Here is a 57,671-nt window from a genome sequence, read left to right as displayed (position 1 = left end):
ATACACCCTGATGTAGGCAACAGCGCCTTCACTCGCTTCATGGTTGACGACCAGGTCGTCCTGGAAAAAATTGAGCACCTGGCTTTTTCCCAGGACCGCGTTTTTTGCTTTATCCGGAAATTGCAGCTTAAGTTCCCCGTCGACGTAAATCTGGATAATATCCCTTTTATGATCCCTTGTAAAAATGTAGTGGGTATACTTTTCTGCCCGGACCGCTGCATTTTCCCCTACGGCGAAATTGAAGAAATTGACTTTCCCGTCGAGCATATAGCAGCCGTTGTCGGTTGTACGGTTTTTAAAATCCAACACACGCCGCCAGTTGTCGAGATTCCTGAACATAAAAAAAATCTCAACACTATAGGATTTATCCAGGAACCCTTTCGCCAGGTTGTTGTCAAATGACAGTCCTGAATTGGCCTGAAAATGATAGGCCAACTTAACATTCCCTTTCAGCTCTTTGATGGGAGCATCTTTGATTTCGCCTTTCTGTCCGAGTATTTTCAGTGCTGGCCCGCCGTTCTCTACCGAATTAAAGCCATTGCTGAAATCATAGGTGTACCTAAGCTGGGCGGAAGCCGGATGTGCTCCCAAAAGAAGAATAGTGCAAATACTCCACAAAATGCGGTTCATGGCTTTAAAATTAATAAAAGAACCTCGCTGAACGAAATGATATCGTTAATTTTGGCGCGAGTCTATTTAACACTTTGAGAAACCTGTTTATCGGGCTGACATTTTCCCTGATATGGGCTTCAGCCTCAGTTGCAACCAAATTCGGCCTGATCCACGGAGACCCGTTGATCTTGTCAAACATTCGTTTTGCGCTTTCAGGCGGCGTTCTTCTCCTTTTTACCTATCTTTTTAAAAGAGGTCCGGAATACCGGCTTCCACGCGGAAAAGAGTGGCTGCAGCTGGCTATATTCGGTTTTTTAAACACTGCGCTCTTTTTAATGCTGTATGTCTGGGGCATGAAAACCACTTCCGCCGGCATAGGCAGTCTGGCGGTAGCCACCAACCCGCTTTTCATTACCTTCCTTTCAGCCATATGGCTCGGCAGAAAACCGGAGCGTCCGGATCTGATTGCACTTTTCCTAGGTCTTGCCGGTGTATCGGTCGCCACCTATCCGCTTCTAGGAAACGGACATACCTCCCCGTTTGGTGTGTCTTTGCTCCTGTTAAGTATGCTGGTTATTTCAAGTGCGAGCGTTTACTATGCGTCCGTCCGGTGGGAACTGCCTAATTTACTGATCAACGGGTGGCAGATTATGATTGGCTGCCTGGTTTCATTGCCTTTCACGCTGACTTTTGCCGACTTTGAGGCGCACCATTTTGATGCCACTTTCTGGAAATCCGTAACCTGGCTGGCCTTTGCCGTTTCCATCGTATCGCTCGCCTGCTGGTTTTACCTGCTGAAAATTGATACGATAAAAGCTTCGATGTGGCTTTTTCTGTGCCCGATTTTCGGCTTTTATTATGCCTGGTTACTGATGGGGGAACCCATTACCGCGTTTACGATAGCGGGCACCCTGCTGGTGCTTTCCGGGCTGGTCATATCTCTAATGGCCAAAGCCAGGCGTCAGATGCGTACCACTTCATCGCCCAGGATGCAATAATATTCATCCTGCTCATTATGGCCTACCGGGTGGAGGCCGGTAAGGTTGCCGAAGGCCGGCAATGTCAGGGTGGAGCACGAATAATGAAAGCAAGGGAGTAAAACCACTTGTCGTGCCCGTAACGCAAGCCGGTAGCCCGGGTGAATATGACCGGCCACATTGAGAACTCCGGGCGGTGTCTTCAGGTGAAGTGGCTCATGTGTGAGGAGGATCCTGTCGTCCAACACAATTTCATCTACCATTTCAACGCCGATCTGCTCAAAACCCGTGCGCTCAATTATATCATGGTTGCCTTTCACCAGGGTAAATGAGACTTCGGGCAGCCCCCTGATAAAGTCATCAAAAAGCTTCCAGTCATTGTTGCTGCTGCTGTGGAAAAGGTCACCGAGAAAGAGCACCCGGCGAATTTTTCGTTTTTCAACCAGGTGTTTTACGCTTTGAAACTCTTTTTCCAGGTTAGGCTGAGGAACGGGAATACCGGATTTCCTGAAGTGTGCTGCCTTGCCCAAATGCCAGTCGGCCAGGCAAAGCATATGGTAATCCGGGATATACAGCATTCTTTGCGGAAGCAGCTCCAGAGGAATTCCTTGTAATGTAACCTTCATATTTCTTTAACCAGCCGCACGTCGCCTGCCAATTTCCGCCTTTATTTTTTCCAGCCTTGCCTCCCAATCCTCATTGGAATAGCGTTCCCGGAATGATTCCGCGAAGATAGGAAATGAAAACGGAGTAAGCGTCTCCGGCTGCTGCAAAACAACCCGGTGCGCGCTGATCCGTTCGTAAACCCGGTAAAGCCGCGCATACTCCAGCTGAAATTGGAATACCTCGTCGTAGGCTTCCTTCAAAAGCAGGTTGTTGGGGTCATAATTTTCGAAAACCTTGAAAAAGAGGCCTGAATTTGCCTGCAGATGCCTGGTTTTGACCGGCTTTCCCGGATAACCCTGAAAAACAAGTCCCGCAATACCCGCTATATCCCGGAACCTGCGCCGGGCCATTTCCGAAACATTGATGCCCGATCGGATATCCTCCGACAAGCCCGTTCTGCCGAACAGTCCGGCTTCCATTTCGGTTGTGATATCAATCGGGCTGTCCGAAAGCAGCTCGTAGCCATATTCGTTGCTGGCGATACTGAAGGAGGTTTGTCTTGTCCTGCTGAGGCGAAAGGCGGTCACGGCGGCCATTCCTTCATGAATCAGCTTGCCTTCAAACGGGTAGACGAACAAGTGATAGCCATATTGGGTCTGAATGTATTCGACCAGCAGCTCGTTTTCTTCGGGAATGGCCGAAACACGCCGCTGCTCGTCAAAAAGTGGTCTTAAAAACTTCAGTTCAACCGGCCACCGGCGTTCCGGCTGTTTGACCAGTTCAAACGTATGCCTGAATGCCGTCGCGAAATCCGTGGTGATCGCAAACCTTCCTCCCATCCACGAAGGCACAATGCCTTTTTTCTTCGCAGAAAGCTTCACGATTGCCTGCATCCCGTTGACTCTTTCCAGCTCCAGCAATCTGCCGCTGAACCAGAAAGCCTGACCGGGTTTCAGCTTTGAGATAAAATTTTCTTCCATGCTCCCCAGAGTGCCTCCTTTCCGGAATTTCACCTGCATCATCGACTCCGACACGATGGCGCCTATACTGAGCCTGTGCCGCATCGCCGTTCTCCGGTCAACGACCCGGTACACCCCCTCTTCGGCAACTACTTTATGGAACTCGTCATAGGCCTGAAGGCTTTTCCCGCCCTGCGTAATCATCAGGAGGCATTCCTGAAACTCTTCTCCGCTGATGGACTCGAAACAGTGCGTCGTTTTTATTTCCCTGAACACGTCCGCCGGTCTGAAGCCTTCCGACACGGCGAGTGTAACCAGGTACTGGATAAGTACATCAAAGGAACGGATATAAGGCTGGCGTTGCTCATACATTTTATGAGCAGCCGCAAACCGGAGCGAGGCTCCTTCCAATATCTCGAGCGAATGGGTCGGCAAAAAGTAGATCTTGCTGACAGCACCTGGTTGATGCCCGCTTCTTCCGGCACGCTGCATAAACCGGGCTATTCCCTTCGGCGAGCCGATCTGCACCACGCAATCCACTGGTCTGAAATCCACCCCAAGATCGAGGCTACTGGTACAAACCACTGCTTTCAGCCGCCCGGCATGAAGATTTTCCTCCACCCACATGCGCACGTCTTCTCCCAGAGAACCGTGATGCAAGGCCATCTGACCCGCCAGCGCGGGGTGTTTTTGCAGCAGGCTGTGGTACCATATTTCGGCCTGCGACCGCGTATTCGTAAAAAGAAGTGTTGATTGGTGGGTATCGATTACGGGTATCACCTGGTCGACCATTCTGATACCGAGGTGTCCCGCCCAGGGGAATTTTTCGAGTGTTGACGGGAGCAGGGTTTCAATCCTTACTTCCTTTTGTAAATCCGCTCTTACCAGAACACCGTTTCTGTCATTCCCCAGCAGAATATGCAGTGCGGCTTCCAGGTTGCCGATGGTAGCGGAAATGCCCCATATTTTGAGCCGCGGGTTCAGTTGCTTCAGCCGGCTGAGCGCCAGTTCTATCAATACGCCGCGTTTGCTCCCCATCAGCTCATGCCATTCGTCGACGACAATAAAGTCCAGTTCGCCAAAAAAATCGGGGTACCCTTTTGATGCCAGGAGCAGGTGCACACTTTCCGGCGTGGTAATAAGGGCTTCCGGCGTATTGGTCCGCTGCTTTTGACGGGCGCCGGCGGACGTATCGCCAGTCCTGAGCTCTACCCGGTAATCCAGTTCAAGCTCTTCGCTTACCCGGCCGGCGGCAAGGTGAATTTCTTTGGAGAGCGCCCGAAGCGGGGTTATCCAAAGGGCATGAAGCCGTTTTTTCCTGCTCTTTTCCCGCTGATGGTAATAGTGATGAAGGATCCCGAACCAGATAGCATAGGTTTTCCCATAACCGGTGGGTGCGTTGAGCAGGCCGGACTCGCCTTCGCTGATTTTTTTCCATGCTTCTTTCTGGAATTCATGCGCCTCCCACTGACGGTTGAAGAAAAAAGCCTCCGCAAAAGAATTGGCCATATCACTACGCGCTGATATTCACTACATAAGGTTCGCGGCAATCCTCTGAGGCCCATACCCTCCCCTATTCCCGAATAAAGATACCAAAATACGAAAAGCATAGGTGGTGCCTGAAAGTCTCCCGCAAAAAAAATCTCCCCGAAACCATACAAGACGGGTCCGGGGAGACGGGACTGGTTGCAGACGGTTCTCAGTTGATGAGCGCCCAGGTCTGCCAGGGGATCCTGGAAAGTATCAAAACAAGGCCAAGCGCGTAAAATACGGTTATGGTCGCGTATTTTTGCCGGGATGCGGCGGCACGCTTCGCCCGGGAATATCCTACCGTTATGAGCGCAATGGCAATAATCCCAATCAGCGGGTGCTCCAGCGCGTATAGCCTGCCCATTGAATCCTTCATGGTTTCACCCGAGAGATTACTGATCCCGAGCGGGGACATAAAGTACAATCCCAATCCGACCAAAAGCTGCAGGTGAGCGGCTATCAGCCCGATCAAAGACGAAACCCTGTGTCCTTTGCTATAGTCCGCTGACGTCATATAACCGATGATATGGATCACCAAAACCACCGCAAAAACTATCAGTAGAACAAGTGCGATCGTCGAATGAAGATGTTTGAAGCCGGTATACATTGATAAAGAATTTTATTTGGATACAATGAACTGAATAGCGAAGTTAACCTACTCCGGCTTATTATCGTCTTAAAATCAAAAAAATACTCTGCCGGGGCTGTGCCTCCACGCCCGCATCGGCAAGCCGAAGCCGGTAATCCTTTGCAAATTAGTCCTTAATGCGGCAGCGGCCGGCTATTCCTTCAGGAGAGCAAGCGCTTCATCATCCTCATAGCTTTCGGCCAATGCCTTCAGCCTGGCCCTGAGCGCCCGGATTGTTTTACTGCTTCCGTCCCCGTACAAATTCTTCAGCTCTCCCGGGTCATTTCTGAGGTCATAGAATTCCCAGTTATCGATACCGCCATAAAACCTGACGAGTTTATACCGCTCCGTTCTCATCCCGAAATGCGGGTAAACGTGGTGCGGTTCGGGGAATTCGTAGTAATGGTAGTAAACGGCATCCCGCCATTTTACTTCCTTGCTGTTTTTCTTCAGGAGCGGGAGGAAGGACTGTCCCTGCACTTCAGAAGGCGCTTTGACGCCCGCAAGATCGAGCAAGGTCGGCGCCCAGTCTATATTGGCCACCAGCTGATCCACCGTTGTCCCGGGCTGAATTACGCCAGGATATTTAATAACAAACGGCGTTTTAAGCGATTCTTCGTAAATAAAACGCTTATCGAACCAACCGTGCTCACCCAGGTAAAAACCCTGGTCAGAAGCATAGATCACAACCGTATTTTTATCGAGCCCTTTTTCCTTCAGGTAATCCAGCACCCGTCCGATATTGCGGTCGAGGCTATTGGCCGTAGCGAAATAGTCTTTCATATAACGCTGGAATTTCCACTCGGTCAGGGCCTTTCCCGATAAATTCCTGCTTTTGAAATCCTCGGCTACTTTTTCATAGTAGCTTTTTATTTTCGCCCGCTGCCCGGGTGTCAGGCGCCTGTAACCAAATGCATTGTCAAAATCGATCCCGATTTTGAGATCTTCTTTCAGGCGGAGCGTAGAAGCAATGGACATATCTTGCCTGGCGGCAGCCTCCCGCCCTTTATAGTCATCGTAAAATGATGCAGGCAAAGGAAAATTCACGTCGTCGTAAGCGCCGAGGTCTTCCAAGGCGGGTTCCCAGGAACGGTGCGTAGCTTTTTGGCCTATGGTAATAAAGAACGGCTTGGAAGTATCTCTTTTATCAATCCAATCGAGAGAAAACCTGGTGATAAGGTCGGTCACGTAGCCTTCCTGGCGAACCGTATCTTTCGACTGGCCTATAAAATCCGGGTTGTAGTAATACCCCTGCCCGGGCAGGATATTCCAGTAGTCAAATCCTTGCGGAAGGCTGTTGAGATGAAGCTTTCCCACATAAGCTGTCTGATAACCGTTATCCTGCAAAGCCCTGGGGAACAGGAACTGGTCGACATTAAAAAGGGTACGGTCATTTCTTTTATAACCATTTTTGTGGCTGTACTTCCCGGTAAGCAGTGTTGCGCGGCTTGGTCCGCAGATCGAATTGGTTACCAGGTTGTTACGAAGCAATGCCCCCTCGCGGGCGATCCGGTCGATATTGGGCGTCCTGGCCAATTGATTGCCATACGCGCCGATAGCCTGGTAGGTATGATCGTCAGAGAAAATGAGAACAATATTGGGGCGATCCTGCGCTGCAATCCGCCAGGAAAACAAAAAGAAGGCTCCGAGGAGTAGAACTGTGTTTTTCATCGGCAAAGTTAGTTGGTTGTAAAGGGGTGAGGTATGAGGGGTGAGGTATGAGCGTATGCTGCATCTCTCCTGTCTCATCTCTTCATCGAAATTACAGTTTTCTCCGATAGTCCAAAATTATTTTGACTTGTTTACACCTGAAGCAGAGGGTAAACTTTGATTTCAATTCTATACCAAATCCTCAGGGGCGCCGTTATTAACATTCACAGACTATTACCATATTCGACAATCAAAAAACCCCGATTTCGGATTTCTGACTTCAGATTCCCGACTTTCAACTACTTACCACCCAAAATCAACCTTTATACCGTTATGGCAAAAATCATCTTAAAAAACGACATAGAAATTTTCTATACCGACCTGGGGCACGGCAAGCCCGTCATCCTGATCCACGGCTGGCCGTTGAGTCACAAAGCGTGGGAACCCCAGGTGGCAGCACTTACAGAAGCCGGTTTCCGCGTCATTGCGTATGACCGCCGCGGTTTTGGCAAATCATCCGCACCTTCGGAAGATTATGATTATGACTCTTTCGCGGCCGATCTGAATGAACTGATCAACAGGCTGGATCTATCGGACGTTACCCTGGTGGGTTTCTCGATGGGGGGAGGCGAAGTAGTCCGGTATCTCACCCGGTACGGGAACAAACGGATCGCCAAAGCAGCACTGGTCGCTTCGATCATTCCTTCCATCAAGCAAACCGATGTAAACCCGGAAGGTGTGCCGCAAAAAGTATTGGATGATATCATCGCGTCTATCAAAAAAGACCGGCCGGCATTTCTTACAGGCTTCGGCAAGAACTTCTACAATTACTCGGAGCAGGCAAAATCCGTAAGCCCGGAACAGCTTCATTACGATTGGTCCATTGCCGTCAATGCTTCGCCGCTTGCTACCATCGGCGCCGCCAAAGCGTGGATGGACACCGATTTCACCGAAGAAGCGAAGAAAATCGGCGTCCCTACACTGATCATTCACGGCGACGCCGACCAAACCGTACCCATTCAAACCTCCGGGGATAAGGCTGCCAAACTTATTCCCGGCAGCATTTATAAGGTGTATAAAAACGCGCCTCACGGCCTGAACATCACGCACCGCGATCAATTGAACACCGATTTGATTGAATTTCTGAAGTCATAGGCAATAACTACAGGGCTTGCCGACTCAACTGCGGCGGACCCGGAAGCGTCTCCCCGGTATAACGCTGTTTCCAACGAAGGATTTAGCGCAAATGCCGGGGAGACTTTTGCTTTATTGGCGAACCCGACTTCGCCAAAGAAAAAAAAATAAAAAAATAGTACTACAAATAGTACCTTTTCTATTCCCTAAAGTATTTGATAGTATCAAAATAGTAGGTGCGTTTTTTAGCCCTAAAAAGGTATGCTTGCATACTGAATTCTCGATTCTGGTAACCTTATTTTCTTGCGCAAGCTTTAGCGTACCCGTCTGAAAGTCGCGCCCGGAATTAGGCCCTCTTATGGCTTAATGACGTGAAACAGCCTTTATTCACTTAAACCTACACAATAACTTATGATTGGAAATTTTAGCAAGCACTGGCTTTTCTTCCTGGTCCTTACAGGGGGATTTATGAGGCCGATGGCGGGGAATGCCTTGAATACCGGATTGCCGGGTTCAGCGAAAACCATCACCGGGAAGGTAACGTCCGCGGTCGACGGTACCCTGCTTCCCGGTGTGAATGTCCTGGTAAAGGGTACTTCCAGGGGAACCACTACCAATACCGACGGCGCCTATTCGATTACGGTGGATAGCGGGCGGGAGGTGCTGGTTTTTTCCTATATCGGCTTCCAGACTCAGGAATTGATGGTCGGAAATGCTTCCATGATCGATGTCAAGCTGGAAGAGAGTGTTGAAAACTTACAGGAGGCAGTGGTAACTGCGCTCGGGATCAAGCGCGAGGAACGCTCGTTAGGGTATTCGGTCGGAAAAGTAAACGGCCCCGACCTGACCAGGGTCGTCAACGAAAACGTTTTGACCGGGATGGCCGGGAAGGTCGCCGGGGTTACCATCAGTTCTACCGGGGGGACCGGGTCGTCGGTGAGCATGGTCATCCGCGGCGCAAATTCTTTGAACAATGACAACCAACCTTTGTTCGTCGTTGATGGAGTCCCGTTAGCGAATACGTTGAACAACGTCAGCCAGGTAAACGGAAATGACAACCGGGTAGACTACGGCAATGCGATTTCCAGCCTGAATCCCAATGATATTGAAAACATCACCATCCTGAAGGGACCAAGTGCCGCGGCGCTGTACGGTTCCAGGGCAGGCAACGGCGTCGTGCTGATTACGACAAAGACCGGCGCCAACGTAAACAAATTAACGGTCAACGTCAGCTCAAGCGTGGTCTTTGATAAGCCTTACGCTTTTCTGAAACAGCACAACCGTTTCGGCGCCGGCCTGCTGTCTTATCAACCGGCGAGTGTCTCCAATAACCCGGCTACCAACCCGGAGAACCGCCTGGTATTTGATTATATGGGAACAGCGTTCGGAGCGGAGCTGGACAAAGGCTACGAAGAAGTTCAATGGAACAGCCCGTTTGATGCAAACGGAAAGCAAATCAAAACCCCATTGGTGTCACACCCCGATAACGCCAAAAACTTCTTTCAAACCGGCATTACTTTCCAGAATGCCGTATCGGTCGCCAATAACAACGGCATCAGCAGCTATCGCCTGTCCCTGTCCAACATGCGCCATACCGGGATTATCCCGAACTCGGACCTGAACAACACCACCGTAAACCTGAACACCATCCTGAACCTGAGCAAGAAATTCAGGATCAGCACCAATATCGATCTGAGCCGCAACGGCGCCAGGAACCGCCCGGCCGGGGAGCGCGGAGCCAACCCCATGCAGTGGGCCTATGAAGTAAATTCAAGTACCGATATCCGCGACCTACGGGATTACTGGATGCCGGGTAAAGAAGGGCTGCAACAGCGGACACAGGATTGGGACCAGAAAAATAAAACGTACAACAATCCTTATTTCCTGGCCTATGAAATCAACAACGGATTTACGCGGGATCGCGTCTTTGGTAATATAAAAGCCGACTGGCAGATTTTGCCGGATCTTTCCCTGATGCTGCGTTACGCCCTGGATAACCTTGCTGACAAACGCGAGACCAAACTGGGTACCAGCTATACCGGCGATCCTTACGGCGGCTATGGCCTGATGAATATCAACAGCTTTGAGAATAACGCCGATTTTTTGCTGCATTACAAAAAGAACCTGAAAGATTTCTCCCTGAATGTCTCAGGCGGTGGAAACCATCGGTATTACCAGGGATTCAATGCCAACCAGTCGTCGATAAACGGGCTAATCTCGCCGGGCGTATACACCCTGAACAACATCGCGACAGGAAATTTGGTAGCCAATAGTTCCTCCAGCAGGAAAGCGGTCAACAGCTTGTACGGAATCGTGAACGTCGGCTACCGGAACAGCATCTTCATGGAGGTCACAGGCCGGAACGACTGGTCGAGTACCCTGCCCGGGGCACAGGGCTATTTCTACCCCGCTGCTTCGCTCAGCATGCTGCTGAACGAAATGCTTCCGCTATCAAAGAATATCAGCCTGCTTAAACTGAGAGGTGGAATAGCCGAAGTAGGAAATGACACCAGTCCTTACCAATTGATCGCTTCTCTGAACAACGCCGGCACTTTCAACGGTATTCCGCAGCAATCGACCTCTCCGATCCTGCTCAATCCGCAACTGAAGCCCGAAATAGCCCGTTCTTATGAAATCGGGCTGGACTACCAGATGTTCGGCAACCGTCTCCGCTTCAACGGTACCTATTACCGGGTGGACAACAAAAACCAGATCTTCAACACCAAGATGCCGCCGTCGTCGGGCTATACCGAAAAAAATATCAACGCCGGACTATTGCGGAGCAAGGGGATAGAGCTTACCCTGGGTTTGACGCCCGTCAAGAGCGAATCCTGGACCTGGGACATCAACATGAACCTCACCCGGAACCGGACCACGCTGGTGGAACTATCCGACAACCTGCCCTATTTCGTCATGTGGAATGAGGCCAGAGGGGGATCGTGGACTTATGTAGGCGAGCAGATGGGCGATATTTACGATGCCAAGCTGGTAACCGTCGAGGATCCCAATTCGCCTTACTACGGATACCCGGTATTGGACCGCACCGGGAAATGGCAAGCCATAGGCGCCGAAAATACCCGCAATAAAGTAGGCAACTATAACCCGAAATTCATCTTCGGCGCCCAGACTTCCATCCGCTACAAAGGGTTCAACCTCGCCCTTTCTTTCGACTGGCGCAATGGCGGGGACTTTGTGTCGCAAACCTACCGGTATAGCGAGGAGCACGGGCGTTCGCAGCTTTTCCTGGATAAGATGATCAATCCGGGTAGCCTCAGCGGCCGTGAGTTGAGGGACCATCTGGTCGCGAACCAGGATGAGATGATCCGGTCCAGCGGGAATAACTTCCCCATTGTCGGCGGGCACGGCCCCTATGACAACGGGTATGCCTTTGCCTATGGCCCCTATCGATTGCCTTACGGCGGGGTCTTTATCCCGGGCGTGAGAGAAGTAGGGAAAAACCCTGACGGCACGCCTGAATATGTTGAAAACCTGGGAGAAGACATAGGAAGTAAGACCCTTACCCTGCCGGTTGCGCTGGCAACGACCTGGAGCTTTGCAAGAGCGTCTTTGTTCGACGCCTCCTACCTGAAGCTGAGAGAAGTGGCGCTCAGCTATGACGTTCCGGGGCGGTACACTCAAAAAATCGGGATCAGCAATATCAACATCGGTGTCTTCAGCCGGAACATTATTTTATGGACAGCAGCGAAAATCAATATTGATCCGGAGCGGGCTTTCCAACCTTCGACATCGGCAAGAGGCGGAACGCAGTTCATGCAGGGAGTAGAGCGTTACAACGTAACGCCCTGGGTTGCGCCCATCGGTTTTAAAGTCAATTTAACGCTATAAGTCATGAGGGCTGAGGTGTTGGTGATGAGCTTTGAGGTTCGGGCTATGAGCAGTGCGCTGGCGGTTCGCCGCTGCGGAGCGCCTGGTTCGGCCTGCAGTACGGCTCAGTGCTGCACTTCACAATCTTTATTCATATGAAATACATAAAATCAATTTTTGTTTCGCTGGTGCTGTCAGCTGCCACGCTTACCTCCTGCCAGGACTACCTGGTCGATCTGAACAGCAACCCTAACGGGATTGACCCCAAAACGGCCAACCCGAATGCCGTTCTGGCCAATGTCCTGAGCGCGACCGGGATGACGATTACCAACCTGGGGTACGGCGACCTGGCCGGGGTGATGCAGCACACCCAAAAAGACGGGTGGGGCTCTTCGCACAATGAATATGACTGGGGGGCGAGCAATGACTGGAGTGGTTACTACGGTATTTTACGGAATACAAAGTTTGTATATGACCGTTCGACGGAACTGAGCTATCCTTTGCAGCAAGGGGTCGCCCTGGTGATGAAATCCATGGTATTCGGCCTGATAACGGACCTGTACGGCGACGCGCCTTATGCGGAGGGCGTCAGCGGAGAACTGGGGGGCGACCGGTATACTTTTCCGAAATTTGACAGGCAGGAGGATATCTATACCGGTATTCTCAAAGACCTGGAAGAGGCCAACCAAATTCTCTCCAAAAGCAAAGCGGAGTACAACAGCACGATTGAACCGGTAGATATGTACTACAAAGGAGATCCCGCCAAATGGCGCAAGCTGGCCAACTCGTTACGACTGCGCTACCTGATGCGTATTTCCGAGAAAAAGCCTGATCTGGCCAAAACGGAGATCGAGAAAATGCTGGCCAACCCACAGCAATACCCGTTAATTTTAAGCGCGCAGGACGATTGCAACATGCCCTCATGGACGCCCGTATTTGATGTTTCGGAAAGCACTTACCGCCGGGTGAAAATGTGCGCCACCCTGGTCGAGGCAATGCGCGCCGGAAAAGATCCACGGCTGGGTGTCTGGGCTAAGAAAGTGCAGATCCCGATTGCGGTTCGCGATAGCTTGCCCGCCGGCACCGATGCCATTGTCAACGGGGTACGGTACATTTCACCCGATGTATTGGCCGCCAAAAACATCCCGATAAGCGAGCTCAACCAGAACAGGGATTACGTCGGGATTCCCCCGGCCTACATGGCGCCGGCTGTGTACAACCTGAGCCCGGACCCCAACCAGGCTTCCAACAACCCGCATGTCTCGTGGCTAAGCGATATGTACCGCGTATTTAACAGCCCCTTGCTGAAGTCGCGGCTGCTTTCTGCTTCAGAGGTCAATTTTATTCTCGCAGAAGCGGCCCTGAAGAACTGGTCCGTCGGCAAGTCCGCAGAGGCCTATTACGAGGAAGCCATCCGGCAGTCCCTGGAAACGTGGGGCGTCGGCGCGCAGTTCGACGCTTTTATCGCACAGCCGGCCGTAGCCTTCAAAGGGACCCAGCAGCAAATCATTGAACAAAAATGGATCGCAAGCTGGCAGGCGGCCATTGAGTCCTGGGCCGACTACAAAAGAACCGGCTTCCCGAAGCTGACCGTCGGCTCCGCGGCGAAAAGAGAGGTCCCGCCGGTGCGGTTCTATTACATGCGCGACGAGCAGAATCTCAACAAACCCAATGTGGATGAAGCCCTGAAAAGGCTTGAGGAAACGCCCTATACCAATCCCGACGGTCCCAATAGCGCCTGGTCGAAACCCTGGGTACTGCAAGGCACGGGTAAACCCTGGTAACCTGGCTTCCCTCCGCTTGCCGTGATTTAATAGCGGAGCAAATCATGAAGTCTCCCCGGCTTAACGCTGTTTCCGTTACAGAATTCAGCTTAGCGCCGGGGAGACTTCTGTTTCAGGCTGCCCGATATTGCCGGCGACCTGTGTAAGGACCACCGAATTGTACTTACCCAGCCTCAGCACACCTGCCTTCAAAGAAAAAGCCGTGTGTGTGACATAGCGTACGATGCCATATCTCACTATATCATGCGTCAATGAGAGCGTTTGGTAACGGGCGGTCAGGTTGTGCACCACCAGGCAGGCATCCTCTCCGCTTCCCCTTATATAGGTAAGCAGCTCGGGTCTTTCGGGGCAAAACTCCCGGATTTCGTTGAACTGAACCTGGCCGATGGCTACGGATTCGTTCCGAAGCCTGATCAGTGCCCGGTATACGTAAAACAAAGAAGCCGGGTGCCTGAGCGCATCGCTGAGTGGCTGTACCCGTTCTTTTTTGCTGTAGACTGCCCGCCGCCACGTCGTTTCTATTGGTGGTTCCCCCCATAAAAAAGGCTCGCGGATGGCGGGATCAGGCTTCCGGCCCAGCATCCCGATTTCCTCGCCGTAATACAAAAAAGGCTGACCAGGCAATGTCAACAGGATGGCTGCAGCCAATTTCAACTTTGCGGTATTCCCGGAAAGCGTGCTTCCTATCCGTTGCTGGTCATGATTGGACAACATGACCGCATCGACAAACCCCGCAGCGTGGCCCGCAAACACTTCACGTTGCCGAATCAGCCAGGGAATAAACCGATCCTGTCGCTCCGAAATCAGCATTGCTTCAATTTTAAAGGAGGCATCAAAATTAAAATTGGCATTCAGGCCACGAAAAAAAGGTGCAACCGTTTCCGTTTCTGCCCAAACCTCACCTATCAGATAGGCGTCCGGCTTAATGGCAGCCACACGCTGTGCAAATCCCGTCCAGAAGACCGGATTTTTTTCCTTTTCCCAATCCGGGTAAATGTGCCTCGCGGCGTCCAGCCTGAAGCCGTCCACGCCTATCTCTTTCAGCCAGAAACGCGCCACAGCATCTATTTCATCATTCAGGCGGGGCTCATCGAAATTCAGATCAGCCATTTCGCGACTGAATATTCCTAAAAACCGCTCCCGGTCGCCTTGCACCCGGTGCCAGGGATTAATGGTATGGGCGTCTTCCGTCAGCGCGCGTTCCTTAAGGCCCATCGCATCAATCAGCTCATCCGACATCCAGCGGTAATAGGGCCTGTAAGAGGATCCCGGGTTACCGGCCGCCTGTTTGAACCAGGGATGGCGAATACTGGTATGATGAATAACCAGGTCCATGTACACCCGGATACCGGCTGCATGTGCTACGGAGAGCAGGCGACGAAAATCGTCCAGTGTACCAAACTCGGGGTCTATCCCGCAGTAGTCGGTAACATCATATTTATGATAGCTGGGAGAGGGCTGAACCGGTGTAATCCAGATCCCCTGGATTCCCAACCCGGCCAGGTAGCCCATTTGGTTGATAATTCCGTTCAGGTCGCCAATACCGTCTCCGTTCGAATCTGAAAAAGACCGGACAAAAATTTCGTAGCAAACCCGCGGGTAGTCCTGCATAGGAATCAGGTTTTGGGCAACCAGGGTTGCAGCATTTCATAAACCAAGTGGGTCGGCAACCCCATAATTGTATAAAATGAACCGTTGATCCGCTCCACTCCGGCCATACCGATCCATTCCTGTATTCCGTAAGCGCCCGCCTTGTCAAAAGGCTGAAAAGTATCTACGTAGTATTTGATTTCCTCTTCCGACAAACTGCGGAATACCACTTCGGCCACATCCGTCACCGTATGGTAATTGTCCTGGTTTTTCAGGCAAACCGAGGTATAAACCCGGTGGACACGGCCCGATTGCCGCCGAAGCATGTCGATTGCCTCCCGGCGGTCTGCGGGTTTACCGAGAACAGAATCTTCCAGGACGACCACCGTATCGGCCGCAAGCACCAACTCATCTTCGCCCGTTTGCTTAAAAGCCCTGGCTTTTTTCTCCGCCAAAAAAGCAGATACAGAAGCCGGAGCTATGCCCCGGTGATCCTCATCCACATCCGGCGCGCACACTTCAAAAGTGAAACCAAGCCCGGACAAAAGTTCCTTACGACGAGGCGAATTGGAAGCCAGCAAAATTTTCTTAGTCAATTTAATCATTCAGGAATTATCTTCGTAGTTTAATAGGAATTGAAAGACTTTTTGCATAAGATGCCATTAGCCATAAGCTCCTTATAAAATCAGACACAACACTTGATTAAGTTAATAGAAATCATTCATACAGATGTCAATCGAGAAAGCCATTAAGCAAAAAAAATTTACGAACCCTTACCACAAGATCATTGTAAACATTACTTATACGGCCAGTTGGCTGATGAACAAGCAAATCGAAATCCTTCGCCCGCTTGACCTTTCACCACAGCAGTACAACGTGCTCAGGATTTTGAAAGGTTCATATCCCGAGCCCATGCGTGTTCAGGATATCAGCGAGCGAATGCTGGATAAAACATCGAACACTTCGCGACTGATTGATAAACTGGTGTTGAAAAAGTGGGTGGATAAAAAAATTTCCCGGGACGACAAACGGGCCGTCGATATCGTCATCAACGAGGCGGGCATTGAACTACTTTCCAGAGCTACGCCGCTGGTGATTTCGCTCGAAGCCCTGCTCCATCAAGTCGAGCCTGAAGAGGTCGAAAAGCTGAGCGGACTACTGGACCGTATGCGGGGGGGCGCCTGAAAAGAGAGATTGCGCCAACTCCTTTCATTTTTTGTAATATTAACTATTGCTGTTCAATTTCTTCCAAGCAAATTTCGAATTACCTATGAAAAAAAATGCTCTTTTCGTTTTGAGTTTCCTGGCCATGTTTCTGCCTGTCCTTACCCTGGCCGGACCTCCTGCAAAACCCAAAGACAACTTTACCGTCGACACGCAAAAAAGCGCTGTTAAGTGGACTGCCAAAAGCATTAAAGGGGGACATTTCGGCAACATTCGGATTTCAAGCGGCTCTTTTCAGTTCGACGGCAAAACAATTTCTTCAGGAAGTGTTTTGATTGACATGAATTCTATCGCGGTAGAAGATATCGAAGATGCAGGCAGGAAAGAGCGCCTTACCAATCACTTGAAAAACGATGATTTCTTCTCCACCCAGGCTTTCCCGGAAGCCCGTTTGGTCATTACTGGCTCCAAGCCCGGTAAGGCAGGGCAATTGGAGATTTCCGGTGACCTTACCATTAAAGGCATCACCAAGCCTATTACTTTTCCTGCTGCTATTAACGCTAAAGACAGCCAGTTAGAAGCAGTCGGTACGATTTCTGTTGACCGGATCCAGTATGGGATCAAGTACAGGTCAAAGTCTGTGCTAGACCCTTCTGCGCTTGCAGACAAGTTGATCTACGATGAGTTTACCCTCGATTTCAAGGTAGTTGCCTCCAGGTAAAACAGGTCATTCCGAGAAAGAAGTTTTTTGCGAAAACACCTTGTAGCGGAGGTGACAAATAGATATTGTCAACGGTAGTCAATGGTAGCCAGAGGCTACCACCCGGACGGTCATCCTGAAGCGCAGCGCAGCGGAGTCGAAGGATCTCCTGTTGCAAGAAAAAAGTCCTCTGAAAGGGATTGGGTACGGGGAGCGGGAGATCCCTCCGCTGCGGTCGGGATGACCCTCCGGTTGGTGCGGCGCCAAACCTGTTGTTGTCAATGGTAGCGCATCTGCCGGATGGTCATCCTGAAGCGGAGCGGAGTCGAAGGATCTCCTGTTGCAAGAAAAAAGTCCTCTGAAAGGGATTGGGCACGGGGAGCGGGAGATCCCTCCACTGCGGTCGGGATGACCCTCCGGTTGGAGCGGCGCCATCCATCGTGTTGTCAATGGTAGCGAAACGCAGTGGAACCGAGGGATCTCCCAAGAGGGAAATCCGTCAGAAACGGGAGATCTCTCCGTTCCGCTGCGCTTCTGTCGAGGTGACGATGGGTCACATCACCCCCACTACCCAACCGGTTACTTCCCGCCGTTCTTCAACCGCGACACTAACCAATTGTTCATTTTGTTCCGCTGTTCGGGGTACATCCAGTGCCCGGTGTCATAGGCCAGAAAAAGCTCTTTCGGCGCTGTCGTTACGTTATAAAACGCGTGCATGGAAGTCGGCGGGCAAGTTTCGTCGTTATACCCCCATGAGTAATAGCCGGGTACTTTGACGCGCCGGGCGAAGTTGACTACGTCATAGTAGGGCAGCGTTTCCAGTTTTGCTTTCGTATTGTTGTAGGCAAGATTTTGCTCCGTGAAGTAGTGTGGCCAACCGCCTGCACGCCCGTGTAGATAGCCGGTTACATCACTCAACGCCGGGTAAAAAGCTCCCAGCAGCTTCACGCGGCTGTCGAGTGCAGCGGTAATCACCGACAACGCCCCACCCTGGCTTCCGCCGGTAACGGCCAGGTTCTGTCCGTCATATTCGGGCATACTGGTCAGAAAATCGTTGGCCCGGACGCAGCCCAGGTACACGCGTTTGAAATAAAACCGGTCCTTGTCGTCCATGTTGTAGGTGTTGTAACCATTCAGCGCTACCTGGCGGAGATCTTCGTACACCTGCGCGGGCAAATCCACCGGTATTCCGTGGATCCCGATCTGCAGCGTTATAATTCCCTTTTCGGCGTTGGCAATATCACCGGCATAACCGCGCACGCCCGCACCAGGCACCTGCAGCAGAGCCGGGTACTTCCCGGGCGCTTTCGGCACGCAGAGGATACCGTACAGCCGGTTACCGATCTTGAAATTCTGAAGGCTCAAATGATAAACATTCACTTTCTCGGTACACCTTTCGGGCATAAGGGTCATTTTCGCATCAAGCGGAATGGTCGCCAGCTCCTGTTTCGCCGTACGCCAGAAAGCGTCAAAGTCACCGGGGTTCTCCACAGTCGGAACAATTTTGTCCGGGCTGTAACCGGCGGTCCCCAGGCCACGATAGGTGACGCCGTCGACGGTTACCTGCGCTACGCAACGTAAAAAGCCGGGCACTTTTAATGTTCCTCCTTCAAGGCTTAACGTCCCGTTAGAAGCGGTCTTAGTGGCTTTCTCGGTAGGTTTTAACTTCTCAAGGCCTATCTCGTACGACACGCTTGCTCCTTTCAGCGGAACACCGTCTTTAAAAACCGACACATTGAACCGCGCAGGTTCACCTGTCTTGTAAGTCCAGTCGGCCCGGTCGGGGGCGACAATCACCTGGACGTACTGTTGCGCGGGTTGGGCTGCCAATTGAACAAACCCTACAAAAAAACAGGCAAGCGCCAGTAATACTCGTTTTTTCATTTTGTTAAAAATATAAGGACACACATGTAGTTCTCATAAAAAAAGGACTTCCCCCGACGGAGCTACTACGTTTGCCGAAATTAATATTTCAAGCGGGCCTCGAATTGACTACGCCGCCGGACGAAGTGAGGCCCTGGCCTCTCCCGGTCTTAATATCGCCTGGATGGCATTCCGGAAGCAAAAAATCCGTAAAATTGAATTTCCAACAGCTGAAGCCATCAAAACACCTATGAAAAATATCCTACTTGTACTGAAGCGCGAATACCTGGTCAGGGTGCAAAAGAAATCGTTTATCGTAATGACCATCCTGACTCCGCTGCTATTCGTCCTTTTCTATGCAGGTATTATCTGGACGGCAGTTTCGAGCACCGAAACCAAAAAAATTATGGTGCTGGACGAAAGCCATCTTATGAAAGACGGCTTTAAGAGCTCGAAACAGCTGGAATTTGTTTTTGTTGACGGAGACCTGGCCACTGCAAAAAAGGACTTCGATAGCGGTACCGGCAATGCCCTTCTGCATATTCCGGCCGACGTCATGGAAAATCCGAAGGAAGTCAGAATTTATGCAAAGAAAAATGTAAGCCTGGAACTGAAATCGAGCCTGGAAAATGCCATTGAAAACCAGATTGAAGACATTAAGCTAAAAGAAGCGGGTATTACCCAGCAAATTTTGTCGGACTCGAAAGTAAATGTGCGGGCTCAGACCCTAAGCCTCGAGGAAGGACAGGAAAAGGAGAGTAATTCCGGGGCGGCCACGATCATCGCAATTGTGTGCGGCATGATTATCTATTTCGCCGTTTTGCTTTACGGCACACAGGTTATGCGCAGCGTTTCCGAAGAAAAAACCAGCCGTATCGTAGAGGTAATCATTTCGTCGGTAAAACCCTTTCAATTACTGGTCGGCAAAATAGTGGGTGTCGCCTTGGTCGGACTGACACAGTTCGCTCTCTGGATAATACTGACCATACTTTTGGTAAGCGGCGCCGGATACCTGATGAAAGACAAGCTGGAAGGCATCCGGCAGGAAGTTGCCGAAAAGCAAATTTCAGCAGCGTCGCCGGAGCTTAGCCAGGAGATTAAGAAAACGGAGGCCAACCCGGCCCTGTCCATGATAGACGGGATCAAAAGCCTTAATATTCCCCTTATTATCGGGTCATTTCTTTTTTACTTCGTAGGCGGCTATCTCCTTTACAGTGCCTTGCTGGGAGCAGTAGGTTCTGCAGTAGACCATGAATCGGATACGCAGCAATTCGTGTTCCCGATTACCCTACCCCTTATTTTCGGCTTTGTAGTAGCGCAAACGGCCATACGCGACCCGGATAGCCCCCTGGTTTTCTGGGCTTCGCTGGTTCCTTTTACCTCGCCCATCGTGATGATGGTACGAATTCCTTTCGGCGTTCCGGCCTGGCAGATCCTGCTTTCGATGGGGCTCCTGGTAGCAGGATTTATCGGTACGGTGTGGCTGGCGTCCCGGATCTACCGGGTCGGTATCCTGATGTACGGTAAAAAGGTTACTTACAAGGAGCTTACGAAGTGGCTTTTTTATAAGGGGTGAGGGGTGAGCTGTGAGGTTTGAGGTTTGAGCGTCTCACACCTCAAGGCTCACACCTCAAGACTCATACCTCACAGCTCACCCCTTTTCAACTGCTTCGCGGCATAATCGGCTGCCCGGGCTGAAAGGGCCATGTAGGTCAGCGACGGATTTTGCGTGGAGGTGGAGGTCATGCAGGCGCCGTCGGTCACGAATACGTTGGGGGCTGCATGTACCTGGTTCCAGCCGTTCAGAATAGATGTTTTGGGATCTTTGCCCATCCGGACGCCCCCCATTTCATGTATATCAAGTCCGGGGTAGCCATGCCCGTCGGTCACGCGGATGTCTGTAAAACCGGCTTTTTCAAACATTTCGGTCATCTGTTCCTGGTAGTCTTTCACCATTTTCTCGTCATTGTCGTCATAGTCGACATGAAAACTGAGCTGCGGAATCCCGTGAAGGTCCTTTAATTGCGGATCGAGCCGTACATAGTTGGATTCCTTCGGGATGGTTTCACCCATCATGTGGGAACCGACGCCCCAGTCGGTGAACTTATTTTGATGAAGACCTTTTTTCAAATCTTCGCCCCAGCCGCTTGAATCGTTGCCGGAACTGCGCCAGGCGCTGAAGCCGGCCGCATAACCGCGCAAGAAATCGGTTTCCTGTTTGTAGACGTTTCTGAAACGGGGAATATACCCGCCATTCGGTCTTCTGCCGTCCGTCTTCTTGTCCAGGTACCCGTTGTACCGGCCACTGATACGCGCCCGGTAGTTATGGAAGGCAATGTATTTGCCGAGCACACCTGAGTCGTTACCAAGCCCGTTCGGGAACCGCGAGGAAATCGAGTTCAGCAGAATAAGATTGGTATTCATGGCCGCGGCGTTGACAAAAATCACCCGGGCGAAATATTCGGTCATTTTGAGTGTATGCGCATCAATAACCCGAACCCCTACCGTTTTGCCTTTTTTGTCGTCATAGATAATGGAATGCACGACTGAGTCGGGCTTTAACGTAAGCTTCCCCGACTTCATTGCCCAGGGTATGGTCGATGCGTTAGAGCTGAAATAGCCGCCGAACGGGCAACCTCTTTCACACATTACACGGTGCTGGCACTTCGCCCGGCCCTGGTCCAGGTGGATGGGTTTTGCTTCCGTAACATGCGCGCAACGCCCGATGATCACATGCCGTTTTCCACCGTAATTTCTGGCAACCTGGTCGCTGAAATGTCGCTCAACGCAATTCAGTTCATGAGGAGGCAGAAATTCCCCGTCCGGAAGCACATCCAGGCCGTCCTTATTGCCGGCGATGCCCGCAAAACGTTCAACATGGCTGTACCAGGGCGCCAGGTCATCGTAAGAAATCGGCCATTCAACGGCAAATCCGTCCCGCGCAGGCCCTTCAAAATCGTATTTTGACCAGCGTTGGGTTTGCCTGGCCCAAAGCAGCGATTTCCCTCCTACCTGGTATCCGCGAATCCAGTCAAAGGGCTTTTCCTGAACATACGGGTGCTCTTTATCTTTTACAAAAAAATGTGCAGACGATTCTTTGAAGTTGTAGCACTTACTCACAATGGGGTTCTCCTTCGTTATTTCCAAGGGCATTTTCTCACGGTGCTCAAACTCCCACGGCATCATATTGGTGGTAGGATAATCCTTAATATGCTCCACGTTGCGCCCCCGCTCCAGCAGCAGGGTTTTCAACCCTTTGTCACAGAGCTCCTTGGCCGACCAGCCGCCGCTGATTCCCGACCCTATTACAATGGCGTCGAAAGTCTGTCCTGCGGCGCCATTGATATTGAAATGAACTGAATCCAATTTATTCATGTCGTATCGTTATTTCAAATTACTTTCCTGGTCAAAACGGCTCAGGAATTAATATCTACACAGCCATGGTACCGGGCCGGAACCAGTTCATACTTGCTCACCTGCGTCAGGTAGTATTCGGATGAGGTATATCCCTGAACCGCTAGTCCTTTCACCGAGCTGGCAAACTCCTTTTCCGGTGTATCGTTCTGGCTGCTCCAATATTTAATAATAGAGAGCCGCTCGGGTGCGTTCAGCTCGGTAAACCGCTTTCCCCGTAAGTCTCTGGCAGCCGCATCCATTTTATCCAGTTCGTTTCTGAACCTGTTTTGGACTGAATCGTCAAAACAATCCTGGATCATACGCTCCACAAAAACCTGCACCCCCAGTTCATTGCCGCCGGGCGTGTCGGTTTTGGGCAGAATGGCATCTACCAGCTTTGTCAGAATCTGTTTCTGCGGTTCGCTTAACAAAGAAGGCTTGCTGAAATGATTTTCCTTCCAGCCATTTGCCCAGGAAGGGACCAGCAGGGTGGTACCGAAGATCCCGGTAAGTGTTCTGATTGCTTCTCTACGTCGCATAGTTTTGGTGAATTTACACCTGCTTAAATTTTTAAAACGCAATAAACAATAAATTATCCGGAGTTACTTCCGCTTCGACAATCGGGCGGCCTGGTAATACCGGTCAGCAAAATTGAGATAATTATCCCAATCGTATGCGTTAATATCATGTTCTCCGGTGCGGAGATGATAACCTACCGCCAACGAACTGACAGGGGTTTCGGGTTGCGGCATTTCCTTGTCGTCCAGGCCTTTCAGCCCATATAACCGGTAGGCAGGCGCCGCCAGGCTGGCCCCCACGTATTCACCCCTGGGATCCGCCCACTGGTCGGCTGTTGCGCTGGCCACATAAACTGCTCTCGGAGCCAGCAGTGAAATCAATAGATGCGAATCTACGGGCAAGAGCGAAGGGTCTTCACTGTACTTTTTATAGTTCGGGCAGAACCAGTAGCTCACTGCCCTGTTGAGGTCCGCAATGGTTTCCCCGTAGTTTCTTCTCGCCAGGGAGGCTCCACCTTCCCCTGAATTATTGGAGATCACCATAGCAAAGCGCTGATCCTGGGCTCCGGCCCAAAGCGCCGTTTTCCCAAGGCGTGAATGCCCGACCAACGCTACCCGGTTCTTATCGATCGCGGGATCTTTCTCAAGGAAATCCATCACGCGACTTAACCCCCATGACCAGAGCGCAATGCTTCCCCACTCATCGCCCTGCCCGGAGGAGGGGAAAAGGCTGCGGATCCCTTCGTCTCCCGACCGGGTTTTCCGGTCCAGCTCCAGGTCTCCCTGGTAGACGGTGACCAGGCCGTAACCCCGGTCAATGAGCTTCTCCAATTGCCATCTCCCGTAGAGGGTACCCCTGCTGGCTTCGGTGGCCTGGTGATTAACTACACCCCGGACATCCGTACGGCGCATCCAGCGCGGGTTCAGCTCAATTCCGGGGTCGTTATAAAGTGTATGATTGCCTTCAAAATTCAGCCCCATAAACACCGGGACCGGTTGCGGACTTTTAGGCAAATAGATCAAAATTGCCATGCACTGCGAAGGGGAATCCGAAAAGCAGGCCCTGATTTCCTTGCGCACCGCCTTACCACCGAGCGCCTGTCCGTCTTCCGAAATCACCTCATACCTGACGGGAAGCCTTTTATCGGGCACCCTGCCAAAAACTTCCCGCCGGAATGCTTCCAGAATTTCCGGCCGTCGCTTTTTCTCCCACTCTTTCTTTGTACGTACCGTTTCGCCTGAAAAAGTCTCCAGAACGGCCGGAAGGGTATAGGGTTTCACTTTCGACTCGTCATAGTTGGTGCCGGTCTGGGCAAATGCAGCCTGAGCAGCCAAAAAAAACAAACAAGTGGTAACGCGCTTTAACATGTAGGTATGAGACTTGAGCTATGAGATGTGAGGTATGTTGTTTACGGCGGTGGCCTATTATAAAAGTCATCCGGACAACTTATCTAACTCAATTATCTCACCAGGTGATCTATTCCGTTCGTCATAAAAAACGCGATAAAGTCGGCAAAGGCCGAAAATGAGACAAGTTGTCATTGTAAGGAACAAAAGATTCATGCAAATCAAGACATTTTGTCTCAAAAACACGGTCATTTTCGGTTTGGTACATCAATTGAAATAATCGTTTCACAAATCATTCATCATTCAATACGCAAACATCAAAATCATGAATACAGTAGTTAGAAAAAACGGAGCCTATTATCCCGCTTTATTTGATTCAGTTTTTGGCAAGAGCACTTTTGACCAGCTTTTCCCGTCCGACCATTCAAGCCACAAACCGGCCGTCAATATAGTAGAGACCGAGGAGGGCTACCGCATTGAGCTCGCCGCGCCAGGTTTAAAAAAAGAGGACTTTAAAATCAGCCACGACGGCGACCAACTCAAAATATCGGCGGAAAAAGCGGGCGAAACTGAAGAGAAGAAAGAGAAGTACAACCGCAAGGAATTTAGTTTTCATTCTTTTCAGCGCATTTTTACTCTACCCGAAACTGTTGACGCTTCGAAAATAACTGCCGCTTACGATGCAGGAATCCTGAATATCTCGATTCCTAAGAAAGAAATCGAAGCTGCTGCTTCACCCCGTCAGATTGAAATCGTTTAAGGTGGCCACCTGGCGGCAACCCGGGGCACGTTAAATTTTGTTAAAACTGGAACGTACGGGAATAGTTTAGTATTTTCGTACGTTCTTTTTTTGAATTCGAAATATGGACGGTCCGCGACCTTTCATGGCCAGATTTGAAAAGTTTCATTATAAAAGTTTAACCCTGTTTAGAGTATGAAATACAATTGGAAAGTACTCGCTTTGGTGGGATTTCTTTCGGGGGCCACTACATTGGCCGGATATAAATTTTTCATTCAGGACAACTCCAAAGAAGTTATCCTGAAAGACGCTTCGGAAGCGCCGCTGGCGAGATTTACCTCCGGCGGAATAGCGGGCCCCGTAGATTTCACGACCGCTGCAGAAGTGTCGACTCCGATGGTGGTACACATTAAATCCACTTCGGTCCGGCAGCAAGGCGGCGGCAGGCAGCAACAAGGCTGGCCTTTTGACATGTTCGACTTTTTTGGCGACGGCTCAGGCGGCTATGAGCAGGCACCGCGGCGATCAGAAGGCACCGGATCGGGCGTTATTATTACCAACGACGGCTATATTGTCACCAACAACCACGTTGTAGAATCTGCCCAGGAAATTGAGGTAACCCTTCACGACAAAACCAAATTAAAGGCGAAGCTGGTAGGTACTGACCCCTCGACCGACATTGCGGTTATCAAGGTAGAATCCAAAAATCTGCCCTCCATCACATTCGGCGACTCAGACGGGATCCGCGTCGGGGAGTGGGTAGTTGCGGTAGGCAATCCTTTTAACCTGGAATCAACTGTTACTGCCGGGATTGTTAGCGCGAAAGGCAGAGGACTGGGCATTATCGGCTCCTCTCAGAGCCGCCAGCGCGGCAGGGGCGCACAAGGCCAGGGCCAGCAGCAATTTAACGATGCGATTGAATCATTTATCCAGACCGACGCCGTGGTGAACCCCGGCAATAGTGGTGGCGCACTGGTGAACCTGAAAGGCGAACTGGTAGGCATTAACACCGCCATCGCCAGCCCTACCGGAAGTTTTGCCGGTTATGCGTTTGCGGTGCCGTCCAGCATTGTTAAAAAAGTATCTACCGACCTTATCAAGTTCGGTAACGCACAGCGCGGTTACCTGGGCATCGTGATGCAGGAGGTAGACAATACCGTTGCAGAAGAAAAAGACCTGAAGGTTTCATCAGGAATCCTGGTGCGGGAGCTTGCGGAAAGCAGCAGCGCTGCAGGTGAAGCAGGTATAAAGCCGGGTGACGTGATTGTTAAAATTAACGGCAAAAAAATAGGCAGTACACCTGAACTGACTCAAACCGTCGGGCTCCTGAGACCTGGCGACAAAGTAAATGTGACTGTCAACCGCGATGGCAAAGAAAGAGATTTCAATGTCACCCTGAAAAACCGCGAAGGCGGATCAGGCGTCATCAAACGTGAAGAGTCCGCTCTTGCACTGGAATCTCTCGGCGCGCAGTTTACCAACCTGAACGACGCCGAGAAAAAGAAACTCGAACGCTACAACATTAAGGGAGGTGTAAAGATCACCGACGTACAAGGGGGTAAGCTGGGTCGTGTAGGTATAGCCCCCGGCTTCATTATCACCAAAGTAAACGGCAAACCGGTTACATCTGTGAAAGAGCTGGAAAAAGAACTGGCCGGCAAAACCGATTCAATGGTACAATTTGAGGGTCTTGAACTGGATGCACCCTACGATGTTTACAGCTTCGGATTCAGGTTGTAAAAGGATTTTTCATAAAAAAAGACCGGGCTTGAGGAAACCTCAAGCCCGGTCTTTTTTTATGAAATCGGAAGTCGGAAATCGGAGGTCGGAAATCGGAAAACTTTCAGCGACTGCTGCTGGCGGCCGTTTTTTTTGATTTTACGGGGAAATCGTGGATTCCCTCTTCTTTCCTTTTTTAGAACTCTGCGCTTTTCGGGTATCGCGGGAAGGGTATTACGTCCCGGATATTGGTCATACCGGTCACGAAGAGCACGAGCCGTTCGAAGCCTAAACCAAAGCCTGAATGCGGAGCGGTACCAAACTTCCGGGTTTCCAGGAACCACCAGAGGTTTTCAGGGTCAATGCCGATTTCGTTTACCCTGCCGAGCAGCTTTTCGTAATTCTCTTCACGCTGGCTTCCGCCGATAATTTCTCCGATCCCCGGGAACAGCACATCCATAGCCCGCACCGTTTTACCGTCCTCGTTCAGTTTCATGTAAAACGACTTGATCTCTTTCGGGTAGTTGGTGAGAATAACGGGCTTCTTAAAGTGTTTCTCCACCAGGTAACGCTCATGCTCGCTTTGCAGATCAATACCCCACTCCACCGGGAACTGGAACTTCTTCTCTTTGTGAGGCTTCGATTTCAGCAGTATTTCCACGGCCTCCGTATAGGTAATCCGCTCGAACGGGTTGCCCACAACAAAGTTCAGCTTCTCCGAAAGCGGCAGTGAACGTTCATTCTGGGGCTTGTTTTTCTCCTCTTCCTGTAGCCTTTTCTCCAGAAAGTCGAGATCATCTTTACAATGTTCCAATGCATAGCCAATCACATATTTTACAAACTGCTCGGCCAGGTCCATGTTGTCTTCCAGCTCGAAGAACGCCATTTCGGGCTCGATCATCCAGAACTCAGCTAAATGGCGGGTTGTATTGGAATTTTCGGCTCTGAAAGTCGGGCCGAAGGTATAAATCTTGGAAAGTGCCAGCGCGCCCAGCTCCCCTTCCAGCTGGCCGGAAACGGTGAGGTTCGCCTCTCTTCCGAAGAAGTCCTGGCTGAAATCGACGCGGCCATCCTCGGTACGCGGGGGGTTACTGGCGTCCAATGTGGAAACGCGGAACATCTCCCCCGCCCCTTCGGCATCGGAAGCCGTGATAATGGGCGTGTGCAGGTAGAAAAAGCCGTTGTCGTTATAAAACTTATGGACAGCGAAAGCCAGCGCGTGGCGGATTCTGAGAATGGCAGAAAACGTATTGGTACGCGGTCTCAGGTGACCTATTTCCCTCAGAAACTCCAGCGAATGCTTTTTAGGCTGCAAGGGATATTCCTCAGGATCGGCAGCCCCGTATACTTCTACCCGGGCAATACGGATTTCCACCGCCTGACCGGAGCCCTGGGATGGGACCAGTGCGCCGTCGATGCGCAGGCAGGCACCAGTGGTACAAAGGCGGAGTATCTCTTCGGAAACCTGGCCCGGCTCGGCAACTGCCTGTATATTATGAATGGTAGACCCGTCGTTCAGGCTGATGAAAACTGCGTTTTTACTTTCCCTTTTGGTACGCACCCAACCTTTGGCCGTCACGCTCTGTTCTGACGGCTCAAGCTTTAACAGGTCTTTGATCTGAATCCTTGACATACACACTTGTAAGATAAATTACACTTTCCGGTCAGCACCAAACCGGTACCACCGGGAATAGAACCGCAAAAATACAAATTCGATGCCGGAAATTGATTTAAATTTGCAATACACAATACCAAAAAGTAAATCGTCGAGCAGAATTGAATACACGGGTAGCAAAATTTCTCTCTTATCTCTTCCATCCGCTCCTGATGCCGACCTTTTTGCTGGGGCTTTTACTGGGTCTGGCACCCGTTGATGCAGGAATTGACTTCTATCCGCCCAAGCTGATTTTAGTATTATTGCTGATGGTTTTCGTATACACCTTCCTGCTCCCTTCGTTGTGTGTTTACGCCATGGTTCAGTTAAAAATGGTAAAAGACCTCACGCTTCAGCACCGGCAAGAGCGGAGATACCCCTTTCTGATCACTTTGGCGACGTACCTGGCCGCTACCTATTTTTTCGGCTGGCGATTTAACCAGATCTCCGAGCTGGCGCCGCTGATGCGGGTCGTTTTAGGCAGCATTACCATCTCCATTGCAGCCGTATTGCTGATCAGCAATTTCTGGCAAATCAGCGCACATATGACTGGCCTTGGCGGTGTAACCGGCACCGTGCTGATGGCAATTATAAAATTCGGCACGCCTTCGCTTTTCCCGGCGCTGCTAGCCTCCGTTCTTATTTCCGGTTGGGTGGCAGCTTCGCGCCTTCAGCTTAATGCACACAATATGAGCGAAGTACTAGCCGGATTCCTGCTCGGCAACTTCATTTGCGGGCTGGGCGCATTATTATTTTTATAATTTCTCTTGCGGAAAAAACCAAAAACCTCTATGTTTGCAGTCCGATTCGACGCTTAGGCGTTGACCGGATCAAAAGTGATCGGGTTCATCGGGAACGCAACAGCGTAACGGTTTCGTAGCTCAATTGGATAGAGCATCTGACTACGGATCAGAAGGTTTGGGGTTCGAATCCCTACGAGACCACTTAGAACAATATCAAAATCAACTAAAAGCCTGTAAATCAAACATTTACAGGCTTTTTTGTTTACTAAAAAACATCAAAATATGCGTAAAATCGCATAATTCTGGTGAGCATCTGGTGAGCAGGTAGGTTCGGAAAAAGTGCTCACCAGAAACCTCGTAACTTTTTGATATAAAGATGTTTACGAGGAAAACATCTTGTTTTTCATAAGGATGCAATCGTAGTTTTACACTTATAAAACAGGTTGCTATGTTAACAAACAGTTTCTCTGTGCTCTTTTACCTCAAAAAAAGGAGCAATTATGTAACAGGTCCACTTCCTATTTATCTGCGTGTCACGTTGGATGGTGGACGGTTCGAATTGGCTACTAAACGCGTCTGTGAGCCTGAAAAGTGGAATTCGACATCGGGTCGAAGAAACGGGCACCGTGAAGATGCACGTAGCCTTAACAGCTATTTAGACGAGCTTCATTCTAAACTTCACGAAATACATCGCCATCTGGTAATGATGGGAAAGCCGGTAACCATTTCAGCAATCAAAGCATTGCTAACGGGGAAGTCCGAAAACGAAGTGATGTTTCTGAAAGAATTTGACAAGCATAACCAGCGTCTGATTGCTCTAAAAGGGAAAGACTATGCGCAAGGAACCATTCTTCGGTACAAGGCCTCTTACAAGCACACGAAAGACTTCATATTCTGGAAGTTCAAAAAAGAAGATATTGACATTAGTAAACTGAATTACGAGTTCATCTCTGATTTCGAATTCTGGCTCAAGACTGAGAGAAAATGTGCACACAATACCACCATGCGATACCTGGTCTATTGCAAGAAGATCGTTTTGGGCTTGATCAAGACCGGGCAATTACAGAAAGACCCCTTTTTTGGTTTCAAGATCCGTAAAAAAGAAGTCAACCGGGAAGCTCTCTCGGAAACAGAGCTTAAAGCAATTGCAGCCAAAGAGTTTTCAACTGCTCGCCTGACGCAGGTTCGCGATATTTTCCTGTTCAGCTGTTACACCGGCCTGTCCTATGTGGACGTGCAAAAATTAACTGTATCAGATATCCGCATAGGGCAAGATGATGAACAGTGGGTGATCATCAACCGACAAAAAACCGATACACAGTCCCGGATACTTCTGTTACCTATGGCGCTGGATATTATTGAAAAGTATAAAGACGACCGATCGCGCGCTGTCACGGGCAAGTTATTACCTGTCCTTAGCAACCAGAAAATGAACGCCTATTTGAAGGAAATCGCTGATGTTTGCGGTATTGATCGAAACATATCATTTCATATCGCCAGGCATACCTTTGCCACAACCGTTACCCTATCGAACGGAGTTCCTATAGAGAGTGTTTCAAAAATGTTGGGACACTCCAATATCCGGACAACTCAGATCTATGCGAAGGTGGTGGATAAGAAGATCAGCGAGGACATGAAGAAAATAAAAGCCCTGTATTCTTAAGGCCTGACAGGTAACTAAAGAGGAGGTGAAATAATCTCACCTCCTCTTTAAAAACACTTTCGTACCGCGATAGTAGTTATAGGTCGGATCGTAGTCAATATAACCGAATGCTATCAGCTCTTTGATGCATTTGTGGTAGGTGGCGGTACTTTTAAAACGAGCCAATTTCATCACTCGCCGCCTGGAGATAGTGATCGGGTTTTGTCGGTTATTCTGATTCCATAGGTAGAGAAACACCATGTACAAACCCAAGTGCCAGACATTGACGCGGCTGTCCAACCATATTTCTAATCGCACTTTTTCGTTTTGCACTGGCTCCATATCACTCGGTCAGGTTTTTGAGTAGCATGGATTCAATATCACTCGCCTGGTAAAAATGAATGCCACCGACCTTGGTGTACTTCAGTTCTCCGGAAATCCTCATTTGCTGTAAGGTACCAGGAGAGATACTTAATAACCGTCGCACTTGCGCACTTCTAAGCCATCGTGAAGAGGGTTGCTCGTTTTTTTCTGAAAGCAATATTCTTATTTCGCTCAGCAATTCATTTTTGAATTCGACTAAATCCTGTCTGCTCGCTATTTCCATCCCCATCGTTTTTAGTCTTTAATAATACCTTGCTTTTTACTCTATTGTCGTAACTCGGCAGATACACCAAATATCCCCACTCATGTAAATCCCGCATTACCCTCACAAAAGTGGATCGCGCGAGAATTTTCGCCCTTTTCATCACCTGGCTAACAGTAAGCTCCACGCAGTCTACTTGATTATTTTCAAGCCAGAGGTCATACAAAGCCACATATAACGCCATGTGCGTAGTACCGATACGGGCATCATTCGGTATCACGGACATAAACTTGATAAATGGCTCGAGCGCATTCATGATTTAACTCACAGCCATGCGGGCTTTTCTTTGCCTGCCAATGTTATGTATGGGCGCGTCCGTCGGACTTAGAAGCTGTTTAATACTGATCCGTTTTTGCTGATGATCATAAAAATCGAGACTTTTTATGCTTGGATTAGCCCTTAAGGATATCGCTTGTTCCCCTGAAGGTGTTGGAACCTTAAACGTAACCTGTTCGCCTGCCTGCAGTTTTTCAAGAGTTTGAGGCGGCATGGAAAAAGGAAACTTTGCTAACTTGGCAGCAAGATCAAATCCGGTGGGAATCGATTTGAGCGCAAATCGTCCTTTTGTATCTGAGTCAGCAAGGTCCAGCCGGTACCATTGCCCCTTTCGTTCCACGCTTCGCCCTTCCAGCAGGTTCTTTTGTTGACTTTCGGAAAATTTCTCCTGTCCAACAAATGCTTGCTGGGTCTCATTTCTTACCAAAGCTGGTTTTACCTGAGAAGCAACTAGCTTGGTTAATGCTTGCTGAGAACGGAATGAAGATTGGGACCGGGAGGCTTTTTTATGCTGTTGTCGATTAAAAGTTCCTGTATTGAATCGCTCTGCCAAGAACACCGATACTTGTCGCAAGAACCGGATTACTCGATTGGGATATAGTTTCTTTTCGAGCTGATCCTTTTCTTGCGCTAGGAGCTTTCGGGTAATACGTTCTTCCAGATTTCGGGGAGTTCTGAATCGAGCTAGCAACTCCTGACGAAAAGCTAACTCCTCTCTCTCAAGAGCAACACTCTTGAGAATGGCCGGAGAAAAGATGTTGGTCAGGCGCTGTTGACTTTCTTTCCAATCTTGTAAAGGCCGTGAATATCGATTTTCAGACGACTTTTTCATCTTTATGCCTGTTTAGATGTGGAGAATAATTGAATGAACTTTACCTTAAACAATACCTTTCGCTTTCCGGCTTCGCTGTTTCTTCTCAGGCTCCTGATCCTGTTTCTCTGCCTTGGCTTTTTTTCCGCCGGGAGTTTCCTGCTGCTGGGCTTTTCCTTGTGATTGCTCCTCTTTCTGCTGGCGGCTAAAGCTGGTCCTAACCATATTCTCATCGTACTGATTAATGGCCTTAAAACGCGGAGCTGCCTCAATAAACCGGCGCTCGTCCTTTCCATCGATTACGAACGTGACTGACTGTACATTTCCTTTTTGGAGCGATTCGATGAGGCGCGCTTTGTAATCAGGCGTTTCCAGTTCCTTGATCGGGTAGCGGGCAAGTACTTCTTCAAGCTTAAAGCCATAGTTTTCATGATAGGGCTTAACCTTGAAGTTGCCACGGGCGTCGGTATCTGTAAAATCCAGCTGCAGCCAGGCGTTGTATTTCTCTCCTTTGGGCTCCAGGCGTTTCTGCCCGTTCTCACCGGTATCAATCAGTTTGGCGAGTTCTTTAAAAACCGCCCTTCCGGCAAGCAGGTTAGCCGCTTCCTTGAAGGTGATATTGTTGTCATAGCCCATTTGAAACGTTTGTTTCAGACTACTACCCTCCTGTTTCTTTAATTCCAGCTCATAGTGGTTAAAGAAATAATTATCGGTCGTTTTTGACTTTTGAAAATGTAAGGTAGCGTTTGCTAAATCTGCTCCGAAGACTGCCTGATGTTCCAAGGTAAAAGCCGGTTTGCCACTTTTGATGTTTTCGGCAAGTGCTGCTTCATGGCTGGTACCAAAGCCGGAATATTTGACCTGGCTTGCCAGGTACTCTAAATTCTTTTGGTTCATGATGATTTGCAGTTAATAGGTTAGCAATTAGTTTTCAGTGCATTTCAAGCGGCCTGGCTTTGATCAGGTGCCGGTTGTGAAGCCGGAGGGAAAGATGTCGGCCGCCGTTCTCTTCCATTAATTGAACCAGCAAGATCTTTTTATCCGGTATAGTTCGTTTTGGTAAGGCGATGATGATTTGCTGGCTTTGACCGCCCTGAATCCGCTCGGCTTTGTCAAGTGCGAAAAGAACCGGTAAGGCCTGTTCCTGGATCGCGGTTCGTTTGGCCTGCTTTCTGTCGCGGATGGCAAAGCGGAACTGGCTCAAATCATAGGAAAGCGCGGTATTATTCTGGATCAGAAACTGGTAGTACATGACCTGCTCTTTGACATAGATGCCTCCTAGCTGAAGACGTACGCCGTCTTTTTGATCAAGCTTGCCAGTCAAAAAGGTGGGTTTACCCGAAACAGCCATCGCAGCCTCTTCCAATTCACGCTCAGATGGCCTTTCAGACAGTGCTTCCGGAAACTTGTGACTTGTAACTCCTACTTTAAGATTTAAGGGATCCGGATGTTCGTGGTAGGTCAGTGTAAACGCATAGAGCTTGCCATCATCGGTAATGACGGTCAGGTTGGTTTCTTTAAACCCGGCCCTGGCGGCTTTTAGGTGAAGGACGTTTTCAAGCCCCTTGGCTTTTTGAGCCAGGATATCCCGGCTTCCCTTATCGACACTTTTTACCGAGGCCGGAAAAATCAGGTTGCTGGTTTTATGAGTCGCCACCTGAAGAGGCAGGGATACAATGTCGGTTACCGGCTGAGCCAATAGATGTTCAGCCAGAAACAGTATACTCAAAATCACTCCTATCACAGGTTTCATACAGCACAATGGTTAGGTTAAAAGACTTTTAGTTTTTGATTGGATGGAACCTCTGACTAAACCTGAATCTGCTTGTCGTCCCGGAGCAGTACCTGATACCCTGCTTTCACCGTCACGCGGATGAGTTTGACTTTTCGGGAGAGCAGGTTTCGGGAAAGCTCGATACCGGCAGCGGTCGCATGAGCGCCGAGACTCCTATCAAAAGTGGACAGGCCGACGGACTGTATGGCCCTGTCGCCGGATTGCTTGGCAGCATCCCGTGTAATCGCTCCCGGGATGTGGATCCCATCCAGCCCATCTAAGTCGAACACACGCAGGGCGACGGGGAATAGCGTCTGCCCATACCGGATATTTTTAATCTGGATTTGAAGACGTTCGCCATTTAAGACCGCAATACCATACACCAACTCATCTTTGGGAATCAAGACTCCAGCAATGAACACGTCATGGGTGAGCCGGAGCTTGACCGTAGCCCCTGCTACGATTTCCTGAGTTTCATGCACCACTGCTTCAATCAAATTGACCGGGGGCTGGGAGTTCAACTCATCATCCAATCCGTAAAAGCCAACGGTTTCATAAGGAAGATCTTCTGCCGGTGTTGCCAATTCTGTTTCACACGCCATACAGGAAATAGGGATTTGATGCTCTATCGTGGTGACGGCAAATACTTTTTCTCTTTCCAGACGGGATTGTTCGGCTAGTCGATCTTCTACGCGTTCCGGGTACTGAATATCAAGGACTTTCTCCAGCATCTGATCCAGTTGCGCCATTTCAGGATCAGCTGCGCTGGAAGGAGCATGAATGGATTCCACCAGTTTTTCCAGCCGGTCAAGATCCGTGGCAGCAGGACTTTGTTTCTCTAATTCACTCGTGAGATCTTGTGCAGCGGCAAGAGGCGGAGTTTCCTGTTTGGCCGCTAGTACGCTTTTAAGCTCTTCCAGTTTTTGGTTGATCTGAGCTTCTGCCTGATGGCCTTGATCGAAGGATTGTTTCTTTTCCGGAAGACCCAGCAGCCTGCTTTCCTGGGTAAACGACTGTCCGGCGATCTGACCGGAATAGTAGGGATCCGCTCGCTGAAGCTCGCGTAACGCCGCTGAATCCCGGTCGGCTTTCTCATAGAAAGCAAGCTTATCGGAAGGGCCATTCTTTAGAAACGGTTCGGGCAGCGAGGCGTTAAAGCCTGCCCCTTCGGTCTTGACAATAGCCTGATCGGCGCTTCCCCCGCCGAGTACCCAGAAGATAAATGTGACACAAGGGATCACCAGTAACGGCAGCACCGTATAAAGACGCTTTTCGCGCCGGAAAGAAATGGAATGCATATTCATGGTTGTTGGTTTATTTTACGTGATAAGAATTTGTCTCAAGTTGGGTTCGCTTTTCATGCGCCTACCGGTTTACCACCTTGACATCCCGGTTATCAACTGTTTTCCATTGCTCGATCAGAAACCCGTGCGGGTTGTTTTCCGAGCGGGCTACGTTGCGCAAAACGCCTTCGGTGATCAGACTTCGGGTGACCGTAGAAGTCGTGCGGGTAATGTGCTGGGTGGCATAACACCGGAACGGATACGGGTAGTCACCGGTGGAGAAAGCAATGCTGTCCATCGTTATTTCCTGGGAGACATTGCCGGAAACAATCCCGGTGTAAAACCCTTTTTCCGACAAATCCTGGTAGGCGTTTCGGGCGGATGCGTCAGCCAGGTAAAGGGCCTTCCCGATCCGGGACTTGATCCCTTTATCATCCGGAGAGAGCGTAAAAAACAATCGGTGAAAGGCGGCAATATGGTCTTTGGCTTCTACCGGGATATTCTCATTCCGCTCTTCTGCGAGTGCCTCCAGCGCTTTGCCGCTGGAAAGCACGTAGATTTTGCTTTGGACCCGGCTGACCATCTGAAAAGCCTGGAAGACACTAAAGGCAGACAGTAAAAAGCTAGCCGAAACCACCAGGATCGTAAACAGGCGGAACTGGCGAAAGGCAGTATCAATGTTTTTAGGGATTTTAAACATAGTAGCAAGCATTTAGCGAGGAGTTCCCGAAATATTCCGGCTCCTGTACGAATGAGATGAAGGCGGGGTGGTAGTGTGATGGGTCTGAGAGCTGACCAGATTTTGGGCCGAGTTAACAACCGTTCTGCCTGCCGCCGCTGAACGTGCTCCTGCCCAAGCCATCGTTCCTGAAAACAGGCTCGTCATTTTCTGACCCAATGCCCCGCCGCCACCGGTCTGGATGATAAAGCCTGCTACCGAGGGGACGGTGAGATAGCCGACTATGCCGATAATTAAAAAAATGAGGTATCCGGCATCCTGGCTGGAGAAGAAGGTATTTCCCGCCTGCTGGATCTGGGCAATATCGATTTCAATCATCTTTTGCTGGATCCGTCCCAGGATGGCCCCAAATATATTGGCCACTGGTAGCCACAGAAATACGTTCAGGTAGCGGGCCAGCCAGGAGAAGAGCGTACGCTGAAAACCGTCAAAGACCGCCAGGCCAAATACCAGCGGACCCAGAATTGCCAGCACGATCAGCTGAAAGGTGCGAAGCGTATTGATACAAAGCGCGGCTGCCTGAAAGAGGATCTCTAACACCTGGGCCATCCATTGCTTGACCGAATTGGAAAAGTTGTAATAGGCTTTGGCCATCGCGAATTTGATGTCATTGCCGACCGAGTCAAACATGCCTTCGTCCTCCGGGTCTTCGCCCGGATGCGTGTAGCGATACCAAGCATCCCGGTTTCCTTCACCGGTCGCCCCGACATACATTTGCCAGAAGCTGGACTGCTCGATGACTTTCTGCTTTTGCTCAAGTAGCTTCTGAATGGCGGCCTGAGAGCCTTGCGCCAAATTGGCTGTTCCGCTTACGACCGGTTTCATGACTCCATTGATCAATGCCAGCACCGATGGAAAAAACAGGATACAGAAACCCAGGACAAAAGGACGAAACAAGGGGTAAAAGTCCACCGGTTCGGCGGCTGCGATATGCCGCCAGACTCGAGCGGCGATGTAAAACAGCGCCCCAAAGCCTGCCAGTCCCCGGCTGACACCGATCAGGCTGGAAGAAAGCCCAATCATGTCCGAATAGAGCTGATCCAGCACGACCTGTAACCCTTTGATGTCCCCGGCTACCCCTTGTGCCTGGGCAAAAAAGGGACAAAGGATTCCTACCGCCATGAATATCATGGTCAATCGTTTTACTTTCATGTTTGTTTGCGGTTTTAGTCGATCCCTTGAATTTGAAGTAGTACTTCCGCCTCATGAGCCGCTTTAGCCCGCTGGACAGCCAGTACTGAAACGTTTCGGTTAAAATCACGAAGAAAAACCAGCTTTTCCTGCATCCGGGCATGTACCTGATCGATGGCTTTTAGGCGCTCATCATCCGACGCGCGAAGCTTATTATCGGTTACGGTCATGAGCAACTCGTCTAAATTTCGGAGCGATTGCCCCAGAAGTTTGGCGTAGACCCTTGCGATATAGTCCAGCTCATCAGTAGTAAAGCGATTCCCGGAGCGAAACCGCTGGAAGGCAGTTTTGTATTCTTTCACCAGCCTGAGCTGCATGTCTGTGATTTCAACCACCTTGTAGTAATTGCGCACGGTGGGGCTTACCTTTAAAAGTTCAGCCAGGAAGAGATCGTGAAGCTTAAAATTCCCTTCGGCCAGATTCTTAATGGTGGTATAGCCTTTAATGACAATCTCATAGCCTTTTTCCAGATCTTCCAGAATCGATTTGAGCTGGTTGAGTTTCTGGACATTCAGCACGAGTTGGGCGATTTCCTGGGCCTGGGCGGATGCTTTTTGTGGTTTGGCCATGAATCCTCCCAGTAGTAGTAATACAATTAAGAGCCGTTTCATTTTTGATCCGGGTTTAAAAGTTCATTAAGTAGTCCCACCTGTTGCCGGCTTCTTATACGGGCTTCTACCAACATTAGGGTTTGGCTGGAAAAGCGGTTGATAAATTCATAGTTGCCCTCCATTTGAAGCTGTACTTTTTCAATTCGCTCTAATCGCTCCCCGTCCTTTAAGGTCAGTTTGCCATCAGTCAACAGGGCTTCCAATTGTTCCAGCTCTGATTGGCTGTTCCGGATCACCCGCTGAAAAACACCGTAGACATAGGTCTTCTCGCTTTCTGACAGGTTTTCACTGTCTGCCAGTTTCGGCCAGTCCCGGTGGTAGACGATCAGGATCTGTTTTCCAATTTCGGCGGCCCGGCTTGCCTCGGGGCTCTTGCTGATCACGCTGTTAACCTTGCCCAGGCTTTTAAAGTAGTTTTGGTGCTGGCGAAAATCCTTGTTTTTGATATCTCCGATCAGGTTAAGGCCTGCTCTGGCGATTTCGTAGCCTTTTTTGATCAGCTCCCCGTAGATTTTTAGGTACGCGATCTGCTCGGCCTGCCGTTTGATCTCCTTGTTATTTTGAGCATTGGCCTTAAAAACCAGTATGCTCATCCATATCCCCACTATCACGCGCCACGTTTTCATGTTGATCTTGATTTTAAGGCAGTCCGTAGAGTTCTTTGATGATTTCAGCTTCCTGTATAGATCTGGCCCGCTGCAAACTCACCTGCTGGTTTTGGTGGGTAAACCGCACCATTTCCGCATACAGCGCATCGACTTTATCGGCCGCTGCTTCAATGCGTTCCAGCCGCTTGACATCACTCATCGAGGTCAGATCCTGTTTAACGATATCCAGGATCGCCATGACTACCTGCTCGGTCTGGGTATGAATGCCCTCGTAGACTCGTTTCATGTAGGCCAATTCCTGTAGGCTGAAATGCTTGTCGTTCTGAATCAGCGCCCAGACCCGTTTGTGCTCATCGCCCATCCGGTAGAGCTTTCCCATTGTCTCTTTGATCCGCTGGTAATATTGGATCAGCTCCTTTACTTTCCGAAGTTCTGCGAAGTAGTCCTCATACAGCTTTTTCTGCTTGCGGGTCCAGTCGGTGATTTCATCCAGCTTGAGTTTAGCCATCGTGTTTTCCAGCGCTTTTTGAGCGTTCTGTAAGAGAATGGTCTTGTTTTGCTGCTTTTGGATCGCCAGGTCAATGGCTTTAATCACCTTGATAGCAAGTTGCCGGATGATCTCAATCCAACCCGCTTGGACCGGTTGGGCAGGAGCAACTGCCAATACCAGCACCGTAGATAAAATCATGACACGCACATACCGTTTCATCTCTTTCTTGATTTTTAGGTTGACTTGGATTTTCGGTGAGCAGGTTCCGGAAGCTATTTGTAAAAATCCTTAAGTCGGCCTAAGGCCGTTTCAATTCCGCTACCAGCGCCCGGATACCTTTGGCGACCCCGCCGTGCTTGTCCGCGTACTCTCTGACCTTCACCTTTTCGGTCTGCTCTGTGGTATAGGCATAATACTCTTCCGGCGAAGGTTCAAAGCGGTAGACTTTCATGATTTGCCCGCCCAGCTCCACATACAGCTCCCGGTAGCGTTTGGTCGGATCATTGGCTTTGTTGACCGAAAGCACCAGGGATTTTCCTTTATCAGTTAAACCCAGCGCCTTTTGAATACCGTCAAACTTATTTTGAAATTTCTTTAAGTCCAATAGGATCTTACAATCCGCATTGCCAACAATACTCTCCTTCACGATAGGGTTATCCAGAATATCATCCACTTCCTGAGTCACCGTAATCGCTTCCCCGAAATGTTTGCGGACAGTTTTATAGAGATAGCGGATAAATTCGGCCATTCCAGCCTTGGAAATCGCTTTCCAAGCCTCCTCGAGCACAATTATTTTTCTGATCCCTTGAAGCTTTCGCATCTTGCCGATAAAAAGCTCCATGATAATCAGGGTAATGACCGGAAAAAGAATCGGATTCTCCTTCACATTATCCAGTTCGAAAACCACAAAAGGTTGGTGCAAGACGTCCAGGTTTTCTCTCGCGTTGAGCAAATAGGCAAACTCCCCATCATCGTAATACGGCCGGAGCACGAACAAGAAACTGTCCAGATCAAAGTCCTTTTCCTTCACCCCGTCCTTTTCTAGCACCGCAGCAAAGTCTACCAGCAAAAATTCATAGAAGCTATCAAAGCAGGGAAATACCTTTGGGTGTTCAGACAAATACTGGTAATAAAGGTTCAGCGCGTTGGAAAGGGCCACGTATTCGGAGCGCTTGAATTCTTCATCCTCCCGTTTCCATAGGGCTAACAGCATCGTTTTGATGCTCTCTTTCTTTTCAATGTCCAGGCTGTCCCCTTCTGCAATGTAAAACGGGTTGAACCGGATCGGGTTCTCGTCGGTGTAGGTAAAATAATAACCACCTACCAGCTCGCAAAGTCCCTGGTAGCTGTGCCCGACATCGACCACCAGACAATGCGCGCCTTGCAAAAAGTAACTATGTAGCAGATGGTTCATGAACATGCTTTTTCCTGAGCCGCTCCCACCGATCACCACTTTGTTCCGGTTAGTGGTAATCCCCAGCCTGACCGGCTCGTCGGAAAGATCCACATGCAGGGGCCTTCCGGAAAGTCTATCCCCCAAGCGCAGGCCAAAGGGGCTTTTACTGGTCCGGTAGCTGGTTTCCAGGTTCAAAAAGCAGCAGGCTTGCTCAGCAAACGTGTCAAAGCACTCATTCATCGGAAAATCAGCCGCATTGCCCGGGATCCCGGCCCAGAAGATTTGCGGCGCGCCCACTGTTTCCTGCCGGGCGGTGGCATCCATCTGGGCAAGCGAAGAGGCTACTAGATTCCGGAGCTCCTGGAGCTTTTCTTTATCATCCGTCCAGGTCAGGATGTTAAAGTGGGCCTTAACCGGAAGGCGATGTTCGGCAATGGCCTCGTTTAAAAAAGCGTTGGTCGCCTCTAGTGAAATACTGTTCTCCCGCGAGTAAGCGGCCAGCGATTGAAGCCGGAGCCGTTTGCGCTCCAGGGTATGCAGGGTTTTCTGAGCATCTTCTATGAATAGGTACTGGTTTAAAATATGATCACAGTCCAGGAGGTGTCCAATGGCTGACGCAAACCCGATCGAGAATTTGGTGTGATCGGTGGAGTAGCGGTCATAGTTAATCCTGGGCCCGCAGACATCGGGTAGATCACTGTTTTCAGAAAGGGCAAAAAGTTGCACGTGCTTAGAACCTACCTTTAAATCCGGAACCAACTGAATATCCTGGATAAACCGGGGGCCTTGGGAGAGGGTACAGTACCGCTCAATCAGGCCCATCCTGTTTTTCTGACTACCAAGCGCCTCTTCCTTTAGGCGAGTAAGGGAAACCAGTCCGCTGTCGGAGAGGATCCGCTCAAACTGGCTGGCCGTATCCTGGAAAGCTTCCAGGGTTTCTTGTTTTAAAAGCTCTTCCGGCACCATAGAACCGCGCAAGAGACTGGAATACATAGAGCTGGCCTCTTTTCTTCCCTTTGGCTTTTTGGTCAGGATCACATAGCAGACATGATCCAGGTAGGGCCTTCCGGTAAAAAACTGATCACTGCTCCGGTTTAAAAAGTCCGCTTCTGCGTCAATGCCCGGCTGAAAGGCGGTTTTGGTAAAGTAATCCTGTTTGTGAAACACTGTGTGAGCCGGCAGCACTTTTAGTGCCCTGACCCAGGCCTGATGAAGGGCAGTGTAATCCTGATCGGACAGGGTGAAAAGCTCTGGCAGTGCTACCTTGAACACCATCGAAATGTCCCCTTGCTTGCTTACGATACAATCCTGCTCTACTCCCCAGAGCGGAAAGATCTTCTCCATCAGTTTCTCCATGTCAAACGCTCGATTTTAAGGTTTGTAAACACCGCCCGGTTACGAGTCTTGATCACGGTTGGAAGACTTCTGCGGGCCATTTTCTTGGTGAGCCCGTGCTCTCCGTAGCGGCTACTCATCTCATAAACCTGCATCGTCCATCCGCCGCCCAGCGTTAGGATAATCCCTACGCAGAGCCAGGAAGGAATCCCAGAAATATACAGGATCGCAAACAGGATGACCAGCGCTACTACGCCTCCGGCAAAATACCAGATGTACTGAGCCTTTAGACCGCGGAACTCAATCGGGTTATTAATCCCTTTGTTAATCATATAGACAGGTGATGCCATTTTTGTTATGTCTATTCGTGATCCTTACACCAGCCAATCGTGAACCTGCCTGATGATCGCGTGCCGTAATCGCTGGTCTTTTAGCGTCTTGTGACTGAAGTCAAAATCCTGAAAAGTGTCCTGGAAGCTTTCGGCCATCTTGACCAGCTCATAGGTGAGCTTTCCGCTTTCAGCCAGCCGGCTAAAATCCATGGGGAAATCTTCTTCCAGGACTGAATAAAGATACCGGTAGCGCGAAGCGCCAAGGCTGGCGGTCATTTTTTGAAGACAATATTCTTCTACCTCATCCTGCGGCTGGCCATCGGCCAGCAACCGCTCCCCTTCAGGCATAATGGCCAGCACTTTTTCCTCGATAAAGGTGCGGGCCATATAGGCTTCGTGCAGATTGAAGAACAGTTCGGGATGGTTGTGAACAATGTACGCCCACAGCATTTCTCTCAAAATTCCGTACATTTTTTTTCCCTGTTTTACACTCCGAAAAAGCTCTTGATGACCGTGGCTACCACCACCAGGAAAATGCAGCTGCCAAACCAACTGGCCGCCACTTTGCTCGTGTCCTGATCACCCTGGTTCCATTTGGTAAACACTTTAATAGCCCCGACCAATGCCAGTACTCCGCCACAGGCATACATCAGGTTTGTCCCCGCTGTAAAATAGCTCCTCACCTGTGTGTTGGCTTCATTCAGTCCCGCCGCACCATCCTGGGCGGCCGCGTAAAAACTGCAAACCATTAAAGCTGCCATCACGGCTAGACCTGATATTCTTTGGCGGCTGCTCTGCCACCTTCCCCACTTTTTCATACCCCCTCGTTTGATTTATTTGTTATATTAAAATAAATAAATTGGTAAAGGCGTCCGCGCTCCCTCTTAGACCGTTTCGCTCCACTGCCTGGCGGCTCGCCTTGTTCTGTTTGTCACGCTGTCTACTATACGTGATATTTTATTCCCAGATAGCTCTTAGCTCGTCCGGGGTTAGTTCCAGCTTGAAGGCTTCTTTCACTTTTCGAGAAACCAGTTGGGATAAGCTGATTCGGAAAACCGGCTGTTTGAAACCGGACAGGTATTCTCGTGCCACGGAAATGGCCTCCTCTTTGGTGACTTCAATGCCGGTAAGTTCATCAAAAACCTGCTCCATTGTCCGGCTTGCCTGGCTGAGCGCCTCCAGCTCGGCGATCTGGATAGGCTCTTCCTCCGGGTCCTGATATACGGTTTGCCGCTCAGGTGGTTGAAAGACCTTATTTAACAGGTTCTTAAAATCCTGCCGGTAATAGCGGAATCCCACATACAGGTAGTAGGTCCCCGTTACCAGGACTACTGACATTACATACACTTGCCAAGAAACTTGCTCCATCACTATTTAATCGTTTTGGTGATTGTTTGTGGGAACAAAACTGGCGGATTACTTGCGCTGCTTTTATTACCAGCCGCTTAGGTAAGTAATTTTTCTTAACAGGTATCTATCTCGCAAGCGCATAGTACTATTTAGCTATCTTTAGGACTATTCATAGATAATAATACCAATTGTGTGAAACCTAGGAGCCCCTCAGCCAGAAAAAAGGCTGATGTCAATTAGGTTTTATTAGTAAGGGTTTTACGCCTGCATAGCGCCTTGATATAAATATAGTTAGACTGTCTATTGATAACAAGGATTTAAAGGGCTTATCACATTGATTGTGTATTAGAAACCGAGCGGCCCTATTATTGGGGTTTAAAAGATGTATACCTCCATATGGCCAGAGCGCCATTCCGGAGAATGTATAAACCAAAACCGAACATCACACCACTCACTAAGACCGCTAACACCGAGGCGGGTTGAGTTAAAATAAGTAAGGCTATTAACAACAAACTAACCCCAAATAGTATGATACCCGATAACAGACTAATAAAATGCGTATTGGGCTTTTCTTTCTTACCTGCCCACCAAATCATTACGAATACTACACCAAGCATACCAGCCCACAGTAAAGAGACAGTTCGAAATGTCTGGTGGTTTTTTATCAGCCATTGTATTTGAGTCAAACTGTCTTCCATCTTTATAATAGACTGAAAATTTAATAGTTGAACTGCCCACGGGCTATCAGCAAAGGTCACCAAATTAGCTACGACCTCGATCGCTATATAGAAGAAGGAGCATAAGAAGACTAACCGCTTTTTTATTCCGCTCATTTTTAAAGTTTCCGATAGTTACTTTTTGCGATTACCCCCTCCAGGTCAGTTAACTAAAAGACAAATTTATTTAAGCTTCAAATAAATATGTCTGATGTTGCCTTGGCCAGACTCCCTTTCGTCAATCTCGAATTTCTTCAGGGCCCTTATCAAAGGCAGGAGTTTAGGGAATCCGTAATTTCTTGGGTCGAAATCAGGTTTCTTTTTTAAAATGAAATTCCCCAGGTTTCCAAGAAATGTCCAGCCAGTTTCATCGGCCAGATCGCTCGCACTCTCAATAATAAGTTGAACCGTTCCCTGGTCAACCTTCTTGAGGAGCTCACCATCAGTTTTTGACTTAGCTACCTTCTTTTCCACCTTGCCTTCGGGAGCCCTGGATTTCAGTATTTCCAGGTATATGAATTTGTTACATGCGGAGATAAAGGGTTGAGGTGTTTTCTTTTCGCCAAATCCGATCACAGTCATGCCCGCTTCTCTAAGCCTTGTCGCCAACCGCGTAAAATCACTGTCGCTGGATACGATACAAAATCCGTTTACTTTTTCCGAGTACAAAATGTCCATCGCATCAATGATCAGTGCGCTGTCACTGGAATTTTTTCCAGTCGTATAACTGTATTGCTGAATCGGAGTTATTGCATTCTCCAAAAGCACGTTCTTCCATCCGGAAAGAGAAGGTTTTGTCCAGTCTGCATATATACGCTTTATTGTCGGGTTACCGTATTTGGATATCTCCTCCATCATTTCCCTGACGTTGGCGTAGGATACATTGTCCGCATCAATCAAAACAGCTAGTTTTTCTTCTGCCATCTGCTATTTAAGGTTCGCTTAACTATAAAACTAAAGCTTTAGTGTATAATCGGCATTCTGCTTTAATTGCAAATTAGGGTTAATCTCCGAATTTCCTGCTACCATCTTGGTTGTTACATGGATTCTGAAGCTTTGAATGGTACCAGCATCAATTCCGCAGTCCAAGTGTCGATTCCCGACCCAAATAGGTCAGCGTTACTTGTCCGATATCCATTCCATTGAGTAGATTCGTCAGGTATGTTAAAGGTTTCCGGCTTCTTTGCCTGATCTTCCGGTGGTCACAAACGGGAAGCGGCGTAGTCGTCATGGGTTCCTTTCTACCAGTGACGGACAGGTATATTTCTCTACAGTGCCTCTAGGAGAATTGCTTTTTACATATTCTACAAAAAAGTGATTTCGGCTATTGAAAAGCCGAAATCACTTTCAGTTATATTTCCAACAAGTTTATTTGCCACCTTGTTTTTAAAAATCCCTTTCGTCCATTTGACGTTCGGTACTTTCGATGAGCTGCTTTAGAAATACGGTTCGGTCTTTTTTACGGCTCCTGATGTTTTTTACAATCTGATGGAGGTTCCGGGACGAAAATCCTAGTCGGTTCCCTAGTTTTTCGGCAAGCTGACTAAAGTTCAGCGCTCCGTGATTAATAGCCCCGCGAGAATGCAAACCCATCAGCAATTCAACAAATTGAGAATCGGTACCCGACCAGAAAAGATCACTTTTGTTTTGGATACGGTTGGTGGCCACGTGATCGAGTAAGTCGGCTAAATAACCCGATAGTCGTTCAAAAGCCTGAATCTTAGCCAACTTAAGCGTATAGGGGTTGCCGAAATGGGCATCAAGATCCGGCCGTGTAGCCGGTAAGATAGAGAGAATAGGTTGCGCCTGACGAACAAAGAATTGTTCATCCATATCCCGCCGGGACATTTTGTAATAACTGTAAAATGCTTGGTTTTCGCGATAGTACAAGTCAATTCCCTTCAGCAAGTTCCTCAAATACTTCTTTAAACTTGCCTTGTTATCGGTTGGTCGATGATTTTCGATAAAAAGCAATTTTGTATAAAAAATCTGCTCCTTTGAAAATCCGGTCTTAATCTCTTTGAAGAAGCGAATTTCCTCTTCCATGCTATTGAAATGATAGCTTGACATAAAACTTTTAAGTTCCCACAGTGCAGTTTCAGCAGCCGCGAGCGAACGTAAGGCCTTTTCTACTTCGTTGCCACTAGACAACGCAATTTCTTGCAAAGCCAGCTCCAAGCGGCTTTGCAGACTATCAGTAAAAGAGTTCATTGGAAATAAAGACAGTATGATTTAGTTAATAACCTTCAATAGCGGAAGGATAGATCAACACCCAGGAATCAGACCTTACCTTTACCAACTCTAAAAACCGTCACAGTGGCCATAAAGACGTGCAAATAAATTTAATAAAAATATTATCAAAAAATATAAACATATTTCTATTTTTTAGAGATATATAAAACAATGTTTACAGTCTTATTTTTTCACCTGACAACAAGAATGGTCAGAAAAAAAATCGGACCGACAGGGCTAATCAAAGTTACAAAGCAAAAAATGACGGCTGCAAGCCTGCACTTCGTCGCTCGGCTATTTAGCGGATCACAGTCCTTCCGCACCGTAAACCGCCTCCCGGGCATTGCACCTGAAGGGTTACACCCCGTCATTTCTTGTTTGTCGACACGGCTGGTGATTGCCCTTTGGCACAACGCCGGGGCGGCCTGAAAGGCCATAAGCTAAAAGCCTGTTGTCAAACATGAAAAGTTTAGAGAATGCTCCACGGATTTATGTAGGTACTTACGCTCAGTACAATAGCGGATCCCTGTTTGGAAAGTGGTTTGAATTAAGCGAGTATGACAGCTACCACGAGTTTATTAACGCTTGTTTGGTGTATCATTCCCAAGAGCCGGGAGGAAGCCCTGAACTGATGTTCCAGGACTGGGAGCATATTCCCGGAGCGCTGATCTGCGAATACAAACTTGATGAAAGGGCCTTTGATTATTTTAACACGGTAGCCCAATTGGACGCGGTTACCCAGGATGCTTTTCAGTGCTACTGTGAGCACATTAGCTGTTGGCCGGGAAACAAAAATGATATTGATACACAGCTAGAGGAATTTCAGGCGTGTTATCAAGGCTATTTTGGAAATGAAAACAATCCGCGCCTGGCATTCGCTTACCAGTACCTGGAGGAAACCGGATTGTTAGACGGCCTTCCAAAAATTGTAGAAAGTTACTTTGATTACGAGGCCTTCACTCGGGATCTGTTCCTGGAGGGCTACTGCGAATTAAACGGACATGTCTTTTCTGACTACTAGCGCAATAATATTAAGAGCGTCGGAATAGTCTGACTTTCTCGACGCTCTTAAAAAAATATTCATCGATGCCTCACAAAGGAAAAACAATGGCTGGCCGGAAAATATTAGAAAAATAGTTGCGAACGGTTAGTTTCGATCTACCATTCTCTGCAGCAGCTCCACTTTTTCTCGTTCGGCCTGTAAAAGGCGTTCGTAAAGCTTTTTATTCTCATCCAGCGCTTCGACCCATTTGTCAATAGGGTTGAAGTTGAAAATCGGATTGTGCTGGATTAATGCACTTTGATCGTGGTTGTTAATCGTTTCTGAAATGATATTGATTGCGTTATCCGCATCGAAATTCTTGATCGCCTCGGCTGGCACTTTCAATACCTTCGCGACTTCTTCTAAAATATCCTGTTCAATCACCTCTTTTTGCTCCAGGATAGAAACACGCTTTTGGCTCCACTCCTCACCGAGTTCCCAGGCAAGTCCTTCTTGCTTGAGTCCCAGCATTTCCCGAAAACGTTTCACATTACGCCCTTGATGTATGGTCTTGTTCATAGGTTGGCTTTGAGTTGCTAACTTTCAAATATACTTATTCTGCCCAGGAATCCCTACTGGTGAAGGCGGACTTCACGGATAAAATATCCCAGTTGGCGGGCAAAGTATTCTTTTCAAGAATATACTGCCCCTCCCAATAGTTGCAACTTCGGTGAAGTTATCACTCAAAACTTTCCGCCCCATGAGATACACCGCTTCTAACTCGTTTCAGGACACTGCGGTCTGGCTATCGCCAGAAGAGATAAAAGACCCAGGTAAGTTTATAGGCGATTTTTGCCAGCAGTGGGAATTGTCTGATTGCCGCTATTTTCTTTGGAAGATGTTATCCGGCAGCATTTCCTATCAAGATCATGATGTCGTTCTACCTGTTCAGAGACAGATCCACTTCTTTGAGAATCTTATCTCGATGGTTGAGGCGGTATATATGGTTAACAAGCAGCCGGCTCAGCCTGGCGGCAAGTTAGGTCTCAAGGAGGAAGAGGGCGCTTTTCATAGCAATCCAAGCACATACAAAACGGATAGGCTGAGTGGTATATCTTACGCTGATGTAAGAGATGAGCTAGACCAGTTTTTTCAGACCTACACCCAAGGTCAGTTCAATGATAAGTTGATTCACATACTGGAAATCTATGCTTCTGATGAGTACTACAAGGAAACCTGTCCCGCCGATTTGGTGTGCTTTACGGATAAGTTGACAGATCTCGTACGAACGGCTCACCAAATCTTTGTGGCGGAAGGGTGTTTTTCTGATACCGGCAGTCTTGTAGGTTCGCAACTGCCGTCAGAAGGCGACATGCACTCTGCAGTCGTCCCCTCAATCGACGGACATCTAGCGGCAATTAACCAGGTCTTCGAATACCGAAGCCTTGAAGAATGGGAGCTCCTCGTTAAGGAAGTTACCTTTTTTGCACTTAGCAGTGATAACCCGAGTGAGTTAGGCTGCCTGGAGGATACTCTTTTAATATATAGAATGCTTTGCAAACTGGTGGATGCATGCTGGGAATTATTTTCATCAACAAACTGACCTAGTAAAAGGACTCCCGAGAAGAAGTTCTTCCTGGGAGTTCGAAGTACTCCCTATTTTTAAGGCCAACTCGTGAAGATGCTGACAAAACTGCGAGTACCGGTAACCGTCAGTGCCCCTCCAAGCTTACTCCCACTATAAAATAGAAAGTAATTTAGAGGCTCTTTTTTGAAGCGTCCGCAGTCTCCTTCCGTCCTTATTTGACCAACTTGCATTCCCAGCTTGTTCTATTAATCTTTCAAAATCACTAATAGACGCAATTTTAAGATCAACAGCTCGCTCAGGGTGTCCTATTTGTTCATAAAACCTTTTTGTCTTCTCCCTGACATAAATTGAAAAACAGGGTATTTGCAAGGAGTATGCTACAATAGCAAGATGCAGATGAGAAGTAAAAACCGCCCTAACTCCCGAAAAATAAGTCAAAAATTTCTCCAAATCATAATAAGATAAAGTATCACATTCGGTTGAAAATTTAGAAACTTCTGATTCAAAATTGCCATTAGAAACTAAAACAACATTTGAGAAATTTCGCCGAGCATATGAGCACACAGAAGTAAATATATCATTCACATTAGGATTATTCACTTTGGCATCTTCATAGTGAGAAATATCAAATTGAATTGCAATCTTGCTTAATGATGACCTCGAAAAATTCAGGTAGTAAGGAGTCAACAAAGCCAAATCAGCTCCTTCAATCAACTTGCGCTTCTCTACACCTAATGTCTGAAGGAAATTTTTAGAGTCCGTATCTCTAACACCAATTTTGTCTGCGAGATTGGCTATATCTAAAGCTAGCTTCCTGGAACTACTCTGTATTAAAGGCCCGGCACCTATCCCTGTCACAGCTACGCGAACCCCCTCAAATTGGCCTTTCAATGCCGCTTTTAAAGCTAGTTCCCTGTAATAATCATCTGGAACAATTCCCGCATCTCCCAATAACCCTCCTCCACCAATAACCAATAATTTAGCCTTCCTTATCAAGAAATCAAGATTGTCACAGTACTCAATCCCTAGCCACACAGCATTTTCCTTTCGAAAAGAGGGAATGCAAACATTATAATTTCTAGACTTCAGATATTGGGCAATAATAGCTCCAATAACATCATCGCCAAAATTATGGTATCTATATGGCCCAACAATAATTGCACTCTCCCGATGGTTACCAATTGGCCTGTCTAATCCGAATAGCTCATAAAGCACATTCCTCTCTATTTCCATGGTGAAATTAGCCTCGACATGCCTTAAAGCTTCGCGGCTCATTCTTTCTCTAAGCTCATGATTTTCGGAAAGTTTCAATAAATAATTTGCATGTGCCTCAATATCGCCAGGGTTAAACAAAAAACCTGTTCTCTCGTGCAAAACAGTCTCCTTTACACCTCCACTTTTCCCGGTAACAACAGGCAATCCAGCTCCCATTGCTTCGACAATAGAAACCCCGTATGCCTCCTCCTGATTAGTCAAACTACCCTTTATATTATGCGCAGTGAAAATGTGACATTTTTCACGGACATTTTTTGCTACATCGTACGGCAATACTCCAAGGAATTTAACTCTATCAAAAAAATTTAATCTGCTTTTTAACAACTGACAGGTAATCAAAAGAGGCCCATCTCCAACAATTAATAGTTCGGCATTCATCCCCCTTTCACAAGCAATTTCAAAGGCCCTTATTGTAAGATCTGGGCCTTTGAAGTCTACAAGTCTTCCCAAAAAAAGTATTTTAACAGGCAAAAATGACTTATAAGGGCTTAGTCCCTCAATGGGAACACCGAAGTGAACTACTTTAATGTGGTTAGCAGATAATCCTCTATTCACAAGTAACATCTTCGCATGAACGGAATCAGCTATATATTTAACTGACGTAGGTAAGGACTTACAAAACTCTAAATACTCTTCTGAATGAAAATTGCTCGTAGAATCGCGTTCAAATTTTCGATCAAAAGTTAAATCAAATCCATGACAATGAACAAATACTTTACGGGTCCCATACAGAAAAAAATCCTTTATTAAGAAAAAATTTGTCAAATAATGAATATAATAAACATCAATTCCAAATTCCATTTCTAACTTTTCCAATTTTCGCAAAAGAAAAAAAGAGTTTAAATAAGTCGCGGAACTTTCTTCGGATAGTCCAATTATATTAATACCCTCCTCAAGTTTTCGTTGAGAGGACTCCAGCACCCCAATATATCCGATATACATTCTCATGTAATCAACTTGCCTCCATAGCCATAATTCCGTAGGTGATTTGTAACTATTTGTGATAAACGCTATTTTCATCGGTAGAATTTTCAATATAGTGATTAATAATGTGACTTTCGGCCCCTAATTTAATTGCGTTTTTCAACATCTCCTTGTGATACACTTTGTAAATATCAGACGATATATCACTCCTATATTTATCAATAAATCGAACGCATGAGTCAAAATCAATAGAACGGCTTGAACTATCATTAATATGATATATGGAGGTAATATTCGGATTACAAAGTAATTCAAATTCTTTATCAAATCTGATTACAAAATCGTAATCTTGATGACGATAAAGTGTTTCATCCCAAAGGATTTTTTTTGCAGCCGACGCTTTCATAAATAAAGTAGAAGTTTGTACACCAAATCCTGAAGATAACAAATAGTTAATCATTTTTTCATTTGTATGCTTTTGCCTGCTATAAGACACCTCCATATCATCTCCTCTCCTGGCAAAAACGCTACTATATACGCCATCACAATTATGTTTTTCTATGAAATTAACACCACTCGCTAGATGATGAGGGAGCCATTCATCATCCGCATCCAACATGGCGATATAACTTCCATTTGAAGAAATAATTCCATAATTTCTTGCAACGTTAGCATTGCTATGTTTAAGTCTCAAATATGACAAATTTTTTAAACGAAGCGCGTCGATGACTGAGAAATAACTCTCTTCCGATCCGTCATCAACTACCAAAATCTCGAAGTCCTCGAAAGTCTGAGACAAAACACTTCGGAGCGCACGAAGTAAAAACTTTCCATTATTATAGAAAGGAATAACCACTGATACTTTAGGCTTATGTTCAATCATTTGAGTCAAAAATCACGTCTGAATCAAAAAAAACAAACAAGAGTAATCCAGCTACTCCTTCGAGTATACCAAACTTTTTCATATTCGATTTAGAAAATACATTAATACATTCTAAATCAATTCGTTCAACTAAATTTAAATCAATGTATTTTTTTGCATATTCCATGTATTTTTTAAAGAATGCTATGTTTTCAATTCTTCTTTCTAAACAAAAAATAACGATAGCAATTCCGGGAACACCATTTCTTAGCGAAAAATCAAGTTTATTAAGTTCGTCTCTATATTCCTCTTCATTCAAATTATTCAAAAGGCTAAATCTGGACACCACAATCTTTTGATTTAGCAAAAAAATATTCAGATTTTTCGCAGACTGAATCCCACTTTTAAGTTCCTCCAAAGCTAAAAGCAACAACAGTTTATTGCACTGCAAAACAGGTTCACAAGTTATACATTCATCCAATAACATAACAAAAATATTTTCAGAGACGTTAATATCGAGCTCAATGACTTTTGCGAGAAATACAATTAAAACTGGAAGAGTCCATGTTATGTCAAATTTAACAAGATCAGTAATCCGAAAATTCTGCATTTCAACAGAATCATCTGGTACTCGGCGTGGCTCCCTAAGTGCATGCAACATTTCAGGCAAAATCAAACTGACGTGATTACAAATCTGTTGCAAAGCTATTCTATTTGTTTTGAAAATCGAACTCGTTGAATTCACTAAACTGTTCTTGATACGATTCAAAAAATAAACTCCTGGCCCAACTACTCCATCAAGCAGTCCAACTTCTCTGGGAGTATTTTGCAAAAAAAATTTGAATATTTGTTCATCCATCTCCTCTAAAATTTCATCACTATTTTCAGCTTCCAAAAAGCAGTTGTGTAATAGATATTCAATCCCCCAACCAATTCCAGCTAACCCACTTTCGAAATCAATAGAAGTATTGCTTGATAGATGTGAGACGACATCATCTACTAGTTCCCCTGCAACTATTTCGAACGCTGGATTTGTTGTTTTTCGAGTAAGATGATAAAATTGAATAGCAACTCCCATTTTCCCGTGTAGTAGTCCAATATTGTCAATAGAATGTGCATTCAACAACATACTTCGAACAATCGATAGATACTTTGTAAGATAAAAATCCATAGTTAAATATCTGATAATAAAAATAATCTCTGATACAATCTCAAATTTTCAGACAGTTAAGAAAAAGGTTTTGGTGAGTCACGTGTAAATTGGGAGGCTCTCTAGTGCAAAGTCATCCAACGCTCTGTTTAGGTTGGAGTGCTTGCACTCGCACTAAAATTTTCAATTTCTATCATTCATCATACAAATATAAAGTCAATATACAGGCAAACAGTTGATGCGAAACTTTTCACTAAATCACTCAACATACGACTATCGCGTCTTTCCAAGTGCTGACAAGTTAGAGTCACAACATTCAGATATGCATAAGCTCTCTTCCATTAAAATAAACTCAAATCATCATAACACCGGCAGCTCATGAAAACAACATTAGAACGAGCAAGTTTAAGTCAGGTACACCGCTGCATCCAGCGCCTTCTTAGGAATTAACAAATAGAAGTCCACAACTAATACTACCACAATTATCCGATACAGTTAACACTCAAAACCTTTCGCCACAATATAAAGTACCTTGTACAAAATCCATGCATCACATTTGTTGGTGGCAAATTTCTTCGACGCTTACACTGGTACAGTAGGCTTCAAGGTAGGGGCCACATGTACTTTCGCAAACTCTGAGTTTGTTTATTGTAATAAACAAAATTTCTAAACCCTTTTTGCCACTTTAGACAGAAACAAGTACTTAATCTTCCCGTTCTTCGGACGAGAGATGTTCACATTTCTTTTTCCAAAAAATTTTCTAACAGCTCTCAGTTACTTTTTCAATTGAATTCAACTAGGTGAAAATAGCGTAAACCCCAATTCAAACCGTCTCATAGTTCAGGAGGAGCTCAAACTCTCACAAATTCCCACAGCCGTCCAAAACGTTTTTTGGGGCTGAGAAAATGTGGCTTCCAGGATTTCTACACGTTTTTTAAGCCTGTTTCTAAAATCTATCCACACCTTATACGTAGTTGGTCTCCCTCGAGTCCAGTTATTGGCTTGTAAAACGGGTTGTTCAACCATTCCATTAACCTATTTTGACGAACAGATTCAGTCTGATAAAGGCAACCATATTGGATAGGTGCCATTTGTAATCCGCTTTCTCTTTGAGGTATTTGAGTAGCAGCATGGGAATCATAGCGGTCCAGATTTGGATCAAAACCGCGTTTTCCGAGGTGCCGACGAAGGACTTGATCTTCATATGAGTCTTGATTTGTTTAAAGAATACCTCTATCGCCCAGCGCTCTTTGTAAATATCCGCTAACGTTTGTGCATCCCAATGACGGTTGTTGGTCAGGAAGACGTACTCCTTTCCAGTTCTGCTGTCCAAATAGCGAATACGCCTCAATAAGTAGCCATATTCCTTCTTGGAAGCGTAGGAGGTGAGGCAAATGTCCTCATCTTGAAGCACTCCGCCTTCTACGTCATACTGCTCTTTGACTTCATGCGCCATATTCGATTTGGCTCGAGTCACAAAGAAACATCCCCTGCTGTCCAAAACCTTCAGCCAGCCAAAATCCAAGTAGCCCCGATCCACTACTACGACGCTTCCTTTCGGGAAAGTCATTTCTTTGGCTACTTTTATCTCATGCGTTTTGGCCTCGGTAAGCTTTACAAATACGGGGAGTAGGCCGTCGTAATCGAGCACGGTATGCAGCTTGACTGCACCTTTTTGACTACGGTAACAGGCCCAATCGAAGACCTTCAGGCACAGAGGAATAAAACTGGCGTCGGCGAGAAAAATCTTCCTTCGAAGCCGTGACAGCCCGGATCTGGAAAATTTATGAGCACCGCTTAAATGCTCCAGTAACATGAAATATACCGCTTTGAATAATTCCGGTGTTCGATTTCTATTGATATACGATAGGCTGGACTTGCTAGGAACACGATTGGCGCCCAAATGAGACAGATTGCCGGTCGTACTGGTCAAACCGTTACTGATGTCACGCACCAAAGCTGCACCCCCGATATGGCAGAACAGCATGGTTACTAAGTGCGTCCAAGAATTAATCCCCTTCTGATGCTTATCAGAAGAGTGTTTCGATACTAAGCGTTCGAACTTATCTCGGGGAATCAGACTCAGCATTTGACTGAAAAGTGATATTTTTACCATCGGGAGACTCTTAGGTTTTCGTTTAGCAACTACAACCTAACACTTTTGAGTGAGAGTCTCTCTTTTCTATGTGCTTTCAGGTTTTATTTTGGACAGGTATGACAAATTCCATAACACCACTGCATAAAATGGAAAGACTGTACAGTTACTTCAAAAAATTAAGTGATTTACCTACATCAAGCCAAATACGCTTTGCGACAGACACGTCTAAAGTAATAATTTCCGCATCTGCCATCATACCTGGTTTAAGTTTAATAAGCGAATCCTTTGACTCACGAAATATTGTTACTTTAGAAAAGTATAGGCTATCCCTCGTAGGGATATCTCCAACTTGATCTATTCTTCCTCGCAAAAAACCATACTGCTGGTAGGGATAACTCCGGACTTTTATTAAAACTTCTTGATTTTTCATAACCTTCGACATAGCAGCAGGCGAAATATACATCTCTCCATGATAATTATATCTGCCGGGATTCACATAAAACAATACTTCATTTGCAGCTACATGCTGCAATTCTTGTAGAGACGAGCTATAAACCAGATACCCATTAGTACTCGAAGTCAATACATATAGCTTCTTCCAACTTTCAGCCTCACTTATAAAACTATTCATCGATTGAACAAACCTTTTCTTCTCCTCCAAAATTCCATTCTCCAGCTCCGAAAGCTCTCTACTCTTTGAAAGAATCGCTAGGTTATTGTTAATTATACTACTTTCACTTTGGGGGATTATCTGTCGTTTAGCTAAGAGTACAGCTTCTCGCTGCTGCAAATCAAGAGCGCTGATTACTTTCTCTCTCTCTAATCCTCTATATAGTTCAAATTCCGCCTCCCCTAGGACAAGCTCCCTTCTCTGTAGATCCAACGTTGTTTTAAGCCAAATGCCCTGTTGTCGCAAATTATCAATTTCCTCTAGAATATACTCCCTTCTTTTTCTAGAAATTCCTAAATTTGTCATCGCCCTATACTCAAGATATGAAGAATACAGATTCTGATAACCATTTTGAAGTTCACCAAGTTCAAGCTCGCGAGGCAGAAGAATACCATCCAAGCTATCAAATTCTAAATACCCCTCCTTAAGCTCTTTTAAGCTTTTAAGAATTAACAAAACCTGATTATGATCAGCTGTGCTTTCCAAATATGCTATATCAGTCCCGTTTTTTACCCAGACATTCTCTTTAACCAAAATCTTAACCAAATTACCATCTTTTTTGCTAAAAATTGTCTTGGGATTTTGGTCAGTACTAAGTATCAAAGACGTTCGAACAGTTTCTGGATATTTAATAAAAAATGTTAAAAAAATAAAAAAAGAAACAACACAAAAAATTGAAAAAATACCCCGCCTCAATAACCAAGAGGGCGGTTTCGATATAATATCCTGTACCTCTTCAGAATGGCTATTCTCACGTTTGGAGTACACATTCGAATTTATGACTACATTATCCTCCATATGTTAACAGTTCCTAGTCACAAAGCTCCAGTTGATTCTTAATTAATTCAAAATATTTACCACGAAGACTCACTAGGTCATTGTGAGTCCCCTCTTCTACGACCTTTCCCTTGTCCAATACAATAATATTATCAACATATCTGACCGTACTAAGGCGATGAGCAACAATAACCACGGTACGGTTTACACAAAACTTATGAAAGTTTTCAATAATTTCCTTTTCATTGTTCGCATCCAAAGAACTCGTAGCCTCATCTAGAAAAATATAACTAGGATTCTTATATACAGCTCTAGCAATCATAATTCTTTGGCGTTGACCTTGACTAATTCCCTTTCCAGACGTACCTATTTTAGTATTAAGGCCGAATGGTTCATTATCAATAAATCCACTCAAATTCGACACCCGAATAGCAATTTCTAAACGCTCGCTATCTATAAAATCATCATCAATAACTATATTGCGTAAAATAGTATCACTGTAAATATAATTTTCTTGCAATACACACCCACAACTGTCTCGCCAAAATGAAAAATCGATAGAGTCTAGCTTCTTATTACCGATAAATATATCGCCAGATTCATAAGAATAGAAACGCATCAAAAGCCTTAAAATGGTAGTTTTTCCGCTTCCACTTGGACCAACAATAGCAGTAGTTCTCCCCTCGTAAAACTTTAAATTCAATTGATCGAATATCAACTCACTACCGGAGCCAAAATACCTAAAAGAAATATTCCTTAGCTCAATTGTTCGGCA

General features: G+C 47.4%; 53 protein-coding genes and 1 tRNA gene (2 of these 54 cut by a window edge). 16 read left to right on the top strand and 38 right to left on the bottom strand.

What is annotated here, in order from left to right; genetic code table 11:
- Positions 1-630, bottom strand: the beginning of a protein-coding gene (locus ABD852_RS00465) for an OmpA family protein (RefSeq protein ID WP_345026018.1). 726 nt of this gene lie to the left of the window's left edge; 630 of the gene's 1,356 nt are visible here — the first part of the coding sequence; it begins with the start codon at positions 628-630; the stop codon falls past the left edge of the window.
- Positions 631-704: 74 nt separating this feature from the next.
- On the opposite strand from ABD852_RS00465, the gene ABD852_RS00460 reads away from it, so the two are divergent.
- Positions 705-1,610 carry a DMT family transporter gene (locus ABD852_RS00460; RefSeq protein WP_345026017.1) on the top strand — a complete coding sequence of 302 codons (906 nt, stop codon included), beginning with the start codon at positions 705-707 and terminating at the stop codon, positions 1,608-1,610.
- Here the strand turns inward: ABD852_RS00460 and pdeM are convergent.
- From pdeM to ABD852_RS00440, 4 genes are all read right to left on the bottom strand, one after another.
- Positions 1,574-2,215: a ligase-associated DNA damage response endonuclease PdeM gene (gene pdeM / locus ABD852_RS00455; protein ID WP_345026016.1), complete on the bottom strand. Its 642-nt coding sequence runs from the start codon at positions 2,213-2,215 to the stop codon at positions 1,574-1,576. The genes ABD852_RS00460 and pdeM overlap by 37 nt on opposite strands.
- Before the next feature lie 6 nt (positions 2,216-2,221).
- A complete protein-coding gene (locus ABD852_RS00450) occupies positions 2,222-4,663 on the bottom strand; it encodes a ligase-associated DNA damage response DEXH box helicase (protein WP_345026015.1) in 2,442 nt (813 codons plus the stop codon).
- A 190-nt stretch (positions 4,664-4,853) separates the two neighbouring features.
- Entirely contained in the window at positions 4,854-5,291 is a 438-nt protein-coding gene (locus tag ABD852_RS00445) for a hypothetical protein (protein WP_345026014.1), read from the bottom strand.
- Positions 5,292-5,465: 174 nt separating this feature from the next.
- On the bottom strand, positions 5,466-6,983 hold the full coding sequence (locus tag ABD852_RS00440; RefSeq protein ID WP_345026013.1) for a sulfatase family protein: 1,518 nt from the start codon (positions 6,981-6,983) through the stop codon (positions 5,466-5,468).
- Between the two features lie 312 nt (positions 6,984-7,295).
- On the opposite strand from ABD852_RS00440, the gene ABD852_RS00435 reads away from it, so the two are divergent.
- The 3 genes from ABD852_RS00435 to ABD852_RS00425 all read left to right on the top strand — a co-directional run bounded on the left by ABD852_RS00435 (position 7,296) and on the right by ABD852_RS00425 (position 13,705).
- Positions 7,296-8,117, top strand: coding sequence for an alpha/beta fold hydrolase (locus tag ABD852_RS00435; protein WP_345026011.1), 822 nt, complete (start codon positions 7,296-7,298; stop codon positions 8,115-8,117).
- A 390-nt stretch (positions 8,118-8,507) separates the two neighbouring features.
- A complete protein-coding gene (locus ABD852_RS00430) occupies positions 8,508-11,942 on the top strand; it encodes a SusC/RagA family TonB-linked outer membrane protein (RefSeq protein WP_345026010.1) in 3,435 nt (1,144 codons plus the stop codon).
- A 134-nt stretch (positions 11,943-12,076) separates the two neighbouring features.
- On the top strand, positions 12,077-13,705 hold the full coding sequence (locus ABD852_RS00425) for a SusD/RagB family nutrient-binding outer membrane lipoprotein (protein ID WP_345026009.1): 1,629 nt from the start codon (positions 12,077-12,079) through the stop codon (positions 13,703-13,705).
- A gap of 84 nt (positions 13,706-13,789) precedes the next feature.
- On the opposite strand, the gene ABD852_RS00420 is transcribed toward ABD852_RS00425, so the two are convergent.
- Together ABD852_RS00420 and ABD852_RS00415 are read right to left on the bottom strand one after the other, a co-directional pair.
- Positions 13,790-15,316: an alpha-amylase family glycosyl hydrolase gene (locus ABD852_RS00420; RefSeq protein WP_345026008.1), complete on the bottom strand. Its 1,527-nt coding sequence runs from the start codon at positions 15,314-15,316 to the stop codon at positions 13,790-13,792.
- A 5-nt stretch (positions 15,317-15,321) separates the two neighbouring features.
- Positions 15,322-15,900, bottom strand: coding sequence for a Maf family protein (locus ABD852_RS00415; RefSeq protein WP_345026007.1), 579 nt, complete (start codon positions 15,898-15,900; stop codon positions 15,322-15,324).
- A gap of 124 nt (positions 15,901-16,024) precedes the next feature.
- Here ABD852_RS00415 and ABD852_RS00410 point away from each other — a divergent pair, with 124 nt between their 5' ends.
- From ABD852_RS00410 to ABD852_RS00395, 4 genes are all read left to right on the top strand, one after another.
- Positions 16,025-16,480 carry a MarR family winged helix-turn-helix transcriptional regulator gene (locus ABD852_RS00410; RefSeq protein ID WP_345026006.1) on the top strand — a complete coding sequence of 152 codons (456 nt, stop codon included), beginning with the start codon at positions 16,025-16,027 and terminating at the stop codon, positions 16,478-16,480.
- An 85-nt stretch (positions 16,481-16,565) separates the two neighbouring features.
- Positions 16,566-17,180, top strand: a complete 615-nt coding sequence (locus ABD852_RS00405) for a YceI family protein (RefSeq protein ID WP_345026005.1) — start codon at positions 16,566-16,568, stop codon at positions 17,178-17,180.
- 81 nt (positions 17,181-17,261) lie between these two features.
- On the top strand, positions 17,262-17,447 hold the full coding sequence (locus ABD852_RS00400; protein ID WP_345026004.1) for a hypothetical protein: 186 nt from the start codon (positions 17,262-17,264) through the stop codon (positions 17,445-17,447).
- Positions 17,448-17,459: 12 nt separating this feature from the next.
- On the top strand, positions 17,460-17,615 hold the full coding sequence (locus ABD852_RS00395) for a hypothetical protein (protein ID WP_345026003.1): 156 nt from the start codon (positions 17,460-17,462) through the stop codon (positions 17,613-17,615).
- 123 nt (positions 17,616-17,738) lie between these two features.
- Here ABD852_RS00395 and ABD852_RS00390 read toward each other — a convergent pair whose 3' ends face one another.
- On the bottom strand, positions 17,739-19,043 hold the full coding sequence (locus tag ABD852_RS00390) for an acetylxylan esterase (RefSeq protein ID WP_345026002.1): 1,305 nt from the start codon (positions 19,041-19,043) through the stop codon (positions 17,739-17,741).
- Between the two features lie 229 nt (positions 19,044-19,272).
- Between ABD852_RS00390 and ABD852_RS00385 the strand changes: the two genes are divergently transcribed.
- On the top strand, positions 19,273-20,598 hold the full coding sequence (locus ABD852_RS00385; protein WP_345026001.1) for an ABC transporter permease: 1,326 nt from the start codon (positions 19,273-19,275) through the stop codon (positions 20,596-20,598).
- A 68-nt stretch (positions 20,599-20,666) separates the two neighbouring features.
- Here ABD852_RS00385 and ABD852_RS00380 read toward each other — a convergent pair whose 3' ends face one another.
- The 3 genes from ABD852_RS00380 to ABD852_RS00370 form a co-directional block, all read right to left on the bottom strand.
- Positions 20,667-22,397 carry a GMC oxidoreductase gene (locus tag ABD852_RS00380; protein ID WP_345026000.1) on the bottom strand — a complete coding sequence of 577 codons (1,731 nt, stop codon included), beginning with the start codon at positions 22,395-22,397 and terminating at the stop codon, positions 20,667-20,669.
- Positions 22,398-22,438: 41 nt separating this feature from the next.
- The gene (locus tag ABD852_RS00375) at positions 22,439-22,957 is read right to left on the bottom strand and encodes a gluconate 2-dehydrogenase subunit 3 family protein (protein WP_345025999.1); all 519 of its coding nucleotides are present in this window, start codon (positions 22,955-22,957) and stop codon (positions 22,439-22,441) included.
- A 63-nt stretch (positions 22,958-23,020) separates the two neighbouring features.
- Positions 23,021-24,271, bottom strand: a complete 1,251-nt coding sequence (locus tag ABD852_RS00370) for an alpha/beta hydrolase family protein (protein ID WP_345025998.1) — start codon at positions 24,269-24,271, stop codon at positions 23,021-23,023.
- Between the two features lie 337 nt (positions 24,272-24,608).
- Here ABD852_RS00370 and ABD852_RS00365 point away from each other — a divergent pair, with 337 nt between their 5' ends.
- A complete protein-coding gene (locus ABD852_RS00365; RefSeq protein WP_345025997.1) occupies positions 24,609-25,043 on the top strand; it encodes an Hsp20/alpha crystallin family protein in 435 nt (144 codons plus the stop codon).
- Between the two features lie 174 nt (positions 25,044-25,217).
- On the top strand, positions 25,218-26,762 hold the full coding sequence (locus ABD852_RS00360; protein WP_345025996.1) for a Do family serine endopeptidase: 1,545 nt from the start codon (positions 25,218-25,220) through the stop codon (positions 26,760-26,762).
- Between the two features lie 175 nt (positions 26,763-26,937).
- On the opposite strand, the gene asnS is transcribed toward ABD852_RS00360, so the two are convergent.
- Positions 26,938-28,374 (bottom strand): asparagine--tRNA ligase, encoded by a 1,437-nt coding sequence (gene asnS / locus ABD852_RS00355; protein ID WP_345025995.1) that lies wholly within the window; start codon positions 28,372-28,374, stop codon positions 26,938-26,940.
- A 143-nt stretch (positions 28,375-28,517) separates the two neighbouring features.
- Between asnS and ABD852_RS00350 the strand changes: the two genes are divergently transcribed.
- From ABD852_RS00350 to ABD852_RS00340, 3 genes are all read left to right on the top strand, one after another.
- Positions 28,518-29,156 (top strand): hypothetical protein, encoded by a 639-nt coding sequence (locus ABD852_RS00350; protein WP_345025994.1) that lies wholly within the window; start codon positions 28,518-28,520, stop codon positions 29,154-29,156.
- Between the two features lie 109 nt (positions 29,157-29,265).
- Positions 29,266-29,339, top strand: a tRNA-Arg gene (locus ABD852_RS00345).
- Positions 29,340-29,586: 247 nt separating this feature from the next.
- Positions 29,587-30,801 (top strand): site-specific integrase, encoded by a 1,215-nt coding sequence (locus ABD852_RS00340; RefSeq protein WP_345025993.1) that lies wholly within the window; start codon positions 29,587-29,589, stop codon positions 30,799-30,801.
- A gap of 36 nt (positions 30,802-30,837) precedes the next feature.
- Here the strand turns inward: ABD852_RS00340 and ABD852_RS00335 are convergent, their stop codons facing one another.
- The 19 genes from ABD852_RS00335 to ABD852_RS00245 all read right to left on the bottom strand — a co-directional run bounded on the left by ABD852_RS00335 (position 30,838) and on the right by ABD852_RS00245 (position 46,549).
- A complete protein-coding gene (locus tag ABD852_RS00335; protein WP_345025992.1) occupies positions 30,838-31,122 on the bottom strand; it encodes a hypothetical protein in 285 nt (94 codons plus the stop codon).
- 1 nt (position 31,123) lies between these two features.
- Positions 31,124-31,387 (bottom strand): helix-turn-helix domain-containing protein, encoded by a 264-nt coding sequence (locus ABD852_RS00330; protein ID WP_345025991.1) that lies wholly within the window; start codon positions 31,385-31,387, stop codon positions 31,124-31,126.
- The gene (locus ABD852_RS00325) at positions 31,344-31,682 is read right to left on the bottom strand and encodes a hypothetical protein (protein ID WP_345026258.1); all 339 of its coding nucleotides are present in this window, start codon (positions 31,680-31,682) and stop codon (positions 31,344-31,346) included. The genes ABD852_RS00330 and ABD852_RS00325 overlap by 44 nt, the downstream gene beginning before the upstream one ends.
- A gap of 3 nt (positions 31,683-31,685) precedes the next feature.
- Positions 31,686-32,534: a hypothetical protein gene (locus ABD852_RS00320; protein WP_345025990.1), complete on the bottom strand. Its 849-nt coding sequence runs from the start codon at positions 32,532-32,534 to the stop codon at positions 31,686-31,688.
- Between the two features lie 45 nt (positions 32,535-32,579).
- Positions 32,580-33,410, bottom strand: coding sequence for a hypothetical protein (locus ABD852_RS00315; RefSeq protein WP_345025989.1), 831 nt, complete (start codon positions 33,408-33,410; stop codon positions 32,580-32,582).
- Positions 33,411-33,444: 34 nt separating this feature from the next.
- Positions 33,445-34,266 carry a conjugative transposon protein TraN gene (traN, locus tag ABD852_RS00310; protein WP_345025988.1) on the bottom strand — a complete coding sequence of 274 codons (822 nt, stop codon included), beginning with the start codon at positions 34,264-34,266 and terminating at the stop codon, positions 33,445-33,447.
- Between the two features lie 56 nt (positions 34,267-34,322).
- The gene (gene traM / locus ABD852_RS00305; RefSeq protein WP_345025987.1) at positions 34,323-35,591 is read right to left on the bottom strand and encodes a conjugative transposon protein TraM; all 1,269 of its coding nucleotides are present in this window, start codon (positions 35,589-35,591) and stop codon (positions 34,323-34,325) included.
- Between the two features lie 61 nt (positions 35,592-35,652).
- Positions 35,653-36,270 carry a conjugative transposon protein TraK gene (gene traK / locus ABD852_RS00300; RefSeq protein ID WP_345025986.1) on the bottom strand — a complete coding sequence of 206 codons (618 nt, stop codon included), beginning with the start codon at positions 36,268-36,270 and terminating at the stop codon, positions 35,653-35,655.
- 12 nt (positions 36,271-36,282) lie between these two features.
- Positions 36,283-37,461 (bottom strand): conjugative transposon protein TraJ, encoded by a 1,179-nt coding sequence (gene traJ / locus ABD852_RS00295; protein ID WP_345025985.1) that lies wholly within the window; start codon positions 37,459-37,461, stop codon positions 36,283-36,285.
- Positions 37,462-37,475: 14 nt separating this feature from the next.
- A complete protein-coding gene (locus tag ABD852_RS00290) occupies positions 37,476-38,111 on the bottom strand; it encodes a TerB family tellurite resistance protein (RefSeq protein ID WP_345025984.1) in 636 nt (211 codons plus the stop codon).
- Positions 38,108-38,737, bottom strand: a complete 630-nt coding sequence (locus ABD852_RS00285) for a hypothetical protein (RefSeq protein WP_345025983.1) — start codon at positions 38,735-38,737, stop codon at positions 38,108-38,110. Before ABD852_RS00285 ends, ABD852_RS00290 begins: the two co-directional genes overlap by 4 nt.
- 13 nt (positions 38,738-38,750) lie before the next feature.
- The gene (locus tag ABD852_RS00280; RefSeq protein WP_345025982.1) at positions 38,751-39,428 is read right to left on the bottom strand and encodes a conjugal transfer protein TraI; all 678 of its coding nucleotides are present in this window, start codon (positions 39,426-39,428) and stop codon (positions 38,751-38,753) included.
- 79 nt (positions 39,429-39,507) lie between these two features.
- Positions 39,508-41,961: a TraG family conjugative transposon ATPase gene (locus ABD852_RS00275; protein ID WP_345025981.1), complete on the bottom strand. Its 2,454-nt coding sequence runs from the start codon at positions 41,959-41,961 to the stop codon at positions 39,508-39,510.
- A complete protein-coding gene (locus tag ABD852_RS00270) occupies positions 41,949-42,290 on the bottom strand; it encodes a DUF4133 domain-containing protein (RefSeq protein ID WP_345025980.1) in 342 nt (113 codons plus the stop codon). Before ABD852_RS00270 ends, ABD852_RS00275 begins: the two co-directional genes overlap by 13 nt.
- Before the next feature lie 24 nt (positions 42,291-42,314).
- Positions 42,315-42,743, bottom strand: a complete 429-nt coding sequence (locus ABD852_RS00265) for a hypothetical protein (protein WP_345025979.1) — start codon at positions 42,741-42,743, stop codon at positions 42,315-42,317.
- 14 nt (positions 42,744-42,757) lie between these two features.
- A complete protein-coding gene (locus tag ABD852_RS00260; RefSeq protein WP_425568738.1) occupies positions 42,758-43,090 on the bottom strand; it encodes a DUF4134 domain-containing protein in 333 nt (110 codons plus the stop codon).
- A gap of 139 nt (positions 43,091-43,229) precedes the next feature.
- A complete protein-coding gene (locus ABD852_RS00255; RefSeq protein ID WP_345025978.1) occupies positions 43,230-43,640 on the bottom strand; it encodes a hypothetical protein in 411 nt (136 codons plus the stop codon).
- An 881-nt stretch (positions 43,641-44,521) separates the two neighbouring features.
- Positions 44,522-45,262: an NYN domain-containing protein gene (locus tag ABD852_RS00250; RefSeq protein WP_345025977.1), complete on the bottom strand. Its 741-nt coding sequence runs from the start codon at positions 45,260-45,262 to the stop codon at positions 44,522-44,524.
- 462 nt (positions 45,263-45,724) lie between these two features.
- Positions 45,725-46,549, bottom strand: coding sequence for an RteC domain-containing protein (locus ABD852_RS00245; RefSeq protein WP_345025976.1), 825 nt, complete (start codon positions 46,547-46,549; stop codon positions 45,725-45,727).
- A gap of 481 nt (positions 46,550-47,030) precedes the next feature.
- Here ABD852_RS00245 and ABD852_RS00240 point away from each other — a divergent pair, with 481 nt between their 5' ends.
- Positions 47,031-47,591 (top strand): antirestriction protein ArdA, encoded by a 561-nt coding sequence (locus ABD852_RS00240; protein WP_345025975.1) that lies wholly within the window; start codon positions 47,031-47,033, stop codon positions 47,589-47,591.
- Between the two features lie 126 nt (positions 47,592-47,717).
- Here ABD852_RS00240 and ABD852_RS00235 read toward each other — a convergent pair whose 3' ends face one another.
- Positions 47,718-48,131, bottom strand: coding sequence for a helix-turn-helix domain-containing protein (locus tag ABD852_RS00235; protein ID WP_345025974.1), 414 nt, complete (start codon positions 48,129-48,131; stop codon positions 47,718-47,720).
- Positions 48,132-48,312: 181 nt separating this feature from the next.
- Here ABD852_RS00235 and ABD852_RS00230 point away from each other — a divergent pair, with 181 nt between their 5' ends.
- The gene (locus tag ABD852_RS00230) at positions 48,313-49,155 is read left to right on the top strand and encodes a hypothetical protein (protein WP_345025973.1); all 843 of its coding nucleotides are present in this window, start codon (positions 48,313-48,315) and stop codon (positions 49,153-49,155) included.
- Between the two features lie 135 nt (positions 49,156-49,290).
- Here the strand turns inward: ABD852_RS00230 and ABD852_RS00225 are convergent, their stop codons facing one another.
- The 6 genes from ABD852_RS00225 to ABD852_RS00200 all read right to left on the bottom strand — a co-directional run.
- Positions 49,291-51,435 carry a glycosyltransferase gene (locus ABD852_RS00225; RefSeq protein ID WP_345025972.1) on the bottom strand — a complete coding sequence of 715 codons (2,145 nt, stop codon included), beginning with the start codon at positions 51,433-51,435 and terminating at the stop codon, positions 49,291-49,293.
- Complete coding sequence (locus tag ABD852_RS00220; protein WP_345025971.1) at positions 51,410-52,222, bottom strand: glycosyltransferase family 2 protein; 813 nt, start codon at positions 52,220-52,222, stop codon at positions 51,410-51,412. Before ABD852_RS00220 ends, ABD852_RS00225 begins: the two co-directional genes overlap by 26 nt.
- Complete coding sequence (locus ABD852_RS00215; RefSeq protein WP_345025970.1) at positions 52,215-53,372, bottom strand: lanthionine synthetase LanC family protein; 1,158 nt, start codon at positions 53,370-53,372, stop codon at positions 52,215-52,217. Before ABD852_RS00215 ends, ABD852_RS00220 begins: the two co-directional genes overlap by 8 nt.
- A gap of 1,009 nt (positions 53,373-54,381) precedes the next feature.
- The gene (locus ABD852_RS00210; RefSeq protein WP_345025969.1) at positions 54,382-55,467 is read right to left on the bottom strand and encodes an IS4 family transposase; all 1,086 of its coding nucleotides are present in this window, start codon (positions 55,465-55,467) and stop codon (positions 54,382-54,384) included.
- A gap of 145 nt (positions 55,468-55,612) precedes the next feature.
- Positions 55,613-56,917, bottom strand: coding sequence for an HlyD family secretion protein (locus ABD852_RS00205; protein ID WP_345025968.1), 1,305 nt, complete (start codon positions 56,915-56,917; stop codon positions 55,613-55,615).
- 13 nt (positions 56,918-56,930) lie between these two features.
- Positions 56,931-57,671, bottom strand: the end of a protein-coding gene (locus ABD852_RS00200) for a peptidase domain-containing ABC transporter (protein WP_345025967.1). The gene runs 1,446 nt beyond the window's last position; 741 of the gene's 2,187 nt are visible here — the last part of the coding sequence; the start codon falls outside the window, past its right edge — the gene reads right to left on this strand; the stop codon is at positions 56,931-56,933.

Origin of the sequence: Ravibacter arvi (assembly GCF_039540405.1) — a bacterium.
GTDB classification, from domain to species: Bacteria; Bacteroidota; Bacteroidia; order Cytophagales; family Spirosomataceae; genus Ravibacter; species Ravibacter arvi.
Note: the sequence above shows the minus strand (reverse complement) of the source record. Positions and strands in the feature narration are given on the sequence as shown.

Excerpts from the sequence above, each read along its gene's own strand:
- ABD852_RS00245 (WP_345025976.1), bottom strand. The coding sequence starts at position 46,549 with ATGAACTCTTTTACTGATAGTCTGCAAAGCCGCTTGGAGCTGGCTTTG.
- ABD852_RS00205 (WP_345025968.1), bottom strand. The coding sequence starts at position 56,917 with ATGGAGGATAATGTAGTCATAAATTCGAATGTGTACTCCAAACGTGAG.
- ABD852_RS00395 (WP_345026003.1), top strand. The coding sequence starts at position 17,460 with ATGGTCATCCTGAAGCGGAGCGGAGTCGAAGGATCTCCTGTTGCAAGA.
- ABD852_RS00360 (WP_345025996.1), top strand. The coding sequence starts at position 25,218 with ATGAAATACAATTGGAAAGTACTCGCTTTGGTGGGATTTCTTTCGGGG.
- traM (WP_345025987.1), bottom strand. The coding sequence starts at position 35,591 with ATGAATATGCATTCCATTTCTTTCCGGCGCGAAAAGCGTCTTTATACG.
- ABD852_RS00365 (WP_345025997.1), top strand. The coding sequence starts at position 24,609 with ATGAATACAGTAGTTAGAAAAAACGGAGCCTATTATCCCGCTTTATTT.
- pdeM (WP_345026016.1), bottom strand. The coding sequence starts at position 2,215 with ATGAAGGTTACATTACAAGGAATTCCTCTGGAGCTGCTTCCGCAAAGA.
- traN (WP_345025988.1), bottom strand. The coding sequence starts at position 34,266 with ATGAAACCTGTGATAGGAGTGATTTTGAGTATACTGTTTCTGGCTGAA.
- ABD852_RS00430 (WP_345026010.1), top strand. The coding sequence starts at position 8,508 with ATGATTGGAAATTTTAGCAAGCACTGGCTTTTCTTCCTGGTCCTTACA.
- ABD852_RS00435 (WP_345026011.1), top strand. The coding sequence starts at position 7,296 with ATGGCAAAAATCATCTTAAAAAACGACATAGAAATTTTCTATACCGAC.
- ABD852_RS00235 (WP_345025974.1), bottom strand. The coding sequence starts at position 48,131 with ATGAACAAGACCATACATCAAGGGCGTAATGTGAAACGTTTTCGGGAA.
- ABD852_RS00400 (WP_345026004.1), top strand. The coding sequence starts at position 17,262 with ATGGTAGCCAGAGGCTACCACCCGGACGGTCATCCTGAAGCGCAGCGC.
- ABD852_RS00380 (WP_345026000.1), bottom strand. The coding sequence starts at position 22,397 with ATGAATAAATTGGATTCAGTTCATTTCAATATCAATGGCGCCGCAGGA.
- ABD852_RS00265 (WP_345025979.1), bottom strand. The coding sequence starts at position 42,743 with ATGTACGGAATTTTGAGAGAAATGCTGTGGGCGTACATTGTTCACAAC.
- ABD852_RS00240 (WP_345025975.1), top strand. The coding sequence starts at position 47,031 with ATGAAAAGTTTAGAGAATGCTCCACGGATTTATGTAGGTACTTACGCT.
- ABD852_RS00330 (WP_345025991.1), bottom strand. The coding sequence starts at position 31,387 with ATGGAAATAGCGAGCAGACAGGATTTAGTCGAATTCAAAAATGAATTG.
- ABD852_RS00290 (WP_345025984.1), bottom strand. The coding sequence starts at position 38,111 with ATGAAACGGCTCTTAATTGTATTACTACTACTGGGAGGATTCATGGCC.
- ABD852_RS00260 (WP_425568738.1), bottom strand. The coding sequence starts at position 43,090 with ATGAAAAAGTGGGGAAGGTGGCAGAGCAGCCGCCAAAGAATATCAGGT.
- ABD852_RS00220 (WP_345025971.1), bottom strand. The coding sequence starts at position 52,222 with ATGATTGAACATAAGCCTAAAGTATCAGTGGTTATTCCTTTCTATAAT.
- ABD852_RS00410 (WP_345026006.1), top strand. The coding sequence starts at position 16,025 with ATGTCAATCGAGAAAGCCATTAAGCAAAAAAAATTTACGAACCCTTAC.
- ABD852_RS00285 (WP_345025983.1), bottom strand. The coding sequence starts at position 38,737 with ATGAAAACGTGGCGCGTGATAGTGGGGATATGGATGAGCATACTGGTT.
- ABD852_RS00280 (WP_345025982.1), bottom strand. The coding sequence starts at position 39,428 with ATGAAACGGTATGTGCGTGTCATGATTTTATCTACGGTGCTGGTATTG.
- ABD852_RS00315 (WP_345025989.1), bottom strand. The coding sequence starts at position 33,410 with ATGAACCAAAAGAATTTAGAGTACCTGGCAAGCCAGGTCAAATATTCC.
- ABD852_RS00415 (WP_345026007.1), bottom strand. The coding sequence starts at position 15,900 with ATGATTAAATTGACTAAGAAAATTTTGCTGGCTTCCAATTCGCCTCGT.
- ABD852_RS00275 (WP_345025981.1), bottom strand. The coding sequence starts at position 41,961 with ATGGAGAAACTGATGGAGAAGATCTTTCCGCTCTGGGGAGTAGAGCAG.
- ABD852_RS00255 (WP_345025978.1), bottom strand. The coding sequence starts at position 43,640 with ATGGAGCAAGTTTCTTGGCAAGTGTATGTAATGTCAGTAGTCCTGGTA.
- ABD852_RS00420 (WP_345026008.1), bottom strand. The coding sequence starts at position 15,316 with ATGCAGGACTACCCGCGGGTTTGCTACGAAATTTTTGTCCGGTCTTTT.
- ABD852_RS00385 (WP_345026001.1), top strand. The coding sequence starts at position 19,273 with ATGAAAAATATCCTACTTGTACTGAAGCGCGAATACCTGGTCAGGGTG.
- ABD852_RS00340 (WP_345025993.1), top strand. The coding sequence starts at position 29,587 with ATGTTAACAAACAGTTTCTCTGTGCTCTTTTACCTCAAAAAAAGGAGC.
- ABD852_RS00230 (WP_345025973.1), top strand. The coding sequence starts at position 48,313 with ATGAGATACACCGCTTCTAACTCGTTTCAGGACACTGCGGTCTGGCTA.
- ABD852_RS00335 (WP_345025992.1), bottom strand. The coding sequence starts at position 31,122 with ATGGAGCCAGTGCAAAACGAAAAAGTGCGATTAGAAATATGGTTGGAC.
- ABD852_RS00450 (WP_345026015.1), bottom strand. The coding sequence starts at position 4,663 with ATGGCCAATTCTTTTGCGGAGGCTTTTTTCTTCAACCGTCAGTGGGAG.
- ABD852_RS00250 (WP_345025977.1), bottom strand. The coding sequence starts at position 45,262 with ATGGCAGAAGAAAAACTAGCTGTTTTGATTGATGCGGACAATGTATCC.
- traJ (WP_345025985.1), bottom strand. The coding sequence starts at position 37,461 with ATGAAAGTAAAACGATTGACCATGATATTCATGGCGGTAGGAATCCTT.
- asnS (WP_345025995.1), bottom strand. The coding sequence starts at position 28,374 with ATGTCAAGGATTCAGATCAAAGACCTGTTAAAGCTTGAGCCGTCAGAA.
- ABD852_RS00375 (WP_345025999.1), bottom strand. The coding sequence starts at position 22,957 with ATGCGACGTAGAGAAGCAATCAGAACACTTACCGGGATCTTCGGTACC.
- ABD852_RS00440 (WP_345026013.1), bottom strand. The coding sequence starts at position 6,983 with ATGAAAAACACAGTTCTACTCCTCGGAGCCTTCTTTTTGTTTTCCTGG.
- ABD852_RS00210 (WP_345025969.1), bottom strand. The coding sequence starts at position 55,467 with ATGGTAAAAATATCACTTTTCAGTCAAATGCTGAGTCTGATTCCCCGA.
- ABD852_RS00390 (WP_345026002.1), bottom strand. The coding sequence starts at position 19,043 with ATGAAAAAACGAGTATTACTGGCGCTTGCCTGTTTTTTTGTAGGGTTT.
- ABD852_RS00425 (WP_345026009.1), top strand. The coding sequence starts at position 12,077 with ATGAAATACATAAAATCAATTTTTGTTTCGCTGGTGCTGTCAGCTGCC.
- ABD852_RS00445 (WP_345026014.1), bottom strand. The coding sequence starts at position 5,291 with ATGTATACCGGCTTCAAACATCTTCATTCGACGATCGCACTTGTTCTA.
- ABD852_RS00405 (WP_345026005.1), top strand. The coding sequence starts at position 16,566 with ATGAAAAAAAATGCTCTTTTCGTTTTGAGTTTCCTGGCCATGTTTCTG.
- ABD852_RS00215 (WP_345025970.1), bottom strand. The coding sequence starts at position 53,372 with ATGGATTTTTATCTTACAAAGTATCTATCGATTGTTCGAAGTATGTTG.
- ABD852_RS00325 (WP_345026258.1), bottom strand. The coding sequence starts at position 31,682 with ATGAATGCGCTCGAGCCATTTATCAAGTTTATGTCCGTGATACCGAAT.
- ABD852_RS00320 (WP_345025990.1), bottom strand. The coding sequence starts at position 32,534 with ATGAAAAAGTCGTCTGAAAATCGATATTCACGGCCTTTACAAGATTGG.
- ABD852_RS00225 (WP_345025972.1), bottom strand. The coding sequence starts at position 51,435 with ATGAAAATAGCGTTTATCACAAATAGTTACAAATCACCTACGGAATTA.
- traK (WP_345025986.1), bottom strand. The coding sequence starts at position 36,270 with ATGTTTAAAATCCCTAAAAACATTGATACTGCCTTTCGCCAGTTCCGC.
- ABD852_RS00270 (WP_345025980.1), bottom strand. The coding sequence starts at position 42,290 with ATGGCATCACCTGTCTATATGATTAACAAAGGGATTAATAACCCGATT.